Raw genomic sequence first — 57,671 nt, 5'->3', positions numbered from 1 at the left:
TCGCGACGTCGCCGGAAACGAAAACACGGGTCAGGCACACGAGGTCAATCTTCTCATCGCGAGTTCCCCTTCTGCGCTCCAGGCGCTCGAAGTGCCGCTTCATGATGACGATACGTTGCCGCTCCTCATCGACCTTGCGGATTCGCGCACCCCCCCGAGCTACATCGTCCCGTATTACGACGCACCGGTGGCCGGCGACCTGTTGCGAGTAAAAATCAATGGCGACATCCTGCTTAATACCGTCCCGGCGATCGTCGGGGCCCCGGGGGACGATGTGGCCACCGGTCCTATTCCAACGGACCTGATCGTATCGCTTGGTTCGGGCACCGATGGTCGTTTTACCTTCGCCATTGACTACGATCTTCTCCGCAATGGTTTCACCATTCCCGCGTCGCTACCGAGGACGATTGCCGTCGATCTGCGAGCGTCCGGATGGGAAACGGAACTTCTGCCGGGCAGCATCCGGGGACCGAACAGCCTTGTCGACAACGACATCGTTCCTGCGGATTCGACCGGACCACTCACCGGAACCATCCCACATCTCGCCCTGGACGGCAGCGAGGCGTTCGAGACCAACGATCGCGTCACCCTCTACAAAGTCAATATGGATGGAACGGGTCCTGTCACGATCGGACCGCCGAGGTCGGCGATTGCCGGTAGCGACCTGGCCTATCCTGTCGATGCCGGCGCGCTGGTCGATGGCAGCAACTATGTCCGTTATGACAACTTCCGTGCACATACCGGTGGGGCTACCAACACCGAACTCTCTCCCATCTGGCTGGTCACCGTCGCTGCAAGTACCGGGCTTCCGGGCGGGGGCAATCCTATTCCGTTCAACCATTGGTTGTTCCGCGATGCCCGGCAGAGGATCGTTAGCCCTGGCATCATCCAACCGTCCATGAATCTCCGCCGCGCCCGCGGCAACACGAACGACGGCACCAGGTTCTCGGGAGTCATCGTGCGCATCCATCACTACGCAAACATGGCAGCGGGCGACAGCATCGTCGTGACTGTCGATGGCTACGACAATCGTACCGGAACCGGCACACCCGCGTTCACTGAGGCTCTGCCCCCATACCTGGTCACCGACTTCGATGCCGGCGGGACCAAGGTGACCGCGATCCCCGAGGATGCCCTCAACGGGAACGAACTTCCGCCGTTCGCGGAAGAACCGCCGCCGGCCAATGAAGAAAAACGATTCGCGGACATCGTCATTCCGTACGATCCGATCATCCGCATGCTCAATGCGGACGGGAACATCGGTCGTGGCTCCATCAGGGTGCGTTTCGCAATCGCCAACGATGTCGGCTCTGGCGTGTCCGATGCAGTGAACACTCTCTTCCTCGATGTTGATGCACGCACGGCCACCTGATCGAAGCAGAAGAAAGGTTTTCCATCTGAGCAAGGACCACTCGCCCTGCGGCGAGTGGTCCTCCAAAGGAGGCTCGACATGTCGGTCAATCTGGACTTACTGCGTTCCAAGAAGAGTACGAGAGCGGTCTACCCCGCTCCACGATATGCCTTCGATGCCTTCGACCATGGCATCAACCGCCGGACCATCGTGGAAGACCCTGATCATGCGGTGTTCTTCGCCGGTCCATTCGGGGATCTGCAACCTGGCGACGTCTTTGTTCTTTTCTTCGGCGACGACCTGATCCCTGTCATGGAAATGCCGCTCCCCGGGGGGCCGACCGGAGAGATTGAAATCCATGCCCCCGCGGCGCAGATGTTGCGCCACGTCCCCGACAACCAGGCTCGCCGACTCGACATCTGGTACGCCATCGTAAGGCCTCTGGAAGCCGTCGAGTCGGTGCGGCTTCTGGGCTATCTCATCGACTTCCAGCCACCCGGTGGCATTCCGGTGTTCGGCGACCCTACCTACGTCAACACCAGGCTTGCCCCTATCCCCGAACTGGAAGCCGGGATCCCGCAGAACCAGCCATTGGTCATGAACGTACCGCCATGGGAGAACATGAGCCTTGGCGACCGATTGTTCGTGCGCTGGGGCAGCGCCAGCCTCGGTCCCTTCGAAATCACCACGACCAGCCAGATCGGCAGCGCCGTTCCGGTCACCGTGTCCTGGGAGACCATCAGCGGTACGGACGGCGGTGTGGCTCGTGTCGATTACTACATCACCGATGTTGTCAACAATCATTCCTATTACGCCCAAGCCAAGGTCATCGACGCGGGCGTTCCGCTATTGCCTCGGCCAATTTTCCCCGACCATTTTAACGGGATCATCGATCTCGATTTCCTTGGGGCGGCGAATGTGCCCGTTATCGTCGCATTCGACATGCGGACCACCGACCAGATCAGACTCATCGTCGAGCGTGTCACCGGCGATGGCATGCCGCTTCCTCAACATGCGCAGGCCTTTTCCGGCGACGCGAGCGGCGCAGTGAGGGTGGAGATACCGCACGCCATCGTGAAGGCCATTCCGGGTGGCGAGTTGCGGGCCAGGTATGAGGTCACGCGGGCCGGCTCCCCGCTGCTCAGGTCACAGGTGACGACGGCCAGTGTCAAAGGAACCGGTGCAGTCCTCGAGCCGGCCGACACTCCCGAATTTCCCACCCACCAGATCGAGGTCGGTAGATTGGCTCCGGACGGCCTCCGCGTCGACATCCCCCGTTACGCTTTCCTCCAGCCCTCGAACAGGATCGTCGTCACCTCGACCTTCACCAAGGGCGGCGCGACGTACACCGACACGCAGACGCGCCTGGGCTCCGATTTCGGGGCCGCTTCCCTGACTCTCAGGGTGCCCATCGAAAGAATCGTCCCGGCCGCTGGTGGCACGGGAACCATTGTGTACAGCGTACTGCCGGACGGCCAACCCAGCATCCTGGCGCCTGTCAGGAACCTCACCTTGTTGGGAGCGGCCCCCGGCGAGTGGGACCTCGAATACAATTTCGATGCGGACAGAGTGCGTTACGTCCTGCCGCGGCAGACCATACGGTTCCCCGAAACCGGCCTGCTCGTGATGGATATGCAGTTCGATCCCGACAAGCATATCGATCCCAACGAGCAACTGGGTGTGGAACTCTATCGCTTCAATCCGACTGCGGAGTTCAGGGGGAGCGTTCTCTACGTCGGGAACCCCCAATGGGTTAGCCACGACAATGTGTTCTTCGTGAACTTCACAGAGGACTGGAACGTAGTGCGTTTCGCCATTACCTCAGTCGACCGGGAGGTCACGGTGACCTTCAAGGACGCGCGGCTGAACATCATCAGCGGTGTCATCACGGTTCCCGGCGGAAACAACGAGCGGCAGCTAGAGGTGCGTTACAACGATAACGGACGACGCCGGATCAGGCACCTGGAGATCCGCTGCAAAGATGTCATCCGTATCGACTCGTTCAAGTTCCGGCGCTGAGTCAGTCTTGCGACGGGCGCCCCGCGAGGGGCGCCCTTTTTTTTACGTCCGCTACGCGCAGGCCTAGGCAATCGGCCATTTGCACACCCCGGCTAGCGCGCCAGTTGTATATGCCCCCCAAAGTCCCAGGGCTATAAAGATTCCACAGACGCGAAGGGCCATCCGGCCTGCACGCGTGACGGGGGATCGCATGAAAGCCGAAGGCACGGCGGGGTGGATGAGGGTCGTCGGGGGCACGAAGGGTGGCCACCGGTGCGCGCAGGGCGCCCGGTCAGGTCGCTCCACGGCCGCCTCGACCGTTCGGCCTATGCCTTCGCGCTCTCCCAACGGGTACGAGGCCAGACCATGAGCGATGCGCGTTTCCCTGCCGGGCAGGACACATTTACCGTACACGGTCGCTTCGCCGCCGTGGCGAAGACCTGTGCGGAACGCGCAGCCGTTGTCTCGGATGCAGCGTGCCTCAGCTACGCCGAACTGGATGCCCGCAGCGATCGTGTCGCGAGCGGACTGGTGGCGGCGGGCGTGGAGCCGGGAAGTTACGTCGCGCTGCTGATGGACCGCTCGGTGGAAGCGGTGGTTGCCGTCTTCGGCGTGCTGAAAGCCGGGGCGGCCTACCTGCCCATCGATACGCGCTGGCCCGCCGACCGCGTGGCGTTCGCGCTGCATGATGCGGACGTGTCAGCCATCGTCGCCGACGAATCGCGGGACATGGCCGAGGGCGACGACGTTCCCGTGTTCACGGTGGCTGAGCTCGAGAATGAGGTTTCGCAGTGGATTGCCGGCGATGGGGACGAGGATGAGTACCCCGCGCGAGCAACCGTTCGCGCGGAGGCGCGCTCCTATAGGGTCGAGGGGGCCGGCGACGATCTTGCTTATGCCATGTATACCTCCGGATCTACCGGCACGCCGAAAGGCGTCGAGATCCGGCATGCGTCGATCCTGCGGCTGGTGCTTCGCTCCGATTACATCGATTTCAATGCGCCTAAGGTGCTGCATGCAGCGCCGTTAGGCTTCGATGCGTCCACTTTCGAGATCTTCGCGCCGCTGCTGAATGGTGGCACGTGCGTCGTTTACAGCGAGCGCGTGCCGACAGGCTCCGGTATCGCGGGCACAGTGGAAAAGCATGGCGCGGAAGTCGCCTGGCTCACGGCCGCCTTGTTCAACGCCATCGTTGACGACAACGCCGGCAACCTCGCGGGACTGCGCGTGGTGATGACGGGAGGCGAGGCACTTTCGCTGCCGCATGTGCGCAAGGCGTATGCCGCGCTGCCGGCCACGACGCTGATCAACGGTTACGGCCCCACCGAATGCACCACGTTTGCGACGACCTATGTCATTCCACGCGAGCTCCCGGACGATCTGCGTGCCATTCCCATCGGCCGTCCCATCGGCGAGACCTCGCTGCATGTGCTCGATGCGGAAGGCAACGAAGTGCCGGCCGGCGAGACGGGTGAACTCTTCATCGGCGGTACCGGCGTGGCGCGCGGCTACCTCAACCGCCCCGAACTCACGGCGGAACGCTTCGTCGCCGGCGGCACCCGCTATCGCACCGGCGATCTCGTGCACTGGCTGCCCGACGGCAACCTCGCCTTCATCGGCCGTGTCGACGGCCAGGTGAAGATCCGCGGGTATCGCGTGGAAACCGGCGAGATCGACATCGCCCTGCGAGCCCTGCCCGGCGTCACGGCCGCGGCTGTGATCGCGCGCGAAGACACCCCCGGAGACAAGCGCCTCGTCGCCTATTACGTCAGCGAGGTGGAAGCGGTGACAGCACGCGGCCTGCGCGACGCGCTGGCCCGCACGTTGCCCGAGTACATGCTTCCCGTCGCCTGGGTGCGCATGGATGCCCTGCCGGTGAACGATAACGGCAAGCTCGACCGCCGTGCGTTGCCGGCACCCGATAGCAGCCGCCCCGAACTGGCGGCTACGTTCGCCGCGCCGCGTGGCCATGTCGAGACGACACTCTGCGCGATTTTCGCGACGGTGCTCGGCGTCGGCACGGTCGGTCGCGACGACAACTTCTTTGATCTCGGCGGCAGTTCCCTGCTTGCGGCGCGAGCCATGACCCGCGTCCACGAGGAATTGTCGCCGACTCCTACCCTGGTCGGGTTCTTCGCCGAGCCGACCCCGGCCGCGGTGGCGGCCACGATCGAGGGGCGCGCCGCCCGTCATGCGCTGGCAGGACGCCTGGCGAGCGGCGCGCCGGCGACGGGGGAACCCGTGGCGATCGTCGCCGTGGCCGGCCGCTTCCCGGGCGCGCCGGATGCCGAGACGTTCTGGGACAACCTGTGCGCGGGCCGCGAATCCATCCGCTTCTTCACCCCGGACGAACTCGACCCGGCGGTGAGCCAGGCCGAACGCGACGATCCGGGTTACGTGGCCGCGCGTGGCGTGGTCGACAACGTGGACCAGTTCGACGCGGGCTTCTTCGGCATGTCGCCGCGCGAGGCGGAACTCACCGACCCGCAACAGCGCCTGTTCCTGGAACTATGCTGGGAGTGCATGGAGCGCGCCGGGTATGTGCCCGACGGCCAGTCGGTGCCCGTCGGCGTGTTCGGCGGCATGCACAACGCCACCTATTACCAGAAGCACATCAGCGGGCGGCCGGACCTCATCGAGAAACTTGGCGCGTTCCAGGTGATGCTCGGCAACGAGAAGGATTACCTCGCCACGCGCGTAGCGCACAAGCTCAACCTCACTGGACCTGCGATCAGCCTCAACACGGCGTGCTCCACGTCGCTCGTCGCCATCGCACAGGCCTTCGACGCGCTGCGCGCCGGCCGTTGCGATATGGCACTGGCCGGTGGCTCGTCCATCGCCTGTCCGCCAAACAGCGGGTACATCGCGCAGGAAGGCTCCATGCTGTCGCCGGACGGCCATACGCGCACGTTCGACGTAGACGCCCAGGGCACCGTCTTCAGCGACGGCGCCGCCGTCGTCCTGCTGAAGCGCCTTTCCGATGCGCTGCGCGATGGTGACCCGGTATATGCGGTGATCCGCGGCGCCGCCGTGAACAACGATGGCGCCGTCAAGGCCAGCTTCACCGCGCCCAGCGCCGCCGGCCAGGCTGCCGTCATCACCATGGCGCTCGACGATGCGGCGGTATTGCCGCGCGATATCTCCTATGTCGAAGCGCACGGCACCGCCACGCCGCTCGGCGATCCGATCGAACTGGAAGGGCTTACACGTGCCTTCCGCCAATCCACCGCGGACAAGGGCTTCTGTGCGCTCGGCTCACTGAAGAGCAACGTGGGCCACCTCGTGATGGCGGCCGGCGCGGCCAGCGTCATCAAGACCGCCTTCGCGTTGTGCGAACGCCGCCTGCCCCCGTCACTGCACTTCAAGTCGGCAAATCCGCGCCTCGGTCTCGCCGAGTCGCCCTTCGTCGTCAACGACACGCTGCGGCCGTGGCAGACCCCGGGCGGCCCGTTGCGCGCCGGCGTCAGCTCGTTCGGCGTCGGCGGCACGAATGCGCATGTGATCCTGGAGGAAGCACCGGAGCGTGTACCGTCCGATGCCTCTAGCGGTTCGCAACTGTTGCTGCTCTCCGCGCGCACGCCCACCGCGCTCGGCAACGCCGCGGCACGGCTGGCCGATCACCTCGCCGCGCATCCGGACGGCAATCTCGCCGATACCGCGTGGACGCTTGCCTGCGGCCGCAAGGCCTTCGCCCAGCGCACACACCTGGTGGCGCTGTCGGTCAGCGACGCCGTGGCAAAACTTCGCGACATCGCCGCTGCCGCGATGTGCCGTTCCTGCGCCGATCCGGCTCCACGCATCGTCCTCCTTTTTCCCGGCCAGGGTTCGCAGTACGCGGGCATGGGCCGTGAGCTGCACGCGACGGAGCCAGTGTTCCGCGCCGCGCTGGACGACGTCGCATTCGCGCTGCGCGACGAACTCGGTTTCGACCTGCGCGATCGCATGTTCGCCGACGATGCCGAGGCATTGAAGGCTACCGCGTTGACCCAGCCGGCCACCTTCGCACTCGAGTACGCGCTCGCCCGCCTGTGGATGAGCCTGGGCGTGGAACCGGTGGCGATGATCGGCCACAGCGTGGGCGAATTCGTCGCAGCCGTGCTGGCGGACGTGATGCCGCTGGCCGACGCGTCGCGTCTCGTAGCCCGTCGCGGCCGCATGATGCAAGCGCTGCCCGCCGGGTCGATGCTTTCCGTTCGTCTGGGGGCCGCCGAGTTGCGGGCCAGGCTCCCGGACGTTCTTTCTCTCGCCGCCGAGAATGCGCCAAACGCCAGCGTGGTCTCAGGCCCCACCGATGCCGTCGAAGCGTTTCGCATCGCACTGGAAACCCAAGGCGTCGCGTGCCGCCTGTTGCACACCTCGCACGCCTTCCATTCGGCGATGATGGACCCGGTGCTGGACAGCTTCCACGCGGAAGTGAGCGCCGTGTCGCTTTCGGCGCCGCGCACGCCCATCGTCTCAACGCTCACCGGCGCGATGCTTACCGACGCGGAAGCCACCTCGCCCGACTACTGGACGAAGCACCTGCGGCATACCGTGCGTTTTTCGCCGGCGCTGCTGCACGCACTGGAAGACGTCACGCACACGTTCCTCGAAGTGGGGCCGCGTCCCAGCCTCGCCCTGCTCGCGCGCCAGCATGCGCAGAGCCGCGGCCGCACTATCGTCGCTTCGCTGGGCGACGGTCCCACCGACGAACGCGCCGCCTGGCTCGCCGCCGCCGGCACGCTGTGGGCCGCCGGCGCCTCCATCGCCACCCACGCCTTCGACCATCGCGAGCAGCGCCGTCGCGTGCGCCTGCCCACCTATCCCTTCGAGCGCAAGCGGCACTGGATCGATGCCCGGTTGCCTGCCTCGATCACGCCCATCGCCGCCGCCACGCCGCTCGTGCCGCCCGCCATCTTTACCGCCGTACCGGAGTCCCCCATGCCGATGCCTTCCGCACCCGCACCCAACAACCGTCCCCAGCGCCTTGCCGGCGAACTCATCGCCTTGTTCGAGGATGTGTCGGGAACCGAACTCGAGGGTGTCGACCCGGCGTCCAACTTCGTCGAACTGGGACTCGACTCACTGTCGCTGACCCAGGTGGCGTTGCAGTTGCAGAAGACCTACGCGCTGAAGATCACTTTCCGCGAGCTGATGGACGGCTGTTCGTCGTTCGAACGGCTCGCGGCGCATATCGATCGCCTGTTGCCGGCTGAGGCTCAGCCGGCGGCGCCCGTGCCCGCGGCTGTCGCCGCGCCGGCCATGGCGGCGGCACCGGTGGCGCTGGCCACGGGTGGCGGACTGGTCCAGGACGTGATCGCGCAGCAGATGCAGATCATGCGGGAACAGTTGGCGTTGCTTGCGGGAGCCGCCGCTTCCGCGCCTTTTGTTTCTCCCATGGCCGACGCTCCCCAGGTAGGAGCGCGCCCTGCGCGCGACGCCGTTAGCCTCAGTCCCGAACCTGGCGCGCAAGCCTCCGAACCGACGCCAACGGCGTCGCGCGCAGGGCGCGCTCCTACGGATTCCGCTCCGGGCCAGGACGAAGAAGCTGCGCTTGCGCACACCACCTACGACGTCAAGAAAGCCTTCGGCGCCATCGCGCGGATCCACTCCACGAACACCGACCTGAGCTCTCGCCAGCGCGCGCGCCTGGATGCCTTCATGCGCCGCTATATCGAGCGCAGCAAGGCCTCCAAGGCCTACACCGAGGAACATCGTCCGCACCTGGCCGACCCGCGCGTGGTGAACGGCTTCCGTCCGCTGCTCAAGGAAATCGTCTATCAGATCGTGATCGAACGCTCCAAGGGCTCGAAGGTGTGGGACCTGGACGGCAACATGTACGTCGATGCCCTGAACGGCTTCGGCATGAACCTGTTCGGCTGGCAGCCCGACTTCGTGCTCGACACCGTGCGTACCCAGCTTGACGCGGGTTACGAAATCGGCCCGCAGCATCCGCTGGCCGGCATCGTCGCGAAACAGGTGTGCGACATCACCGGGTTCGATCGCGCGGCGCTCTGCAACACCGGCTCCGAAGCCGTGATGGGCTGCGTGCGCGTAGCCCGTACCGTCACGGGACGCGACACCCTGGTCATCTTCACCGGCTCCTACCACGGCATTTTCGACGAAGTGATCGTACGCGGCACGAAGAAGCTGAAGTCGGTGCCGGCCGCGCCGGGCATCCTGCGCAACACGGCGGAGAACGTGCTGGTGCTCGAGTACGGCACGCCCGAGTCGCTCGCCATCATCCGCGAGCGCGCCTCGTCCATCGCCGCCGTGCTGGTGGAGCCGGTCCAGAGCCGCCGGCCGGACTTCCAGCCGATCGAGTTCCTTCAGGAACTGCGCGCGATCACCGAGGAATCGGGCTCGCTGCTGATCTTCGACGAAGTGGTCACCGGTTTCCGTTCGCACCCGCGCGGCGCCCAGGCGATGCTTGGCATCGACGCGGACATGGCTTCCTATGGCAAGGTCGTGGGCGGTGGCTTCCCGATCGGCGTGATCGCCGGCAAGCGGCGTTTCATGGACGCACTGGATGGCGGCCATTGGCGCTTTGGCGACGATTCCACGCCGACCGTGGGGGTCACGTATTTCGCCGGCACCTTCGTGCGCCACCCGCTGGCCCTGGCCGCGGCGCATGCCGTGCTCAACCACCTGAAGGAACAGGGCCCGGACCTGCAGGCCAGCCTCAACGCGAAGGTCACGGCGATGGCCGACGAACTGAACGCGTTCTGCGCCGGCGTGGGGGCGCCGTTGCATATCGTGCACTTCTCGTCCGTGTGGAAAACGGTGTTCAACGAGGACCATCCGCTGCAGGACCTGCTGTTCGCGATGATGCGCAGCCGCGGCATCCACATCCTCGACAACTTCCCCTGCTTCTTCACCACCGCGCACAGCGAGGCGGATTTCGCCGCCATCGCCACCGCGTTCCGTGAATCCATCCTCGAAATGCAGGAAGCGGAGTTCCTGCCGCGCCGGCGCGAGACGGCAACCTTCGATGCCGAGCATCCGCCCGTCGCGGGCGCCCGCCTCGGCAAGGATCCAGAAGGCCGTCCCGCGTGGTTCGTTCCCAACCCGGATGCGCCGGGCAAGTACCTGAGGGTTACCGCATGACGCCCAACGAGCTGGCCGCCGCCACGGCGGTCGACTACGATCCGTTCGCCGGTGCGCCGCTCACGCGGCTCGTGCCGACGACGGCCGCGCAGCGCGAGGTGTGGCTGGCATCCCGGCTGGAGCCGGAAGCCTCGCTGGCGTACAACGAGGCGGTATCGCTGAACCTCAAGGGCTTGCTCGACGTGCCGGCCCTCGAATGGGCCCTGCAGGGCATCGTGGATCGCCACGAGGCCTTGCGTGCCACCTTCAGCGGCGATGGCGAGGGCCTGTTCGTCGCCGAGCGCACGACGCTGCCGATCGCCTTCCACGACCTCTCGCTGCTGGCGCCGTTCGAAAGCGACGCACGCATCCAGGCCGCGTTCTCGCGCATCGTCACCACACCCTTCGACCTCGAGAACGGACCGCTGGTCCGTGCGGAGCTGTTCCGCTTCGCGGCCGATCGCCACCTCCTGACCATAGCCGCGCACCACATCGTGTGCGACGGCTGGTCCTTCGGCGTGATCGTGCGCGATCTCGCCGCCCTTTACGCGCAGCGCACCGGCAAGGGCAATGGCCCGGCCGCCGCGAGCGCGTTTCCGAACTTCGCGTTGGCCGAGGCTGCGCACGCCGGCAGCGAGGCGGCCCGTGAGGATGAAAAGTACTGGCTCGACCGGTTTTCCGGCCCGGCCCCCGTACTCGACCTCCCCACGGACCGTTCCCGCCCCCGCCGTCGGACGTTCACCTCACGGCGCGAAGACCGCACGCTGGACCCGACGGAAGTCGCGGCGATCAAGCGCCTGGGCGCCGCCCAGGGCGCGAGCTTCTACGCGACCCTGCTGACCGCCTTCGCCGTCCTGCTCCGCCGCATGGCGGGGCAGGACGATGTGGTGATCGGCATTCCCACCGCGGGACAGGCGGCCGAAGGGCTGGACACGCTGGTCGGCCATTGCGTGAACGTGCTGCCGCTGCGCGCCCACATCGACGACACCGCAAGCTTCGCCGACGTACTCGGCAGCGTTCGCAACGACCTGCTCGACGCCTTCGAACACCAGCGTTACACGCTCGGCAGCCTGCTTGCCCGCCTCTCGCTGGCGCGCGATCCCTCGCGCCTGCCGCTGGTGACCGTGCTGTTCAACCTCGACGCGCAGTTGGACGAGAGCACGGTGACCTTCCCCGGCCTGCGCTTCGATGTGGAAGCGGTGCCGCGCGAGTACGAAAACTTTGAACTTTTCGTCAACGCCGTGCAGGTGGACGGTGGCTTGCGCCTGGAGTGCCAGTACAACGCGGACCTGTTCGAGGGCGCCACTATCCAGGGCTGGCTGGATGCATACGCCATGTTGCTGCGCCAGGCTGCGCTCGATCCGGCCAAAGCCGCTGTATCGCTGCCGATCGTTTCCGACGCCGTATACCGTGAACTGGCTGCGTTGCAGCCCGCGCCGACGCCGTTTCCCGAACTGCGCCTCGCCCACGAATTCTTCGAACAGCAGGCCGATCGGGCACCGGATCGCGCCGCTGTACGCCACGCCGACCGCGCGCTGACCTACGCCGCGCTCGAATCGCGCGCGAACCGCATCGGCAATGCGCTGCGCGACCGGGGCATCGGCCATGGCGCCCTGGTAGGCCTGTCGCTGGCCCGTGGCATCGACATGGTGGCCGCGGTGCTCGGCGTGTTGAAGTCCGGCGCGGGCTACGTGCCGCTGGACCCGTCCTTTCCCGCCGACCGCCTGGCCTTCATGGCCCAGGATGCCGCTCTTGCGGCCCTGGTTGTCGACGACGACACACCGCTTGCCTTCGACTTCGATCCCGAGCGCGTGCTCGCGCTGAATAGCGACGAGGTTGCACGCGCCTCGTTCGAGCGGCTGGAACGCAACCGCCGGGCCGCGACGCCCGATTCGGTGGCGTATGTGATCTTCACCTCCGGCTCCACCGGCCAGCCGAAAGGCGTGCGCGTGCCGCACCGCTCGGCTTCGAACTTCCTCACCAGCATGCAGCGCGTGCCGGGCATCGCGCCGGACGACCGCCTGGTGGCGGTCACCACGCTGTCGTTCGATATCGCCTTCATGGAACTCATGCTGCCGCTGACCAGCGGCGCGGAGATCGTGGTTGCCGGCCGTGACGACGTGCGCGACGGTGGCCAGCTGCGCCGCCTGATCGAGGACAGCGACGCCACGATGATGCAGGCCACGCCGGCCGGCTGGCGCCTGCTCGTGGACGCGGGGTGGCACGGCCGTCCCGCGTTCCGCGCCGTGTCCGGCGGCGAACCGCTGCCAGTCGACCTGGCCGAGGCGCTGCTCGACCGCTGCGGCGAAGTGTGGAACGGCTACGGCCCGACCGAAACCACGGTGTACTCCACCTACTGGCGCGTGTCGGACCCGCGCGAAGGCATCTACATCGGGCGCCCCATCGCGAACACCACGGTGCACATCCTCGATGAGCGCGGTAACCACTGCCCGTTGGGCGTGCCCGGCGAGATCCACATCGGCGGCGCAGGCGTCACCCTCGGCTACCTCGATCGGCCAGCGCTTACCGCGGAGAAATTCGTGCCCGATCCCTGGTCGGAAACGCCGGACTCGCACATGTACCGCACCGGCGACCGTGGCCGCTGGCTCAGCAACGGCCTGCTCGAACACCTAGGCCGCCTCGACTTCCAGGTGAAGGTGCGCGGTTACCGCATCGAACCCGGCGAGATCGAATGCGTGCTCGCCGACGCACCTGAAGTCACGCGCGCCGTGGTCATGGCGCGCGAAGATCGCCCAGGCGACGTTCGCCTGGTGGCCTACGTGGTCGGCGGCGAAGGCCTGTCGCCGAACGAGGACACGCTGCGCACCCGTCTGCGAGCCCGCCTTCCCGATTACATGGTGCCGCAGCACATCCTCGTGCTCGATGCCATTCCCCTCCTGCCCAACGGCAAGATCGACCGCAAGGCGCTGCCGCCGCCGGTCGCGCATTCCGTCTCCGCACCGGGCGAGCGCGTCGCCCCGCGCAACGAGGACGAGCGCCGCGTGGCCGCCGCGATGGAAGCGGTGCTGTGCTTGCCCGACCTCGACATCCGAGACGACTTCTTCGCGCTCGGCGGTCACTCGCTGCTGGCCGCGCAGCTCACCGCCCGGCTCAACCGCGAGTTCGGCGTGACGCTTTCCTTCCGCACCCTCTTCGATGCCCCGACGATCGAGCAGCTTTCCGCGGCCATTGGCTCGCAGGTGGCGAGCGGTGCAGCCCCCGCCACCGACCCCATCGCGCACCGCGCCGATGCCGAGCAGGACCACGCGCCGCTGTCGCTCATGCAGCGCCGCCTGTGGGCGCTGGAACGCATGCACCCGGGCCGCGTCACCTATAACGCACCCTCGGCCCACCGCCTGCGCGGCAAGCTCGACCAGCACGCCTTCGACATGGCCTTCCAGGCCTTGATCCAGCGCCAGCCGATCATGCGCACGGCGTTCCGCGACCTGGGCCAGGACATCGCGCAGATCGTGGAGCCCCGGCTGGACTATCCGCTGTTCCCCGCCGAGGATCTCAGCCACCTGCCGCACGACGAACGCGAAGCGCGGTTGATGGAGCGCCTGCAGGAACTGACCGATACGCCGTTCGACCTGGGCGCCGCACCGCTGTTCAGCGCGCGCATGTTCCGCCTCGCAGAGGACGAACACGCGCTGTTCTTCATGCCGCACCACATTATCTGGGACGGCTGGTCGTTCGACATCCTCTACAACGAACTGTCGGCGCTGTATCGCGCCTTCGCCGCCGGCCTGCCCTCGCCGCTGGCACCGCTGCCGGTGACCTATGGCGATTTCGCCGAATGGCACGCGCACTGGCTGGAGTCCCACGCCTTCCGCGGCCAGCTCGATTACTGGCGCGACCGCCTGGCCCAGATGGGAGACGTGCGCGCGCTGCCGACCGACCATCCGCGCCGTCCGGGCATGTCGGGCCTCGGCCGCACCGAGTGGATCCATGTATCGCGTGAGGACACCGACGCGATGCACGAGGTGGCCCGCCAGGCGGACGCCACGCTCAACATGACCCTCCTGGCGCTTTACTTCGCCATGCTCTCCAGTTCCGCCGGCCAGCGCGACCTGGTGGTGGGCACGCCGGTGCGCGGGCGCAACCAGACCGAGGTCGAATCGGTCATGGGTTACTTCAACAACCTGCTGCCGCTGCACGTGAGCGTGGACCCGGCGCTGTCGTTCCTCGAATTCGTCCGCCACGTGAAGCGCACCGCCATCGAGGCGTTCGGCCATCCGGACGTGCCGCTGGAATACCTGCAGCGCGAGCTTCGCGTCGGGCATGGTGCCGGCGCCACGCTCTACCAGGCATTGTTCTCGTTCCAGGATGCCCGCCAGCGCGTGGTGGATTGGGGCGGCCTGGCGCACGAGCAGATCCTGCTGTTCCAGAGCGGCGCCACCGAAGACCTGGGCCTGTGGTTCCTCGAGGGTCACAAGGGCATGGTCGGCGGCGTCACCTACAACGCCGACCTCCTCCAGGCGGACACGGCGCGGCTCATGCGCGAACGCTACCTCGGCATGATGCGCCGGGTCGCGACCGATCCCGCGATCGCGGTGAGCACGCTCACCGCGGCCACCGCGGCCGAACTCGAACGCATGCATGGCTGGAACGACACGAGCGCGATCTTCCGCCTGCCGGCGGACCTGCATGCGATGGTCGCCGCCACCGCCGCGGCTTCCCCGGATGCCGTCGCGATCGTGCACGGCTCGCGCAACGTCACCTACGCCTCGCTTGTGCGCCGTGCGATGCGCATGGCGGCGCTCCTGCGCGACCGTGGCGCCATCCGGGGCAGCGTGATCGGCCTCTGCGTCGACGCGGACCCGGATCGCCTTGCCGGCCTTCTGGCCATCGCGATGAGCGGCGGCACAGCGCTCCTTCTTGACCGTGCCGATCCCACGGCGCGCCTGCGCGAGATCCTTGCCGATGCGCGGGTAACCGTGCTGATCGGTGACGCGGCGCTCGAGACCACGCTCGACTGGCCGCGCGCCTGCGCGTTGTGGCTGGATGCGGATCACGCCGAACTGGATGCCGCCGATGCGGAGGGTGTCGTGTTCGACGCCGTGGAGCCGGACGCCGCCGCCATCGCGTTCCATACGCCGGGAAGCGATGGCAGGGCACACGGTGCGTCGCTTTCGCACCGCGCCCTGGCCGGCATCGTGGAAGGGCTTGCCGATGCACTCGGGGTTCGCGCGGGTGAGCGGCTGTCGGGGGACGCGCTGCCGTCCGACCCGATGCTGACGATCGAGGCGTTGCTGGCGCTGGCGCACGGCGCGACCTGGGTCGTGCCGCAAGCGCCCATCGCCGACAGGGTCGGCGCCCACCAGGCTGCGGCCACGCTGGGAGACATCGACACCTTCATTGCCGCGCCGGAAACGTGGCATGCGATTCTCGAGAGTGGCTGGCAGGGCAACGGGCGGCTGCGTGCGGTCGTCACGGGTGGCACGCCCAGTCCGGACATGGCTGCCCGCATCGCCGACGCCTCGTCCGCGCTATGGACGCTGTTCGGCGATGCGATGTCGACGCCGGTCGCTACCTGCGGTCGCGTCGAACGCGTGGCCGATGCGCTGCACGAGGGCAAGCCTGTATCCCACGTCCAGGTTTGGATCCTCGACGAGGACGGCGAACCCTGCCCGATCGGCGCCACCGGACAGGTGGCCGTCGCGGGAGCGACGCTCGCCGTGTCGTTCGGCCATCGCGCCAGCCTCGAGCGCCAGCCTGTCGAAGAGCGCGTGCAGCGCACGGGCTATCGCGGACGCTGGCTGGCCGAGGGCCAGTTGCAGGTGCTGGATCGTCCCGACCGCCGCGTGCGCCGCCATGGCCTCGATGTGGAACCGGCCGCGATCGAATCGCTGCTGCTGACCCAGCCGGGCATCGTGCGTGCGCTTGCCGTACCGCGCACGAACCACGCTGGACTTACTCACATCGACGCCTACGCGGTGGCCGCGCCGGGCGCCATGGCCGATCCCGATGGCCTGCGTGCGGCGCTCTGCGCGGTGCTGCCGGCCTGGTCGATGCCCGCACACCTCGTCGTCCTCGATGCCCTGCCCTTGCTGCCCACCGGCGAACCGGACCTGGCCGCGCTGCCGCTTCCGGCCGAGCAGCGGCACGGGTCGTCGGCGGAAAGCACCGAGCCGCACAGCGAAAGCGAGCGCCTGCTTGCCTCGGTGTGGACGGAACTCCTGGGCATGTCGCGTGTACGCACCAGCGACAACTTCTTCGACGTGGGCGGGCATTCGCTGCTCGCCGTGGACATGGCGGTCCGCGTGCAGAAGCTGACCGGCGTGCAGCTCAACCTGCTGGATATCGCCAACGGCACGTTAGGCACGCTCGCCGCCGAACTTGCCATCGCACCGCCGGCATCGCCGCCTGCCGCGGGTAAACGCGGCCTGCTGAGTCGCCTGCTTGGACGTGGCTGATCCACGGCGACCGGGGGGAACGCCATGACACACATCGCCTGGTTCGTCTGCTGGACCTCGGCCGTACTGCTGGTCCACGTCTTCGCCGGCTACCCGCTGATGGTGTGGCTGCAGGCGCGGCTGCGACCGCGGCCGGTGGCGCGACGCGACATCCTTCCCACGGTGAGTATCGTGCTCGCCGTGCACGATGGGGAACGCCACATTCGCGCCAAGCTGGCCAACCTGCGCCAGCTTGACTATCCGGCTGCGCTCGTCGACATCGTGCTGGTGTGCGACGGCTGCCACGACGCCACCGTGGCGATGGCGCGCCGTTCAACCGATCCGCGACTGACCGTGCTGGATCATCCGAACCGGCGCGGCAAGTCGGCCTGCCTCAACGACGCCGTGGCCCTCACGCGTGGCGAGGTGCTGCTGTTCACCGACGTGCGCCAGCGGCTCTCGCCCATGGCGTTGAAGGAACTGGTGGCCAACCTCGGCGATCCCGACGTGGGGGCCGTGACGGGCGAACTGCACATGGAGAACGTACGCAGCGGTTTCGCCCAGGGCGTGGATTTCTACTGGCGCTACGAGAAGGGCATCCGCCATGCGGAGAGCCTGTCCGGATCCACGATCGGCGTGACCGGCGCGATCTACGCCATGCGCCGCGCGTTGTTCAAGCCACTGCCCGCGGGCACGGTGCTCGACGACGTGCTCGTGCCCATGCGTGTCGCCGCCCAGGGCAAGCGGGTGGTGTTCGAGCCGAAAGCCATGGCCTGGGACCAGCCGTCGCAGCTGCCGGCCGAGGAGCGCCGGCGCAAGATCCGCACCCTGGCAGGCAACTACCAGCTCATCCAGCTCGCGCCGTGGCTGCTCCTGCCCTGGTGCAATCCGCTGTGGTTCCGCTTTGTCAGCCACAAGCTGCTGCGCCTCTTCGCGCCGTGGCTCATCGTGATGCTCACGATCAGCAGTGGTCTGCTGGTAACGCGGCATCCGATGTATGCGGTGGCCTTCGGCGGCCTCGTCGCCGGACTGCTGATGGTAGGACTGGCTCGCCTGCAACCGCCGCTGGGACGCCTTCTGCCATTGCGCATCGCAGTGGCGTTCTTCTATCTCAACCTCTTCGCCGCGCAGGCGCTCCTCGCTTTCGCACGCAACCGCAGGCTCCATTTATGGTGAATTCCACTATCCCCCGCGGCGCGCCCGGCATTCGTGGCCGGCTCGGCGAACTCTGTTACTCCAGCGGCCTGCTGCATCCGCTGCAGCGCGTTCGCGCCTGGTGGCAGCGCGACCTGCGCATCCTCGCCTATCACCGCGTGATGCCCCTGCCCGATCCGGATACCTACGAATTCGACCTGGAGCTCATCAGCACGCCGCCGGCCGAGTTTCGCGAACAGATGCTGTGGCTGAAGAAGTATTTCCGGCCGACGCGGCTCACCGACGTGGTGGCCGCGCTCGATGCGGGAGAAGCCTTGCCGCCCGATTCGGTGGTGGTCACGTTCGACGATGGCTACGACGACAACTACCGCATCGCGGCGCCGATCCTCGACGAACTGGATGTGCCGGCCACGTTTTTCGTCTCCACGGGCCATATCGATACGGGCAGACCGTATGCCTACGACTGGCTCGTGCACATGATCCTGCTCACGAAGGCGCCGCGGATGGTGCTGCCGGAACTGTCGATCGACGTGGCGCTGCCAGCCGAACGCGCGCTGCGCCGGCGCATCGCGGGCAACGTGCTGCTGCGCATGAAGTGGCTGGACGCGTTTGGACAGACCGCGATGATCGAGCGCCTGGAGACCGAGTGGAACATGCCGTCGGCCAAGGCCCGCCCCGCCGACTGCCGCCCCATGACGTGGGACCAGGCGCGGGAGATGGAAGCGGCCGGCCTCGAGTTCGGTTCGCACGGCGTGCACCACCGCATGCTCGCGCGCCTTCCGCAGGATGACATGGAGCACGAGATCCAGGCATCGAAGACTACGCTGGACCGCGAGTTGCGCCGTCCGGCGGTGCTCATGTCCTATCCGGTCGGCGGCGACCGCGCCTATAACGACTCGGTTATCGCGGCCACGCGCAACGCCGGCTTCCGGTTGGCCTGCAGCTACATCTGCGGTACCAACGCCGAGCCCAGCGTGAACCGCTACTCGCTCAACCGCCTTCCCGTGGAAAGCAACATGGGACCCGGCTGGTTCGCCGCGATGCTGGCCCTGCCGCAGCTGATGAGCTATCCCACCGCCGCCCACGAGACGAGCGGACAGGGGGAACGCGCATGTTCCCCCTGATCCTCCTCTATGTGGTGCTGACCATCATCCGGCCGCAGGATTACGTGCCGGGGCTCGACACCGTACCGATCCTGCCGGTGGTACTGCTCCTGGCGTTCGCCTCCTGGATCGTGTCGAAGGAGAAAACCTTCGAAGCACCACAGTTCGTGATCCTGCCGGCGTTCCTTTTGATCCTGATGATCTCGGAAGTGACCAACGGCTGGGCCGGCGGCGCGATGGACGAACTGGCGCGCTTCGGTCCGGTGGTGATCGCCTTCTTCGTGTTCGGCGCTTCGTGCAGCACGCAGAAGCGCGTGCAAATGGCCATGAGCGTCTTCGTCGCCTGCTCGGCGGTGCTCGCGCTGCATGGGGTGCAGCAGGCGCAGCTGGGCGTGGGCTGGACCGGTATCCCCATCGGCGAAGGCAACCGCATCCAGTACGTGGGCATCTTCAACGACCCGAACGACCTCGGCCTGCTCTTCGCCGCCACCTTCCCCATGGCCGTGTTCCTCGGCCGCAAGGGCATGGGCGCGATGCGGCCCGCATGGCTGGGCGCCGCGCTTCTCCTGCTGTACGGCACCTACCTCACCAATTCCCGCGGCGCGCTGCTGGCCATCCTGGTCGTGGCCGGTTGCTACGTCTGGTACCGCAAGGGCGTCGTCGTGGCGGGCATGCTGGGTATCGCCGGCCTCGCGGCAATGAAGGTGCTTTCCTCACGCATGGACGAACTGGACGCGGGCGAGGAGTCTGCCGCTGGCCGAGTGGACGCCTGGTACTCCGGCCTGGAGATGTTCCGCGAGAACCCCTTGTTCGGCGTGGGTCCCGGTAACTTCACTGAATACAACGAACTCACCGCGCACAACTCCTTCGTGCTGGTGCTGGCCGAGACCGGCTTCGTAGGCTTCGTGCTGTGGCTGGCCTTCGTCTGCTACGGCTTCATCATGATGCTGAAGATCGTGCGCTACCAGCGGCCGAAGGACACCGACCCCGCCGTGGAGGCCGCATGGGCCACCGAGCGGCAGATGGCGCTTGCGCTGCTGCTCTCCCTTTGCGGCATGTTTGCCGCGGCCTTTTTCCTCAGCCGCAGCTACATGGTGGTGCTGTACCTGATCGCCGCCATGGTCGCCGGCTACTATGTCGGCGCGCAACGGCGCTGGCCGGAACTACCGAAGTACCGCCTCTCGGAGGGCGGATGGCGCTGGGTGCCCGTGGGGGCCGGCAGCGTGTTCGCCCTGTTCATCCTCGTCGCCGTGCTGCTGCGAACCACATGAAAGCCTACGAAACCCTGATGCGCCGCGTTCTGTGGCCCGCGTACGAAGGCGGTTTGCGCCGCCGCGAGACACCACGGCACATGCGCCGCTACGAGCGCGAGCAGTGGCTGTCGCCGAAGGAGATCCAAGCGTTGCAGTTCGAACGCCTGAAGCGGCTGCTCGACTGGTGCTACCGCGAAGTGCCTTACTACCGGCGGCGCTGGGATGCCGAGGGCATCGTGCCCCGTGATATCCGCGGCATGGACGATGTCGCGAAGCTGCCGGTCCTCACCAAGGCCGATATCCGCGAGCATGCCGACGAACTCAAGGCCGTTTCACTGAAGGGATCGCTGGCGTACAAGGCCACCGGCGGATCCACGGGTGAGCCGCTGCGCTTCGGCTATACCCGCGAGAGCAACGACCGACGCGTGGCCGTGATGTGGCGCGGCTACGGCTGGGCGGGTTCGCGCATGGGCCGCCGCACCCTGTTCCTGTGGGGTGGACCGGTTGGCGAGCCAAGCAAGTCACACCAGCTGAAGGATCGCATCTATAACGCCGTGTTCGCGCGCAAGCTGTTGGACAGCTTCCACATGAGCGAAGCCAACATGGCCGATTATGCGGACGCCATCGATGCCTACCGGCCCGAGGTGATCGTCAGCTATGTGGGTCCGCTGGTCCGGCTGGCGGAGTGGCTATTGGCTCAGGGCCGCCAGGTCGCCCGGCCCGTCTCGATCATCGGCGCGGCCGAGGCACTGCATCCGTTCCAGCGCGAGATCGTCGAGCGTGCTTTCGGTGCCCCCGCCTACAACACCTATGGCTGTCGCGAATTCATGCTGATCGCGTCCGAATGCGAGCACCGCGATGGCCTGCACGTGAACGCGGACCACCTCGTGGTGGAGACGCTTGGCGCCGATGGCCGGCCGACCCACACGGGCAGCGGCGAGGTGGCGATCACCGACCTGTTCAACTACGGCATGCCTTTCATCCGCTACGTGAACGGCGACATGGCGACGCATGCCGCGTCGCGCTGCGCGTGCGGCCGTGGCCTGCCGATGCTCGCCTCCGTCGACGGGCGCAAGCTCGATGCCATCCGCACGCCTGCCGGGCACATCCTCCCGGGCGAATTCTTTCCGCACATGCTGAAGGACGTGCCCGGCCTGACCCGCTTCCAGCTTGTGCAACGGAGCCTGGAGCGTCTTGATCTGTCGATCGTGCGCGGCCGGGATTTCAATGACGCTTCGCTGGACTATATCCGCCGCGAGGTCACCAAGGTTCTTGGCGACAGCGCGGAACTGCACTGCCATTTCGTCGACGACATCCCGCTCACCCGCAGCGGCAAATTGCGCGTCACCGTCTCGGAGCTGGTTTCGTGAACATCACCCACTTCGTCGAAAACCTGAATCGGGGCGGCCTGGAGCGCATGGTGCTCGACCTGGTCAAGGAACAGCACAGCCAAGGCCACAAGGTGCAGGTGGTATGCCTGTTCGAGCGCGGCTCCCTTGCCTGGGAACTGGATGCGCTGGGAATTCCCGTGTCGGCCTGCAACAAGCGCAAGGGCTTCGACCTGCGCGCGCTCGGCCATGCGCGGCAGCTGCTGGCGAGCCATTACACCGAGGTGCTGCACACGCATAACGCCGTGGCGCACTACCAGGCCGTGCTCGCCAGCGCCGGCATGGGCATCCGCCAGGTGGTGAACACGCGCCACGGCATGGGCGCCCAGCGCAAGCCCGGCCGCCGTGAGTGGTTGTTCCGCCGTGCGCTCGGCGCCACGGATGCCGTGGTGGCCGTATGCGAGGCGGCGCGCAGTGATGCGGTGAGCCGGGGCATCTCTCCCGCGGCGAAAACCTGCGTGGTGCCGAACGGCATCGTGCTGGACGGCTTCGACGTGGCTTCCGATGCCATGCACGAGCGCCTTACCCGGCTGATCCGCGTGCCCCCGGGCACGCGCATCATCGGCAGCGTGGGCCGGCTCAACTGGGCGAAGGACCAGGCGAGCCTCATCCGCGCCTTCCGCACCGTTAGGCATGCCCGCCCCGACACCGTGCTGGTGCTGGTCGGCGACGGCGAACTGCGCGAGACCCTGCGCGCCTGCGCCTTCGACGAAGGCGTGGCCGGCTGCGTATATTTCCTCGGCGACCGCGACGACGTGCGCGAACTGCTTCAGGGGTTCGACCTGTTCGCGCTGTCGTCGGTGACCGAGGGGTATTCCATGGCCCTGCTGGAAGCCTGCGCGGCGGGCCTGCCGATCGTCGCCACCGATGTTGGCGGCAATGCCGAGATCGTGCGCGACGACGCCACCGGCCGACTGGTACCGCCCTGCGATCCACCGGCGCTCGCCCATGCGATCCTGGAACTATTGCACGCCTCCCACCGTGCTTCGCGGCTCGGGCTGGCGGCGCGTGCGTGGGTCGAAACGAATGGCTCCATGAAGGCCATGGCCGCGCGGTATGGCAAGCTGTATTTCGGTGACCTGGAAGCCGTGCCGTGAAAATCCTGGTCGTCACCAATCTCTTTCCCACGCCGTGGGATCCGCGCCGCGGCACGTTCAACCGGCAGCAGTTCCAGCGCCTGGGGGAACGCCATGAGGTGGACGTGCTCACCGCGGTAGATTTCCGCGAGCGCAAGGGTGGTGAGAAAGGCGACGCGCCGGTGCCTGGCATCAAGCGCGACCATTTCACTTTCTACCATCCGCCCGGCATCGGCCGGTTTCTCAATGCGTTCTGCTTCTTCGCCAGCATGATGTGGCAGCGCGGCCGCGAACTGCGCCGGGCCCGTTACGACGTGATGCTGGCCAGCTGGGCCTATCCGGACGCGGCAGGCGCCGCCTGGGTCGCGCGACTGCTCGGCATTCCGTATGTCGTGAAAGTCCACGGCAGCGACCTCAACGTGCAGGCCGAATTCCGGCTGCGCCGCCCGCAGGTTCGCTCGGCATTGCGCGGAGCCGCCGGTGTCATCGCCGTCAGCCAGGCATTGGCATGCAAGGCCGTGGACCTCGGTGCGCAGGCGGACGGCGTGGACGCGATCTACAACGGCGTCGATACGGGGCTGTTCCATCCCGGCGACCGTACCGAGGCACGGCAGCGCCTTGGCCTTCCGCCAGAGGCGCCGGTCGTGCTCTACGTCGGCAATCTGAAGGCCACCAAAGGCTGCCACGACCTTATCGACGCCTTCCCCACCCTGGTCGAACGGCATCCCGACGCACGCCTGGCATATGTGGGCGACGGGGCGAGTCGCGCGTACCTGGAAGACCGTGCGGCGTCGCTATGCTGTTCGACCGCGGTGCGCTTCGCCGGCGCCGTCGACCATGCCGCCCTGGCCGACTGGTTCCGCGCGGCAAACGTGCTATGCCTTCCGAGCCATAACGAAGGCGTGCCGAACGTGGTATTGGAAGCCATGGCCTGCGGTACACCCATTGTCGCCACCACGGTCGGTGGCATTCCCGAGGTCGTTCCAAGCCTCGCGGGCATCCTCGTGCCACCACACCAGCAACACGAGCTAGGCGCCGCGCTGGTGGAGGCCTTCGAGCGCCATTTCGATCCCGCGGCCATCGCCGCGCACGCCGCTACCTTTCGCTGGGACGAGAACATCGATCGCGTCGAGCGCGTCCTGCTCCACGCCGTAGGAGCGCGCCCCGCGCGCGACAGCTTCTCGCAAGGACCAACAATCCCTGTTGCCTTATCTCGAAAAGCTGTCGCGGACAGGGTCCGCTCCTACCCTTCTTCGCCAGGCGAACCTCCCACCCGATGAACTGGAAACTGAAAAAGCACGATCTGCTCGGCCTGCTGCCGGAACACCTCGTCCTCACCCGGACGCGGGACGCCGACCTGCGCTACCTGAGCTTCGATGACGGCCCGGAGCCGGGCCACACACCCCGGCTTCTCGATACCCTGGCGAAGCACGGCGTGAAGGCCAGCTTCTTCCTCGTGGGCGAAAAGATCGAACAGTACCCGGACATCGTGACGCGGATCGTCGACGAGGGCCACATGATCGGCAACCACTCGTACAGTCACTGGTCGTTCCGCCATATGAACCTGACCAGGCAGCTGGACGAGGTGTACCGCACCGACGCGCTTTTGCGCCTGTTCGACAACCGGCCGCACCATCGCATGCGGCCGCCTCACGGATACGTGGGTGCGCAATTGCTGGCCCACTTTGCCCGGCGGCGCCGGAGCTTCGTGTACTGGTCGTACGACAGCCTCGATTACCAGGACCGACCCGTGGAAGCCCTGATCCACCGCCTTCGGAACGATCCTCCCACCGCCGGCGACATCGTGCTCATGCACGACGACAGCGACAAGGCAGCCGACGCACTGGACGTGCTCCTGCCGGAATGGCTGTCGCAGGGCATGCGTTTCGCCGCGCTGCCGGGAAACGCCGCATGAGGATCCTCTATCACCACCGCACGCGCGGCCGCCACGTGGAAGGCGTGCATATCCGCGGCATCGTGGGCGCCTTGCGCGAGTTGGGTCACCGGGTGGACGTGCTGTCCTTCCCCGGGGCCGATCCCGAACGGGAAGAAGTCGAGACGACGGTGGCGACCGGCAACGGCGGGCTGGCCGGCATCGTGACGAAGCTGCCGGGCATCGTCTTCGAAGTGTGCGAACTGCTCTATAACCTGCTGACGTTCGCCCGCATGGCCCGCGCATGGCGCGCGGCGCCACCCCAACTGATCTACGAGCGCTACTCGCTGTTCCTGTTCGCCACGATCTGGCTGGCCCGCCGGCGCGGCATTCCGCTGGTGCTGGAGATCAACGACTCGGCGCTGGTCGATCGCGTGCGTCCGTTGACCATGCGCGGCCTGGCCCGGCGCATCGAGGGCTGGTGCTTCCGGCGCGCGACAGGGCTGGTCTTCATCTCCACCTATTTCCGCGACATCGCCGTCGAGGCCTACGGGGACATCGCGCCGAGCGTGGTCTCGCCCAACGCCGTGGACCTGCCTCGCTTCGACCCCGCGCGCTTCGACCGCGAGCGCCTGCGCGCGGAACGCGGCCTGGCTGGACGCACGGTGTGCGGCCACATCGGTGTCTTCGCTTACTGGCACGGCGTGGACGGCTTCGTCGAAGCCATCGCCCACCGGCTGGAAAGCGTGCCGGACCTAGCCCTGGTGTTCGTGGGCGACGGCAAGACGCTGCCGGCGGTGCGCGAACTGATCGCCGCACGCGGTCTTTCCGACCGCGTGCTGCTGCCGGGGCGCGTACCGCATGACGAGGTCGCCAGCTGGATCGCCTGCATGGACTATGCCGTGCTGCCGAATTCCAATCACTATGGCTCACCGATGAAACTGTTTGAGTTCATGGGCATGGGCGTGGCGGTGGTCGCGCCGGACTATGCGCCGGTGGCGGAAGTGATCGCCGACGGCCGCACGGGCTGGCTGTTCCCGCGCGGCGACGCCGCGGCCTGCGTCGAGCGCGTGCTCGAACTGGCCCAGCGTGCGGATGAACGCAGGCGCGTGGGTGACGCCGCGCGAGACTACATCGCCAGCGAACGGCAATGGCGCAACAACGCCGAACAGCTGCTCTCCCTGGTGCCGGCCGGAGTTCCCGCGTGATGGCCATTGCTGTGCTCGCCCTCCTTCTTCTTGCCGCCGCGGCCCTCGTCACCGTGGCGATCCGCGCGCGCAACATGCAGTACTGGCTGTGGGGCTACCTCACCCGCCGAGCGCCGCCGAAGGTGGAAGGACCGGTGCACGTGCTGTTCTGCTTCGTGGACCATTTCGAGCCCAACTGGGGCCGGGTGGACATGGACACCCAGCGTCGCCGCGTGGACCGCTGGTGCGACGAATACCGCGCCATGGCGTCGCGGCATCGCGACGCCGACGGCCGCATGCCGCAGCACAGCTTCTTCTATCCGGAAGAGGAATACGTGGAGGAGCACCTCGACAAGATCGCCTCGCTCTGCGCGGAAGGCTACGGCGAGATCGAGATCCACTTGCACCACGACAACGATACGGCGGAGAACTTCGTCGCGACGATGGATCGCTTCAACCGTCTACTGCACGAAAAGCATGGCGCGCTGCCGCGCGACCCCGTCACCGGTCAGCTGCGCTTCGCCTTCATCCATGGCAACTGGTGCCTGGACAACTCGCGCGCGGACGGACGCTGGTGCGGCATCAACAACGAGCTGGTGCTGCTGCGCGAACTGGGCTGTTACGCCGACTTCACCCTGCCCTCCGCGCCCAGCGATACGCAGACGCGCATGTCCAACGCCATCTACTACGCCACGGACGATCCCCACCGTTGCAAGTCGCACGACACGGGCGTGCCGATGCGCGTGGGTGGCAAGCCGGTGGGCGACCTGCTGATCATCCAGGGCCCGCTGGGCCTGAACTGGAAGGACCGCCGCTTCGGCATCCTGCCGCGCATCGAGAACTCGGACGTCCGCAAGGGCTGCCCGCCGTCGCGCAACCGCGTGGACCAGTGGGTGCGCACGGGCATCCACGTGGAGGGGCGCCCGGAATGGGTGTTCGTGAAGGTGCACACGCACGGCACCCAGGAGCGCGACATGGACACCCTGCTGGGCAAGCCGATCGACGACATGCACGATTATCTCGAGTCCAGCTACAACGACGGCCGGGACTATGTGCTGCACTACGTGACGGCCCGCGAGATGTACAACATCGCGAAGGCGGCCGAGGCGGGGATGACGGGCGATCCGGGGCGCTATCGCGACTTCGAACTGGCCACGCCCGGAAAATCTCAAGTCGAAACCCGCCCACTCGTCGACACGCTGTAGGAACGCGCCCGCGCAATTGTCTAACGCCGCCGGTGTCCGCTAGGATTCCGCGCATGCCTTGTCATACGCCACGCCTTTTCGCCCGTCTCCGCCGCTATCGCGGCGTGTGGGTGCTTGCCCTGGCCGTACTGCTGTTCAAGGTCGCCATGTCGACCTTCTGCGTGCTCGATGGGCCGCGTGTCGCATGCGGTGGCAATGTCGCTGTCGACAACGTCGTCGCCAGCGCGGCCGCGGATAGCGGCGGCGACACCGATTACTGCGTGCTCGGTGAAGGCAGCCGTTGTCATTGCGCCTGCGATCACACCGCAGCGCTGCCCTCCGGCGACGACGCCGTTACCGTGTCCGTGGCCCTGTTGCGTGTGCACGCCCTGCCGGACGACTCGCCGTCGCCGGCCTTCCTCCGCGTCCCCCACCGCCCACCGATCGCCTGAAGCCGAGCGTTCCGGCAACGACCGTCCTGCACGGTTGCGCCGCCCCGTATCCGACTTCAAGGAGATCCACCCATGTCTTTCCTGCGTACCGCGCCATGGGGTGCCGCGTGCGTGTGGATGGCCGCCAGTGCCATTGCCTCACCCGCGCCACCCGCCCCACCCGCCCCACCCGATCATCTGGCAACGCCAGCCGTTCGCGAAGCCGTGCGCCGCGCCTGGGCCAGCAGCCCCGACATCCAGGCCGCCGATGCCGAACGACGCGCCGCCGCGGCACGTGTGAACGCCGCGGCGCAACCTGTCTACAACCCCACCCTTTCCCTGGAAGGCGAGAACGCGGACGTCGACCGCCGCACGATCGGCGCGAGTCTCGCGCTCGACCTCGGCGGCAAGCGCCGCGCACGCACCAGCGAAGCCGAGGCGGCCCTGGGCGCAAGCGAGGCGGCTTACGCGATCCGCCGGCGCAATGTCGCGTCGGCCTGGCTGAAAGCATGGACCGGCAGCCTCCTTGCGACCCGGCAGGATGAACTCGGCCGCCGGCGCCTCGATCTGATGCGCCGTTTCGATCGCCTTGCGGCGAAACGTCTCGCCGTGGGCGATATCGGGGCTCCCGAACGCGACCTCGCGGCACTGGCGCGCGGCGAAGCCGAGATCCAGCAGGCGACGCTCGCCGGACAGGAAGCGGCGGCGCGCGCGTCTCTCGCCGCGGTGGATGCCACGACAGGCGGTTCCCTGCCGCCGCTGCCGGCGGCCCTTCCGCCATCCGCGGACACCGTCATTCCGCGCGATGCGGAGGACCGTCCAGAGATGTTGGAGGCGCTTGCTCAGCAGCGGCGTGCCGACGCCGCCATCGAGGTCGCGCGCAGCCAACGCCGTCCGGACCCCACGGTCGCTTTCACGGGCGGACGCGTACGCGTCGGCTCGCGCAGCGACCGGGTCATCGGGCTCAGCGTGTCGCTGCCCTTGCCCGTGCTGAACACGGGTCGCGCCGATCTGGTGGCCGCGAGCGCCGCGGCGGATGCGGTCACCGCGAATCGCCGCGCCGTACTGCTGCGCTCGAATGCCGAGCTGGCACGCCAGCGAACGTCGTATGCCGCGCTCCGGTCGGCCGCCGAAGCCTTCCGCGCCAGTCGTGCGTCGGCGTTCGACGAACGCACCGCGCTGCTCGAGCAGCTGTGGCAGGCGGGCGAGATCGGCACGTCGGATTACCTCGTTCAACTCAAGCAGAGCCTCGACACGGCGTTGTCCGGCCTCGCACTGGAAGCCCAGGCATGGCAGGCGTGGTTCGACTACCTCTCCGCCTCCGGCCACCTGACCGAATGGATCGACACCTCGCCCAAGGACGTTTCCCCATGACTCGCTTCCCTTCCCACCCGATCACCCTCGTCTTGTACCTCACCACGCTGTGGGCTTCCGCAGCCCTGGCATTCCCCGAAGCGCCTGCATCGAATCCCCTCGTCCTCGATGCGGCTGCCATCCGCGCCGCCGGCATCGTTGTCGACACGACGAGCCTGCGCACGCTCACCGACCAGATCCGCGCACCGGGCGAGGTGAAGGTGGATGCCTATTCGACCGCGTTGGTTTCCCCGCGGGTCGCTTCGCAGGTGGTCGCACGCAAGGCGAAGCTCGGTGACGTCGTAAAGGCCGGCCAGCCACTGGTCGTGCTGACCAGCGTGGACGTCGCCGAAACCCAGGGGCAACTCATCGTGGCGAGCCAGGACTGGCGCCGCGTGGCTTCGCTCGGACCGCAGGCTGTTTCCGCCCGGCGCTACAACGAAGCGCTCGTCCAGCGCGATCAGGCAAAGGCCAAGCTGAAGGCCTATGGCCTTTCCGATGGGCAGATCGCCAACCTCGTCAAACGAGGTTCCCGCGCGGCCGATGGCAGCTTCGAACTGCTGGCGCCGCAGGCCGGACGCCTGACGACGGACGATTTCATCGTGGGTGAACGCATCGAACCCGGCCGTACCCTGTTCACGCTGGCGGCCGAAGCCTCCGTATGGGTCGAGGCCCGTTTGGCACCGGGCACCGCGGAACAGGCACGAACGGGAGCCACCGTCATCGTGATCGCGCATGGCAGCGAACGCAAAGGCCGCGTGATCCAGCGCTCGCACCAGACCGACGAAAAGACGCGAACCGTCGCGGTGCGCATCCAGGTACCGAACGAGGATGACCTGCTCCATCCCGGCGAACTCGTCGAATGCCGCATTCCCACCGCTTCGAAGAGCCAGCGTCTTGCCGTGCCCACCGAAGCCGTCGTCCTGCTGCAGAACCAGGCCACCGTCTTCGTAAGCGGCAGGCAGGCCGGGCAGTTCGAGCCGGTGCCGGTCGAGGTGGGCGAGACGCGCGACGGCTGGATGGAAATCACGCAAGGCCTGGCTGCCGGCACGCCATACGTCAGCAAGGGCGCCTTCGCCCTCAAGGCGCGCATCCTCCGCTCGCAGCTGGGAGAAGAGTGATGCTTGAACGCATCGTCTCCGCGTCGCTCACGTACAAGCTGCTGGTGCTCATCGCCTTCGCCGTCGTCGCCGCGCTCGGCTACCAGGCCTTGCGCACGCTACCCATCGACGCCTTCCCCGACGTGACGCCGGTACAGGTGAACGTCTACACCGAAGCGTCCGGCCTTGCCTCCGAGGACGTAGAGCAATTGCTGACGACGCCGATCGAATCGGTGCTGGCGGGCCTGCCGAAGGTCCAGGAAATCCGTTCGGTGAGTCTCTTCGGCCTGTCGTACGTGTCGGTTTATTTCGACGACGACATGGACATCTACTTCGCCCGGCAGCTGGTGAACGAGCGCCTCCAGCAGGTGGGCGATCGCCTGCCGGACGGTCATGGCAAGCCGGAAATGGGCCCGAACACGTCGGGCCTCGGCCAGGTCTTCTGGTATACGGTTGAGCGCGCCGACGACGCGTTGAAGAACGCGCCCTCGGACATGGACCTGCGCACGATCCAGGACTGGACCGTGCGGCTCATCCTACGCACCGCGCCCGGCGTCGACGACGTCACCTCCTGGGGCGGCCAGCAGAAGCAGTACCAGGTGCGCGTCGATCCCCTGCGTCTCATCGCGCACGAACTCGGCTTCAAGGACGTGATCGAGGCCCTGGCGGCGAACAACGCACAGGTCGGCGGCAACTTCATCGACGTGGGGCGTGAGCAGTACCTCGTACGCGGCCTGGGCCTGGTCAAGAACGCAACGGATATCGGCGGCATCGTTCTGAAGAGCGAGGATGGCACGCCGGTCTACGTGCGCGACGTCGCGACCGTCACCGAGGCCGGCGCGCCGCGCACCGGCGCGGTGACCCGCGATGGCAAGGAAGTCGTGCTCGGCCAGGCCCTTGCCCGCATCGGCGAAAACGCAAAGAGCGTGGTCGACGCGGTGAAGGAAAAGCTCGACACGGTGCAGCAGGCGCTGCCCGCCGGCACCGTAATCAAACCCGTCTACGAGCGCACCGACCTCGTCAATGCCGCCGTGGGTACCGCGGTGCGCGCGCTCGTCGAAGGGTCCCTCCTCGTGGCCATCGTGTTGTTCCTCTTCCTGGGGGAATTGCGCAGCGCGCTGATCGTCGTCGTCACCCTGCCGCTAGCCATGCTGATCGCCTTCATCGGTATGCAGCAGGCCGGTCTCTCGGCGAACCTCATGTCCCTGGCGGGCCTTGCGATCGGCATCGGCATGATGGTGGACGGCGCGGTAGTGATGGTGGAGAACGCGTTCCGCATCATGGCCGAGAAGAAGGCGCACGGCGAACACGTGGACAAGACGGCGGCCGTGCTGGCCGCGGCCCGCGAAGTGGCAAGGCCCATCACCTTCGCCATCCTCATCATCATCGTCGTCTTCATGCCGCTCTTCGGGCTGCAAGGGCTTGAAGGCAAGATGTTCAAGCCGATGGCGTTCAACATCGGTTTCGCGATGGCCGGCTCGCTGCTGCTCTCGCTGACCCTTGTGCCCGTGCTCGCCGCGCTGGTTCTCAAGCCGAAGGAGGAAAAGGACACCCGCGTGGTGGCTTATCTCAAGCGCGTATACGCCTGTGCCCTCGGATGGTCGCTCGCTCATCGCGGGGTGGTTATCGCCACGGCTTCGGTCTGCCTCGTGGGCGCCCTTTCCCTCTTCCCCTTCCTGGGCAAGGAATTCATGCCCAACCTGCGCGAGGGGGCCATCATGTGGCGCATCACCTCGATTCCGTCCGCCTCGCTTGACGAATCCATCGACATCTCCCGGCGGGTCGCCGAACGGATCCAGGCGAATTTTCCCGAGGTGGAAACCACCCTCGCCATGATCGGACGCGCCGAGAAGGGCGAAACAGCCGACGCCAACTACATGGAGGTCTACACGCCGCTGAAGCCGAAGGCCGAGTGGCGCGACGGCCAGACACTGGAGAGCATCGAGGAAGCCATGCAGGAGGCACTCACCTCCATCTTGCCGACGGCGGTGGTCGGCTATACCCAACCGATCCAGATGCGCATCGAGGAACTGATCTCCGGCGTGCGCGCCACGCTGGCGTTGAAACTCTACGGGAATGACCTCGGTGAACTCGACCGGCTGAGCAGCAGGATCAAGGCTGTGCTGGCAGGCGTTACCGGCGTGGCCGATCTGGCCCTGGAAGCAAATATCGGCAAGCCCCAGATACGCATCGAAGTGGACCGTGAAGCCATTTCCCGTTATGGCCTCAACGCCGCGGACATCCTGACCATCGTGCGCAACGGCATCGGCGGCGAGCCTGTGGGCACCCTGCTCGACGGGGTCAGGCGCTTCGACCTGACGGTTCGGCTGGATGACGCGAGCAAGGCGTCGATCCAGGATGTGGAACGGATTCCCTTGCGCACCCCGTCCGGCGCGCTGGTCCAGCTCAGCCAGGTCGCGAGGGTGAGCACCGCGGAGGGTTATTCCTTCATACGGCGCGAGCAGCTACAACGTTACGCGGTGATCCAGATGGACGTGCGTGGTCGCGACATCGACGGCTTCGTGCGGGAAGCCAACGCGGCCATCGCGAGCGAAGTGACGCTTCCCACCGGCTACTACACCGAATGGGGCGGCGCGTTCGAAAACCAGCAGCGCGCCCTCAAGCGCCTTGCCGTCATCGTGCCCGCTACGATCTTCTTCATCTTCATCCTGCTTTACACCGCCTTCAACTCACTGCGCCACGCCGCACTTATCCTCGCCAATGTGCCCTTTGCCACGATCGGCGGGATCGTCGCGCTCTTCGCCACGGGACAGTACCTGTCGGTCCCCTCCGCCATCGGCTTCATCGCCGTATTCGGCGTGGCCATGCTCAACGGTATCGTGCTGGTCAGCTTCCTCAATGAACAGCGGCAAGCGGGGCTCGACGTCCGTGAAGCGGTGCTGAGGGGCACCGCTTTACGGCTGCGCCCCGTGCTCATGACCGCCAGCGTCGCCATCCTCGGCCTCGTACCGATGTTGCTGTCCTCGGGTATCGGTGCGGAAACGCAACGACCGTTGGCAACCGTGGTGGTCGGTGGTCTCATCACGTCCACGCTGCTCACGCTGGTGCTTCTTCCGGTGCTCTACGACTGGATGGAGCGGAAAGCAAAGCCAAAATAACGATCGAGGGAAAGTTCCGGATGGAACGGCACAATGCAGGATCGCTGCGGATTTTCCCAGCGGTCCTGCAGTTCGTAACCGAGCTTCGAAAGGCCACTGAGGAATTCCCGTTCCGCCGTCACGCGGTACGGACAGCACGCCGTACCGATGTTCTGCACCGTGAAGTACGACTCCCTCATGTGCACGGGCACCGAGTTGAGAAGAAGAAAGCGTGGTTTCGGCTCCATGCTGGTCAGCGCCTCGGCCAGCGAATAGCGCAGGTACTGCAACGATCCGGCGGCGAAGAGTACGTCCGCTCCCGCTGCGTTGCCGATGTCCTCGGCGAAGTGCAACCGGCGTAGCGGGTCGTGCTCCTTCGCCCACTGCTCTCCCGCTTCATTGACCGCCGGCACATCCATCACCGTCCAACGTAATCCCTGTGGATAGACGATTAGCTTCTGGTAGGCGTAATAAGCGATACCGATGTGTCCGCCCAGGTCGAATACGTTGCGAGCGCCTTCGGCAAACCACCGGCCAAGCCAGTAGATCATCGGATAATCGTTGATGAAGACGCGGTGCGTACGATCGCGATACAGGTCGGCCGACTCGGTATTGTCGTAGCCGCTCGTGTTCGCGAGCGGAATGCTCGCCTGGGCCTCGTCGAACGTAGGGTACACGCCACGATAGAGATGGTGGGTGAGCGCGTGGTGGGCGAAGAACGTTCGCCTGTAGCGAGCCTCCAGGAAGGATCGAATCAACGGCAGCCGTGCCGTCGCCTCCTGGTACGGCCTGGAGTCGACTTGCGCGTTCATGCTTCTACTCCGCGAAACGCTATGGGCCTGGCGTCAGCTTGCGCCAACGCCAGGCCCTTTGCCCATAACACGAGGGTCTAAACCGTTTGGTCGATGTTTCAGGGCTGTGCCAGCTGGCCAGCCCTTGATTCATGGGGTTAACAGCTGGTCAGGACCATCCACCGCATTCACCGGCTGAACCGATACATCATCGTGGCATGCGGCTGCAGCGTGGCCTTGATCGATCCATCGCCCTTCGCATCCGTGTGCGCCCACAGGTCTCGCCTCGTGTAGGTTCCGCCGGCCTTCATCCCGATGTCGGTCGCGGCGACGGTCACGTCCTTCGCCGTATCGCCTTCATTGAACACCGCCACTGCACGTCCACCGTCCTTGAGCGGCTTGACGATCACGTGGATGCCGTCAGCATCGCGTACCTGCTTGCCCTGAACGCCGAGCAGGTCCTGGTCGATGGCGATCACGTCCTTGTTGAGCAGGATCTCCAGCGCCTGGGGTTTGATCGTGCGCAGGTCGGTGCCGATGAGCAGGGGCGCCGCCATGATCGACCATAGGCTGAAGTGGCTGCGGTATTCGACATCCGTCATGCCGCCGTTACCCACCTCCAGCATGTCCGGATCGTTCCAGTGGCCAAGGTGCGCATACGGGTCGAGTACCACGTTCTCCTTGAAGATCTTCAGCATGGAGGCGTAGTTGTCGCTGATGTCGCCGGTGGTGCGCCAGGATCCGGCATTGACCGGCGCCTTGCCCGCCCAGAGCCAGGGCTTGTTCTCACCCCACTCGCACATGCTGAAGAAGATCTGCCGGCCGCTGCCGCGCAGCGCTTCCGCCATGTCGGTGTAGCGCTTATGCGCATCGACCTTCTGATTGTTGCAGTTGTCGTACTTGAGGTAATCCACATGCCATGAAGCGAAGGTCTTCGCATCATCCTTCTCATGGCCGAGGCCGCCCGGGAAGCCGCGATTCTCTTGCAGCGGCTCGCACGTGGAGGTACCCGCGCTGGAGTACAGGCCAAACTTCAGGCCACGCTCGTGGATATAGTCGGCGAGGGCCGCGATACCGCTGGGGAAGCGCTTCGGATTGGGCTGCAACTGGCCGTCCTTGTCGCGCTGCCAGTTGGCCCAGCAGTCGTCGACGTTCACATAGCGGTAGCCGGCATCACGCAGCCCGAGGCTGATGAACTTGTCCGCGATGCCGCGGATCATCGCTTCGTCGAACTCAGCACGGCAATGCGTGGAATTCCAGTTGTTGAAGCCCATCTGCGGCAGGACGGATGCGGTTTCGTCCGCTTTCACCGGCGTGGTGGCGATACCCGCCATGCCCATGAGCCCGCAAAGAGCCGCGCCTCGCAGGACGCTAGCCAGGGTGTCGCTCATCGTTAATCCTCGCATCGGTAGGGAGGGTGACGTGTTCAGCGGCGCCATCAGAACGTCCCCCGCACACCCACGGTGTACACGGTGCCATCCGCCTCGGCGTACAGGAAGCGATTGCGGTACACCGAATAGTCGTAGAGGTGCTCGTGGGTCAGGTTGGTACCGGACACGAAGACCGACAAGTGTTTGTCCACCGCGTAGCTCGCGCTGAGGTCTACCTGACCATAGTCGCTGCGCGTGGCTGGCTGGGCGCCCGCACCGAAGGAAAGGCTTTCCAGGTACTTGCCGCGCCAGTTGTAGGCAACGCGGACCTGCACCGGGCCCTTCTCGTAGTACACGCTCGCGTTGGCCGAATCGCCGATACCCGGCACCGCGAACTTGCCCGACGTCGCGATGACGCCCGGGCTCAGGTTCGTACTGCTCTTCACGTGGGTGTAGTTGAGGGCCATGCCCAGGCCATTGAACGGATCGGGCAGAAGGTGCGTGAACTGGTAGTTGAAGGTCGCTTCCTCGCCGTAGATGTTCGAGGAGTTCAGGTTGATCGGCTGGGTGAGCGACCAGGTGAACGGCTGCCCTGTGTTCTGGTCGGTCAGGAACGGTATCGGCGTGCTCACCAGCGTGCTGAAGTTGCTGACCTTCTTGTAGAACCCTTCCACCGCGATGTAACTGGCGTCGTCGATATACCACTCCAGGCCCATGTCGTAGTTCCGCGAGGTATACGGCTGGAGCTGTGGATTGCCCTGCGAAATGGTCAGCGAATTCGGGCGCGTGCCGAAGCTCTTGTTGTAGTACAGGTTGTTCAGCGCCGGCGGCGTCAGCGTCTTGGACCACGAGAAGCGGTAGATCAGGTTGTCCAGCAGGTTCCACTTGAAGTTCAACGACGGCATCCACTTGTGGTAGCCGCCGTCGGCCGACTGCGGCGCCAGCGGGCCGTAGGTCACCTGGCCATTGCTGGTGTCGTTCGGGTCGATGCGATACGCGACGGGCGGCTGGTTGACCGCCGTGGACGTCGAGGCGACGTGCAGGTAGCGCATGCCCACGTCCACCGCCCAGGGCATGTTCCACATCGTGCCTTCGAAGACGGCCTTGGCGAAGAATGCCTTCTCCTTTTCGCCCACGTTGTTGTAGCTGCCCGGGTTGGGCACCGCATCGAGGGTGCCGCCATTGCCCGCCAGGCCGGCGAGCAAGGCGTCGCGCTTCTCGGGGGAAAGCTGGTTGTAAGCCGCCGGCGAAGCCAGCCAGTTCAGGTAGGCGTGCGGGTCGTACTGCACCCATTCCGCGGGCAGGCCCGGCGATGAAACGCCGCGAATCTTCGGCGGCGCCTTGTAGACGTATGCGCCGATCGCATCCGCGGGAACGTCAATGGAATAGCCGCAATACGCATTGCAGAGAATGCTGTCCGGCGTGCCCCAGCTCACCGACTTCACCCATTCATTGGTGTATTGGAAACCGGCCTCGAGCCGCGAGAGCACGCCGTCGTTGAAGGCCTTGTCCAGCTTGATCTGGTAGTTATTGACCTTGTTGGTCACGTCGTTGCCGGAACCGGCGTTGCAGCAATGCGCCGTGAGGTTATCCGTGTTGGTGGGCGATAGGATGTTCGAGTAGCCCGGCGGCTGGCTATCACCGTTGTTGGTCCAGGTGGGATGGGTGCCGAAGTTCTTCGCGCCGACCACGAGGAAATACCCGTTGGGACTTTGCTTGTTCCAGGCCTTGGAGCTGGATATGTCCAGGCTCAGCTTGGTCGATTCGTCGATGTCGAAACCGAGATTAAGGCCGTTCTGATAGCTCTTTTCGTAGCTTGGCGTATAGGAGGCCACATAGTCGTTCGCCATGACGTTCGGGCCTTCATCCTTGCGTACGAAGTTGAGCACCGTGTTATTGGCGTCGGTCGTCAGCGACTGGATGTCACCCGTGTTCCCGTACTGGCCGAACTCATGCTCGATCGGATTGACCTTGTAGCTTGAGTACAGGGTGTCGAACTGGATCGTAAGGCGGTCGATCGGCTTCCAGTCGATGGCACCGCTGATGCCCTTGCGGGTGCGCGTCTCATCCAGCACATTGCTTGCCAGGGTTTCCGGCACCGCCACGTTCGTGTAGTTCGGATTGCTCAGGCCTGACAGCGTCGAGATGTCCTGGCCGGCGTACCACGAACTGGCCTGGGTATTGAGCTGGGTGTCTTTCCGCTTGTAGTACGAAGCCGAGGCCATGAAGCCGAAGGTGTGATCCGCGTTCGTCCAGCCGAACAGGCCCGATGCCTTGGGCGTGGTCTTGCCCTTCCAGTCCCCGGTCAGGTTGCTGTTGACGCCCGCCGCGCTCCACGCCCCATGGTAGCCGCTGAAGTCCAGCGGCCGCGCCGTCTGGATGTCCACCACGCCGCCGATGTCGACTTCGGTGATATCCGCCGACGAGGTCTTGTTGACCTGGGCAACGCTGATGATTTCCGAGGGAAGCACATCGAAGTTGAAGGCGCGCGAGCCGGAGGCCGTGGCCATCGGCCGTCCGTTGATGGTGACGGCGACGAACTCGGGGCCGAAGCCGCGCACGGCGATCTGGCTGGACTCGCCGCCGCTGCGGTTCACCGACACGCCCGGTACGCGCTGGAGTGCGTCGGCCACGTTCGGGTCCGGGAACTTGCCCGCCTCTTCCGCGGAGATGGAGTCGACCACATTCACCGAGTCCTGCTTGATCGCCTGCGCGCGCTGGAGCGCCGCGAGCTGGCCGGTGACCGCCACGGCGCCCAACTCGGTCACTTTCTTGTCCTCGGCGCCGGTGGCTGCAGGTTTAGCCGGCTTGGCCACCTTTGCCGCCTCTGCCGCCTCTGTCGGCGGTGTGGATTGAGCGCCAGCGGGAGCCCCGTACCCCAACATCCACACGACACCCATCGCCACTACCAATTTCGTTAGCTGCACGGCTACCCTCCCCGACATTGTGGAAAACCCTGATGAGTCCACACAGCTGCCGGCCGACGCTCATCGGCACCGCCCCCACGACGGCACCACAAAAGCTTTCGTTGTTCCCCGGTCCGCAGCTGCCGCACTTTTGTACGACATATTCATCGTTACCGAGGTTTTGGTACCGCCACAAGCTGCGGCGCAGCATGACAAGATCAAGCAACGCGGTTCAGGTTCATTTTGTCCAACAAATCGGGGTGGAAGGTCATACCCCCGGTTCGACGAAACGGAAGAAGGCGACCTGTTCGGTCAGTTCCCTCGCCCGCTCGAGCGACGCCCGGCTGGCTGCGCTCGCTTCTTCCGCCAGCGCGGCGTTCTGCTGGGTCATCTCATCGAGCGCGGAGACCGACTGGACGACCTGGTCGACACCCGAGGCTTGCTCGCCGGACGCGGAGGCTATTTCCGCGATGATGTCCGCCACGCGGGAGGTACCCCGGTGGATTCCCTCCAGCGAACGGCCGGTCGAGCGCACCAGTTCCGCGCCGTGCGTCACGCTCTCGCCCGTCTCGGTGGCGAGCTTGCGGATCTCGCGCGACGAGTTGGCGCTGCGCTGGGCGAGCAGGCGCACCTCGGACGCCACGACGGCGAAGCCCCTGCCCTGCTCGCCGGCGCGTGCCGCTTCCACGGCGGCGTTGAGGGCCAGCAGGTTCGTCTGGAAAGCGATCTCGTCCATCAGCGACGCGATGTCGGAGATGCTGCTGGCGGCCTCCTGGATGCGCTGCATGCCTTCTTCCGCGGAATGCGCGACGTCAGCGGCCCGTTTCGCGTCCTGGTGCAGCGCCTTGGTTACCGTCTCCGCCACGCGTGCGCCTTCGGAGTTCTGTCGCACCGACGCCGCCATCTGCTCCATCGACGCGGCCGTTTCCTCCAGGGCCGCCGCCTGCGACTGAGTCCGCTGCGAAAGGTCGTCCACCCCGTGGGAAATTTCCGCCGCCGCCATGGATACGCTCCGCGCGCCCTCGCGAACCTGGTCGACCACGGTGGCGAGCGTGTCGTCCATGGTCGCCAGGGACCGCAAGGTGTCGCTCAACTCGTCATTGCCCGTCACGCTGAGTGCATGCTTCAGCGTGCCCTGGCTGATATCGGCGGCGAGGCGGCTCGCGATCCGCAAGGGCGTCATTACCGCCCGGAACAGCAACCAGCCAGCGACGCAAAGGACGACGAGGCCAACGACGATGATCCCGAGGCTGATTTCAAAGGTGCGCGTATGCCGGGCTTCGGCAGCCTTGAACTGCTCCCCGGCCGCGCCTTCGACCAGCGTCACGTTACGCAGGATCGCGGCGCTCTCCGCGTCGAAAGCGGCGGCCAGGCCATGCAGCGCGAGGTCGGTTGCCTCCTGGCGGTGGCCTTCGCCCAGGATGGCGAGGGTCTTCGTCATCAGCGGGGCAACCGCTGTCCGGGCGCCTTCAAATTGCCGTGCCGCATCCGTGCCTTCAGCCGACGCCATGCTGTCGGACCGATATACGGCCCATCGCTTGTCGATATCGTGGTCGAGTGAGGCGATGAGGCGCCTTGAATCGTCGGCCGCGGCGGGCGTGCCGAACAACAGGGCCCGGCTTACCGCACCGCGCTCGGTCGCGATCGCCGAACGTATGTGGCCTACCTGCGCCACGGGAAGCAGGTTCCGGTGGAACATCGAATCGAGGTCGCCAAAGGTGGACGTGAGGGCCAAGAGGCCCACGCCACCGAGTGCAAGCGCAATGAGGAAACCGGCGCTCATCGCCGCGAAGATCTTGCGTCCTACCGTGAATCGCATCGTAGAGGCATCCGTGACAAAGGTGATGCCGTATCGGCTTGCGTTCGGGAGTGTTTAGCCATATCTGCTATGCATATCTTAAATAATCCGTGCCCGGCGCCGACGTAACCAAATCGCTTGCCAGGCGCACAAACGTCATGGTTCTGAATACCGATATGATCGAATCCCATCCTGAACGTTACGATCGACCGACCATCGTCCTGCATTGGCTCACGGCCATCCTGGTGATCGTGCAATGGATCATCGGTCGCACCACCGGGCTGCTCCCGAGAGGGCCGCTGCGGGTGGATATCTGGTCGCTGCACGTGCTTCTAGGCGTCAGCATCGCACTCGTCCTCGTGGCACGCATCGTCTGGCGCGTCCGGCGCGGCAGGCGGTTGCCCGGCGTCGGCACGGCACTGGAACGTGCGGCGGCCAGCTTCGTTCATATCGGCTTGTATGTCGTGCTGGCGGTCGTGGTCGTGCTGGGGTTTGCGAATACGTATGTCCACGGCTTTCCGCTGTTCAACGTCCTCACGCTGCCGGGCAAGCAGGACATGGCGACTATCCTGCGAGTGAACAGCTGGCACGGATTCGCCGCCAACGTACTTGCCGTGCTAATTCTCCTGCACACGCTCGCGGCGTTGTTTCATCACTATGTGAGGCGCGACGGGGTCCTCCGTCGCATGTAGGCGCGCCCGAAGCTGCGGCGCAGCATGACAAGCCCTGTCTGCACCCTTAGATTGGTTTGTCTAACAAATAGACCCACCCATGGATCGGCGCAGGTTCCTCCAACTGACCGGGACGCTCGCGGCCACGCTGTCCTGGCTTGCCTTCCCTCGTTTGCTCGAAAGCAAGCCCGTGAAGCGCCCGGCGGGTCCCATGCCCGCCGTGCCGGCAAGGCATATGCTCTGGTACGACACGCCGGCACGGGAACCGAACCTGCTCCGCGAGGGGATGCCTGTCGGCAACGGTCGACTCGGCGCGCTGGTCGGTGGCGACCCGGCGTCCACCTGCCTTTACCTCACCGACGCCTCGATGTGGCTGGGAAGGCATGACGTCGTGCTCGGGGACGATGGACAGCTCGACTATTCCACGGAGCACTTCGGAAGCCTGGTGATGTTGGCCAGGCTCTATCTCTCGGTCGAGGGGCACGACGCAGCCCATGTCACCGATTACCGGCGCGAGCTGGATCTGGATCAGGGCTACCTACGCGTCTCGTATCGAAAGGACGGTGTCAGGTACGCATGGGACATCTTTGCCAGCCACCCGGACGACACCATCGTCATCCATCTGTCGCAGGCCGGTGGCGGCGTCTATAGCGGCTCCCTCGCGCTGCATGGCATGCACGGGGACACGTCGCGTACGGAGGATTTGCGGGGGTCAACGCCCAGCGCTGCCACCCACTTCGAAGGGGTCCTCGATAACGGCCTGAGATATGCCACGAACGTCATGGCTGTGGCAGCGTCCGGTACCGTCGCTGCGGATGAACAAGGTCTCCGTTTTGCGAACTGCAGCACGCTTACGGTCCTCGTCTGTGGCGGCACCAACTATGTGCCGGACCTGACGACGGGTTACATGGATGCCTCGCTTGATCCGTTGAAGCTGTCCACCCGGAAGACCCGGGCCGCCGCTCAGCACTCTCCAGCCGTGCTGTTGCACACCCACGTCGCCGACTATCGTTCGCTGTTCGACACGATGCGTGTCGACCTGGGAGACTCGACCACCGCACAGCGAGGGATGGATACCTGGACGCGCCTCCAGGCCCGGGCAGCGGCAGGATCGCCGCCGGATCCGGAACTCGAAGCGACCTATCTCCAGTACGGGCGTTACCTGACGATCGCCGGCTCACGCGACAGCTTGCCCACCGGGCTACAAGGTCTATGGATCGACAGCAATGTGTCTCCCTGGATGGCCGACTACCATAGCGACATCAATATCCAGATGAACTACTGGCTGCCCGATCGCGCCGGGTTGCCCTCATGCTTCGACCCGTTCACGAACTACTGTCTCAGCCAGGTGGACGCCTGGACCGACGTCACCCGGAAGCACTTCAACGATCCGCGCAACGGATATCGCAACAGCTCGGGAAAGATCGCCGGCTGGACCATCGGCATCTCCACCAATATCTACGGAGAGGGCGGCTGGCGTTGGCACCCCGCTGGGAACGCGTGGCTATGTAACAACCTGTGGCAGCACTACCAATACAACCCGGATCGCGCGTACCTCGCGCGCATCTATCCCTTGATGAAAGGCGCCTGCGAATTCTGGGAGTCGCGCCTGCTGACCGTGAGCATGAAAGATCCGGCCACGGGCCTCATGCGCGATGTGCTGATCGACGATGCGGACTGGTCGCCTGAGCAGGGGCCGACCGACGCCAAGGGCATCACGTATGCGCAGGAGTGGGTCTGGGACTTGTTCGAGAACTACCGGCAGGCCAGTTCGGTGTTGGGCAAGGATGCGGACTACGCCGCGGCGGTATCAAAGCTTCAGGCGCGGCTGTATTTGCCCCAGGTCAGCCCTAAGACCGGCTGGCTTGAGGAATGGATGACGCCGGACGATCTGGGCGAGCCAGAGCATCGGCATCTGTCGCCGTTGGTAGGGTTCTTTCCGGGCGACCACATTCGGACCGATGGCAGCCCGCCTGCTCTGATCGCGGGCGTGACCAAGTTGTTGGAGGCGCGAGGCACGGGTGGGTACGGCTGGGCCTGCGCGTGGCGGGCGATGTGCTGGGCGCGATTGGGAGACGCCGCGAAGGCTTATCAGCTCGTCCTTACCAACCTGTCGCCGTCGAAGCATCGAAGCAATGGGACTGCGCAGAACCTCTTCGACATGTATCGGCTGGAGGATGGTACCGATGCGTTTCAGATCGATGCCAACTTCGGAACACCTACGGCGATGCTGGAGATGCTGATGTCGTCGCGGCCTGGGTTGATCGTGTTGTTGCCGGCGTTGCCTGAGGCTTGGGCGGCGTCGGGGAGCGTGACGGGTCTGGGCGCGCGGGGTGGCTTTCGGGTCGATTTGGCGTGGAAGCGCGGGAGGGTCACGTCGGTGACGGTGCGGAGTGTTGGTGGGGAGCGGACGCGGCTGAAGTTTGGTGGATGGGAGAAAGCTGTTGTGCTCCGGCCGGGCGGCACGATAAAGGTAAGTCTGCCCGGTGCGAAGCCGTAGCGTCGCCTTATCTGCCTTGATCATTCTTACTGAAAGGTATGACCCTGCGGCCAGCCCGAATTTCGCCGCTTCCATCCGCACGGACGTCGTAATCCAGGTCCTGCGAGAGCGTAAACAGCTTTCCCGATGGATCGAGATAGAGTCGTTCCGCCGGACTTTCGGGATCGGCAATGGTCAGTGTGTCGCCGACACGAGCGACCGTAAACGTATTGTTCCCCTGATACCGATAGACGCCAGGCAAGCGGGTAAGTTGCGCTTGACTGAAGGGAACCGACTGACAGCGCGCCCACCATAATGGTCCGATAAATATTCGCGTGACCGGCGACACATCTTCTGAAAAAAGCGTCGACCGCGTGCTTTCACATGGAGGTCGTTGACGGGCACCGAGGCTTATCCGGTGTGTGTCAAAGACCCGCCGAAGGCATGCAGTGCAGGTGTGCGCTACGCCCTACAAAAGCATGCGCACAGTTCGCTAAGATGGGCCGGCCGCACATAAGGTGGCCAATCCCAAGGAGCCACGGATGATGCCCCGATGATGCACCCCGCCGCTGCCCTAGCCAGCGTGTTAGCCACCTTGCTGGTGGCCTGTGCCACACCGGCCCGCGAGACACCGGCGCCCCGCCCACGCCCTTCGACGAGCGCAACCCCCAACCTGGACCACCCAATGACTCCTGCCGCCTCAAGCCCACCAGCGGCCCGGCCCAGTGCGTCCTATCCCTGCTCGCCACGGGCGGCCACTGACTCAAGGAAGACGCATGGCCACCCCCCATCCCGCCCTCGATGTAGCTGTGCAGCAGTTCGCGCACGAACCCGGCGTGGCGCCCGCCGACGTAGCCGCGTTGCAAGCGGCGCTCACTTCGGACCCAGACTTGACCCAGCGCCTGGATGGCGCCGCTGCCTCCGGAGCGCTGCACGGATTCGCGCCCACGCCTCCAGGCACGCCCAACGCGCCCATCGGCACCTACGACCCCGCGTCGCACACCGTCACCCTGTCCCTGAATACCAAAAGCAAGCATCCGATGCAGATATGCTGGGATGATGATTCTCGCGATGGAAACGAGAAGATGGTCTATCCGACCATTTGAACTGATTGACGCTGCGACCGCTTAGCTGGCCGCCACAGCTGGCATATGCCGGTCGAAGTCTTCCGGTGGTCTGGAACAGAGCGACCACCATAACGGGAAGCCGCCCATTCGCGCGACCGGCGACACCTATTTTCGATGAAGTGTCGACCGCGTCTGCTGTTCATGCGAGGTCATTGACGGGCACCGAGACTTCTCCCCGGATGCGTCGACGACCCGCCGAAGGCTAATTGCGCGCCTTACGCGTTAAGCGCGTCGTGGACCGCTGTGACTTTGTTCACCCAGGGGCTGTCGGCCGTGCCCTGGAAGTTGATTTTTCCGTTGTCGTAGGTGGCCACCATGCAACCGTCAGGCATGCGATACAGCGTTTGCTTGTTCGCCGCCGGCCCCCGCACACCCGGCACGACCTGGTCCAGATACGCCCTCATTGCCGCGATGCACTGACACTCCAACGTAACGCTCATCATCAACCCCTCTTGTGGATGGCCTCCCCTTGAGACCCGGATAACACAGGTGGGGTGGGCTGCGCGCCGTTCAAGGGCCGCCAACAAAGATAGGTGGTCGGCTACGACCGGTTCCCTGCGCCCTTCGGTTTCCGAGGCTTTGGGCTTCCCTCATGCGGCATGTTTCTTCCGCTCCACCGCGCGATATTGAATGGTCCGCTTCGCGGCCCATCGCCCCTGGACACCACCGAAATCGTGCATCGGTCGTCATGCAGGGACATGTTGTGCCCGTTATCATGCCAAGCACCGCCGCTGACTCGCGGCCGTCTTAAGGAACCATGGATGCGGACCCTATGATGCGCGCTGCCATTACTGTGACGAGCCTCGCGGCCACACTACTTCTAGCCTGCGCTACGCCGGCCCGCGACACGCTCCCGCCGACCACCGCGAGCAGCCTCGCTGCCACACCTCGCTCTTCGACTACGCTGGAACGCCCCATGACCTCTACCCTTGAAGGCCATGCGCTGCCGGGTGCGCGCACGGCCACTGACCATTTGCTCGCGTTTCTGTCGACCTTAGACAGCACCGACAGGCTCAAGCCCAAGCCACTAGGCCAAGCCTTTGGCGTGACGCTCGGACCCGACACCACCAACGGCGCGGGCTGGACGGTCTATCACAGCCCGGACTTGGGCCAGGGCTGGACCTATTGGGTGCAGCAGTCCAATGCCCGGCCGTCGATGAAGAACGGCTTCCGCTTTTGGTTCGACCATCCCGACCGGACGGCCGATGCCACTCCGGTCTGCGTATTGCCCCTGGACCGGCTGCGCAGCACGCTGACCGCCCACGGCTGGGTCGAGCGACCGGTGCCCTCAGAAATCGGCAGCATCCTGGCCGTGGAGTTCAGCAAGGGCGATGTGGTGTTGACCCTGACCCCACGGGACGGGACGGACATCAATGGCACCGCCTGCGTGCTGGCCCTCCAGACCACCGACGGCCACTGACCGAATAAGGATTGCCCATGGCAACGCCCCACCCGGCTATTGATGCGGCCGTCCAGCAGTTTGCTCAACAGCCCGGCGTCAGCCCGGCCGACGTGTCGGCACTGCGCGCGGCGCTGTCGTCCGACGCCGACCTGACCCAGCGCCTGGACACCGCCGCGACATCCGGCGCGTTGCATGGCTTTGCGCCGGCTACACCAGGTGCCCCGGACCGACCCGTCGGGGACTACGACCGCACCCGCGGCGTGGTAACCCTCCCCGCCTCAGCCTTCCCCGCCACCGGCACCGCTGCGGCAGCAGACTTGCACGCAGTGTTGCGCGTGCAATCGATGGTCGTAGATTTCGGCGGCAAGACCTACTCCGACGGTGTGCACGCGAACCAACCGGTCACGCCTGACATGCTCAATAACTTGCAGCGCACGCTCAACAACTCGCCTGCCTTGGCTGACGAAATCAAACGGGCCGTCACGACCACCGACCCACTTCAACCGTCTCACCGCATCCTCGAGTCGTTCGCGTTCACCAAGCCGGGCGATGGCGTGGGTGGCAGCTTCAACGCGCCCGACCACACCATGAATTTGGTCAGCGAATCGCTCATCACCCGCGGGGCACACAGCGTCGGGAGCTACAACCCGCATGACTTGACCTTTGTCATCGGGCACGAAGTCCAGCATGGGTTTAATGCGCAAGCGGCCGCGCACGGGCGTGCCACCTTCGTGACCGATGTGCGCGCAATGGCCGCCACGCCCGGCCCGGTGCACGACTACACCGCGTTGGTCGAGCAACATATTCAGAGTGGGCGTGAAGATGAAGCCAGCGCCCAGATTGCCGGATGGAACGCGTTGCGCAGCCGAGTGCAGCACGACCAGGGCCGTGTGACGCTGACGGACATGGCCAATGCCTTACCCGCGCGGACGGCCGATTTCATTGAGCCGCACGGGGCAGGATTTGTCCCGCACGCCAATGTGCAGCTCAATCCCGATTTGAGCATGCCGCACACGCCGGCGAATGTGACCGGGATGGGGCACAATTATTTTGACCGGCCCACGGCCGCGCACTTACAGCCGGGCGACACACGCAACCCCATGGGCTTGGGACATGGCCGTGCCGAGGATTATCCCAACTACTACGCGGGCTGGGCCGTGGCAGTCATTGGGTCGGAAGAGCGCGCAGCCCCACACCATGGAACGCCGCCGCAAATCCAAATCAACATGGCGCACGCGGGACTTTACGAAGACATGATGGAGAAGGCCGGGCTCGATTTGGGCAAGAGCAGGCAAACCGTGCCGTATCTCGACAGCAGCACACAACCCGCGACACCTCATGGCTTTGACCACACCGTGGACGGCCCACACCAATATCAGTCGGTTCCGGCCGCTCCCACGCGCTTGGACGACGCCAACCACCCCGACCACGCCTTGTTTCAGCAGGTGCGCGGCCATGTCGTCGCGCTCGACCACAGCATGGGGCGCACGCCCGATGTGCACACCGACCAGTTGGCGTCGGCCGCTACTGTGCAAGCCCGCGCCGACGGGCTACACCGGGTATCCCAAATCGCGTTATCGGATGATGGCAGCCGACTGTGGGCCGTGCAGACGCCACCGGGGCGCACCGACCACCTGTTCGATAAGCAGAGCAGTGTGCCCACGGCCGAAGCCATGACCCCGATGCAAGAGAGCGCCGCGAAATGGCCGGAGGCGATGCAGCAGTTTCAGCAGACGCAACAGCAGCAGGCGCAGAGCCAGCCGTTGCCGCAGCAAGACCAGGCGCAAGCGCAAGGCCCCGTGATGACGCATGGCGGGCGCTGATTCCGCCGTCAGAGGGATGGGCTTGCAACGCTCAGTTTCACGCGCAGAACCGGAGATGTTTCGGCTGACACGGTCGGCATGTCGAGAGCATCCGACTCAGCACTTGTCACTATCCGCAGCGCCGGCGTCAGGAACGGGATGGCGTGTGCGTCAGCCACGCTCATGAGCACCATCGTGTAGAGCGGTTCCAAAGCAGCAACGGACCCTACACAGGCGTCCAACTCGTTTTGCGCCGCCTCCTGTTCAGCCTGCGCCGTAGCAATCTGGCGGTCGAATCCGGCGACCCGTTCTACGGCGTCGGCGACGCCTCGCTTGAGTTGCTGAACTTCGGTATCGAAAGATGAGGCCTGGCCCTCCAACTCAACCAGCACGGGTGGCTTTCCGCCGCCACCCATGGCGCGGACCATGCGCAACTGCCACGGATGACCATCGAGCCATTCCGTGAGCGCCTGCCTTGCTTCTGCGCGACGACGCCGACGGTCGTGCAGTTCCACCGAAAATGTTGCGCGGGCGCCGTCATCACGCTGGCGGCGCTCGCGCACGTCGAGCAGGCGCGCGGCCAGGCGGACCAGGCTGCGCAAAGCGGTTTCGATGCGTTGAAGCCAGCCGATAAGCTGTTCCCGTTGCTCGGGCGTTGGCTGCGGCAGCTCAGGCTTCTCGTCGAGTTCAGCAAAAAAGCGAGCCGCCAAGCCGGTGGGTGCCACTGTGGGTCGCGGCGGAACGGCCAACGGACGCGGGCGAAACACAATCGGAGCGGCTGGATACAGCCAGTCGTGGAGCCTAGCCTCCGACGACGTTGCGACGATGGGGCCCACATCCATAGGCGTCGCCGTCGGCAATTGGGTGGGCGCGGCGACGGGGGGCACTGAACAGCCCCGGGTTTTGAGGAGGCTCCAACCTTTGAGAAGATGGAGCCATGAACAAATCGAACAAGTTCTCACCTGAGGTCCGCGAGCGCGCGGTGCGCATGGTCCAGGACCATCGAGGGGACTATCCATCGTTATGGTTGGCCGTGGAGTCGATCGCGCCCAAGATCGGCTGCGTACCGCAGACGCTGCTGACCTGGGTTAAACGGCAGGAAATCGACTCAGGCGTGCGCGAAGGCGTCACGACGAGCGAGGCCCAGCGGGTCAAGGATCTGGAGCGTGAGAACAAGGAACTGCGCCGGGCCAACGAGATATTGAAGGTGGCCAGCGCGTTTTTCGCCCAGGCGGAGCTCAACCGCCGATTGAAGTGATGAGAGAACTCATCGACCAGTACCGCGATACGTTCGGGGTCGAGCCGATCTGCAAGGTCCTGCAGATCTCCCCGTCCGGATATCGACGGTATGCAGCGCTTCAGCGCAACCCACGACAGCGTTGCGCACGGGCCCGCCGCGATGATGTTCTGGCAGGCGAGATCGAGCGCGTCTGGCAGGCCAACAGGCAGGTCTACGGTGCCGACAAGGTCTGGCGCCAACTCGCTCGTGAGGGTATGACGGCGGCGCGTTGCACGGTCGAACGGCTGATGCGTCGACTCGGCCTGCGTGGAGTGATGCGAGGCAAAGTCATGCGTACGACGATCAGCGACCGGAACGCGCCACGGCCGCTGGACAAGGTCAATCGACAGTTTCGGGCCGAACCACCCAATCAGCTGTGGGTATCCGATTTCACGTACGTATCGATGTGGCAAGGCTGGCGATACGTGGCCTTTATCATCGACGTCTTCGCCAGACGAATCGTTGGCTGGCGTGTGAGCAACTCGATGCGCACCGACTTCGTGCTCGATGCCCTGGAGCAGGCGTTGTACGCCAGGCAGCCAGAGCGTGACAGAAGCCTGATACATCACTCCGACCGCGGGTCGCAATATGTATCCCTGCGTTACAGCGAGCGACTGGCCGAAGCCGGCATCGAGCCTTCGGTGGGAAGCAAAGGTGACAGCTACGACAACGCGCTAGCCGAGACCATCAACGGCCTCTACAAGGCTGAAGTGATTCACCGACAAACCGCCTGGAAAACAAAGGAATCGCTGGAGCTCGCCACACTCGAATGGGTGTCCTGGTTCAACGACGATCGACTGCTTGGGCCTATCGGTTATATCCCTCCTGCAGAAGCTGAAGCAAACTACTATCGGCGTCTCGCCGAGCAGGCCTTGATAGCGGCCTGACTTAAACCAACCAGCCTCCACGAAACCCGGGGCGGTTCACTTTGGGCTCGACGCCGAACCATAGCTACGGCGCGAATATGTTGCGTGTCGCCGACGAGCTCGGAAAAATTGGCTTTAAGCCCCTCAAAGGAGCTCCGTTGATGTCATCGCCCGCCCGCAGGCAACGAGAAACGCTGGGTGGCTTGGCGGTCCCTGAGCCGTGGATATCCTTGGCCGAAGAAATGCTATGGTCAGGTCGTCTCAGCTTGGAGAAATCATCGTGGACGCACCAACGGTCACCTGTTTGAGTTGCAGCCGTCCTCTCGAAGCTGATGTGCCCCGCTCACCCTGCCCTGACTGCGGAAGCACCCTGAGATGCTTCACCGAGCTCGTCGAAGACCGACTCAAAGCCTACACAGGAACAGTCGTGCGGATCCGTTCGCCGCTTGCCGGAAAGAGGCGGTACCGCCTTGAAGCGAAAAGTCTTCCCGTGTGGTCGCACCGATTACAACGCCTGGTCCACCGGAGCATCACCGTCGATCGCTTGGGAGATCGCTACGTCGAACGGATTGTCGACCTCCTGACAAGCGAGGTCATCCATAGCTGCGACGAGCCCCTTCACCAGCACATCGGTCACGGCAGCGCCCGCGCCCAACGTCGGATTGGCTGACGCTCCCCCGTTGCGGCGTCCCCAACGCCAACGAAAGATAGGGAATCTTTTTGCGGCTCGCGTAGTACGAAATTCGTCGGACATCTCGGTCGACCTCCTCACCCAACAGCACCAACGAGGTCTCCCTCAACTCCAAGTGCCTGCGGCGACGCGCGGTAATGACGATATACGAGATCTCAGGGGTCATCGCCATGAGATGGAGCATGTCGAGACGCGGCACTTCGATGACCCGAGAGGGCTTAGCGGCACGAAATTCCAGCGTCCAGCTCCCCCCGCTCAACAGTCCAATTTCGGCCATGAATTGCTCAGATCCTAATGTGGCCGACATCATCTGCTCTCCCCCTGTAGGAGTCACCATCTCGACTTCTCCGTCCTCGACGTAGATGAATCGATCAATGGGGTATACGGGATATGCAATGGTCGCGCCTCGTTCGTATTCCACATCCTTGCCGACGCACCGGAGCGCCTCAACATGCGCCGGCGTAAGCGGGATCCAATGCATCTCGCGAAGGTCAGAGCCAATAGCTTCCATCAACATCTCCGGAACACAAGATCTAGCGTTAAGAGATTTGCACAGAAGCGGAAGCTCACATCGGTCATGAAGACCGTGTATCAACAACAGTCGAAACTATCATAGCCATTCGGCGCGACCAAGCGACAGCACCACCCTCCAGCCGCTGCGTGCCACGGCTGCATCGGACAGTAGATAGGTGGGCCAATTTTTCAAAACGGCGCGCGCGGCGGCTGAAATCGAACGTCGCGATGAGTCTCTCGCGGGACCGGCAGTGGCGTCGGCCGTCGGTGACAGTACAACCGGCGCGATGACTCGGCGCAAAATGACGACGACCGCGCCAAGTTATGCTCGACCGACAGGGGTAAGTGAAAGCGAGTTCTTAACCAAGCAAAAGGTTACCAGAAGCCGTTTAAGTCCTGCGGGAAGCGGCCGATAACGGTTCGTCTAAGGGAGGAAGGCAATGGCTACCGAGGGTAATGAAAGGAAGGGCTTTTGGCCGCAGGCAATCTCGTTCAGTGTGATCACTGCCTTTGTATCGGCCGGAGCGACCTTTGCTTTCGAACATCAGCGTTACGGTCAACTCGAGAAAAATAAGACCGACGCCGAGGCGAAGCTCGCAGCGTCGGACGCGAAGGTCATCGAGTTGGAAAAACGCGTAGACGACAACCGTACGACGCTTGACAGGTGTTACGAGGAGAAACAGAAGGGTCTCGCAGTCATATCAGGGCAGACCGACAGCACCGCCGCTCTCGCCTCCTGTCAAACTTCTTTAGCGGTGCTGCAACGGCGCGATCTCCTGGGTCAGCAGATCAAGGGCCTCCGTGACGACGCTCGGCAGCTTGACGTAGAAATGGAGGTCGGTAGCCAGAGTGGCATTATCACTCCCAGCGGTGAACCGACCGGTCCCGAGGCGCTAAAACTTCAAATGTTAGCCTCCCGTCGCCAGGCCACTCACGAATTGCTCAAAGCTGCGTTTGAGCACTGCCCGAACTGATTCGGTGCGAATCGGGGGATCGAGCTACTCGACCTTGTCTTCGGCACGAGCCAGCGAGTCCCGACGTCATCGTCGGGCCTCAAGGGGCCTAACGGCCAGCTCAACCTTATGCTGAGATCGACACCATGATCGCCCATCTGGGCAAATCGTCAGCCGAACGGCATTTGCCCTTCAGTGCCGGCTTGGAGGACTGGCGTCTCGCTGAGCCCTTCTTTTTGCCAACCCCGAAAGGTCCATTTCTCGACGTAGTTAGCTGGCGGCTCACTCCCCTTAATGTATTTCAGAAGCCCGCTCGCCAAGTTGGCCATCATCAGGTGGGCGGCATGCTCCCAATGCGACACGACCACCCACGTCCCGTCCTCATCCGTGATGAGGTCGCCTGGCTTCCGATCCTTCGGCAGTCCCGCTTGATATCCTTCGATGGAGATATTCCCACGGGTCACCGGCAGAACGACATACTCCGCAAACACCGATTGCTCGGCCTTCGCGCCCCAGGTGGTGTCCAACGGTAAATAGCACCCCAAAGCGGGCCAATCTTTGAACGTCAAGCGCAAGCAAGCCTTATCGCCGTGCACGAAGAACTCTCCAGGCTGAATGGCCGGCAGGTTCGAAACCTTAGCGTCGCGCGGTATCGCCACACTTCCCATGACTGTCCCCTTCCATCGATGAAACGGGTTCCTTTGGGGCGCAGTTCGTCTCCTTCAAGCGTCTCCACCCGAGCGGCTGCTGGCAAAAGGGCGCTTGCGTCGCACACCCGGTACCTGAGAACCCCAGGCACCTCAGACTGAGCGAGATGACGCCTTCGGACGCCGGCCGTTCGGGGCTCAGAACCCCCCTCTTGGCGCCAGCGACCGCCGCCACTAATCTGCGCACACATTCATTAAGGCAGCCAGGGACCGATCATGCCGTTGACCGCTTACTCGCGCCGCTTTGCCGCCGAACTGGATCTTGAGCAGTGGCTCAGCCGCGTCATTCGTACGGACTCGATCGATGATCGTCTTCGGGGGGAGGCAGCAGCGGACCTGGAGTGTCCATCTTGCGCCGCCCGCGGGGCCATCCTGGTGTCCGCCGGCGTGAGCAAGCGCACCCAGCGGCGCGTCCGGCAGGGCACGTTCCGCTTCGTCGCATCCAATGGCGGCGACGCTCACCACCCGCTGTGCGATTTCGCCGGCCTCGACGACTCGGCCTCTGGCTCGGCGGCTCTGGTGGATTTTCAATCGCCCAAAGATTGGCTCACGCGCGACATACGCCGTCTCGTCTGTGCTGGGCTTCAAGTCGGAGCGTTCACCCAGGTCGATATGCGAGCCATGCGCCTCTGGTTCCTCGAGGCACGCAAAGCATCGCAGACAACGCTCACCTTAGACCCTCACGTCCCACGGATCCTTTCCGATGTCTGGAAGTGGCACGGAATGGTGTCGCGCGTTCCATTTGCGCCCAGCCACGGCGATATCCCGGGCTTCAATTGGCGAGCTGCCGCCCGCGCGGACGTGTTAGCACCGTTTCATCCCGTCATTGAGGCGATCATCAAACGGCGACAGTGGCCTCGTGAGGACATCGCTTCGGCCGCCTCTTCGCTTCTGAAGAAGTCCAGGGGAGTTGCCACCTTCGATGCTTCCGTACTCAGTGAACAGTTTGACCAAGCTGAGCGTCTCATCGATTTCATGATCTCCAACTACGCGTTGCTCGAATTCTCCCGGAGACGACGGGGGAGCAAAGTCGACATGGCAAGGCAACCTCCTTGCTATGCGCTCGCTTCGCTGCTGCTTTTTGTATCGGACTGGGACTTGTCGGCTGCGGCCGACCGTTTTACCCGCCTCGCGGCAGTGTCCGAAGTGGACGAGCTCGCGGGCAATCTGATTGGCTTGAATCCTTTTTCAGATCTTCTGCCGATCGGCCTCATCAAGCTGCTGCAGGAACACGAACCCGCCATCGACCCCAGCTTTGACCTCAAGGCAACGGTGGATGCCCAGGAAGCAACACTGAAAGCGTCGTATCAGTCTTGGGTCGACGCGGGTCGGCCTGAACATCGTTAAACCTCCTTCCCGCCTAACGGGTTCATCGCCATGCCCATCCAACGATTGGTCGTCCGCAACTTTAAAAGTCTCGAAACGCTGGATCTCCCGCTTCATCCGAGTGTCAACCTCATCGTTGGCGACAATGAGCGCGGAAAATCAACGGTGTTGGAGGCTATCCACGCTGGATTGACTTGCCAGTGGCGAGGGAGAAATTTGGCCTATGAGTTGAGCCCATCGATTTTCAACAATCGAGCGGTCGCCTTGTTTCTTCAGAACGCACGGGTGGGGAACGCAGAGCCGCCAAAGCTGACGATTGAGATCTATTTTACTGCCAATCCAGATCTGGCTTTATTCCAAGGTAACCTGGCCCAGGACGTCCACCGCCGCATCCCGGTGGAGGCCCACCGAGACGGGCGTGCCCAACTCGCCCATGATGAAGCGGGCCAACTTCTCCGCGAGTTGCCCGGCCCGCTCGTCGTCCAGCCCCAGGGGAATGGGAATGCGGTAGTCCCGGGCCACCTGGGCGTCCTTGCGCTTCTCCGAGGCCTCCACGGCGTTCCAGAATTGGGCCGGATCGGAGGCCCGGCGCACCCTCCGGCGCCACTGTCAGCGCCCGGACGATTTCCTCGCCCAGGGCGCGGCGGCGGTAGTCATGCCAAACGCCGGCACGCTCGTCGTAGAGCCTCAGGCCCAGCCGATACGCCGCCCCGGCGACGGCGGAATGGCCCTTCGAACGCGAGTGGATTTCCAAATGCGGGCGGGCGTGGCGCAGCAGCATGACATCCCCTTTCCCACCGTCTTAGCGCGGTGTTGGTTGCGGCCTTGAGGCCGTCTATGGCTGACGCAGCCCGATCCGGCACCACGTCGCCCCCATTGCCCCCCATCAAAGCAGCCGCGAGGAAAATGTCAAGGAAACTTGACAATTATTTTGAGGGTCAGCAGGGGGCTGACTTGCCTGGGTTTCTCGCTTTGGACGTTCGCTGGGGCCTGTGACTTTTGCTTTGAGCGGCGAGTTGGAACAACTCATAGACGCGCTACTTGCTGGCGATTTTTGCTGTTCGTCCGGGAATTCGGCACCTCCGCTGCCCAATCGCGCGACGCCCCCACCCAGGCTCTACCTCGAAGGCGTCTCAACCCATGATCCCCCCGCCTCCTAACCTGTTTGATACAAGACTACGGAGCAGGCATATTCATGGGCCAAATCATAGGGCTGCCCTACCAGGGAGGGGCAATGGCAAAGGCAAAGGGTGTTGCAGGCGCGAGTGGAGCGTTATTCGAGGAAGACTTTGTCTTGCGAACACTCGGGAAAATCGGGCATGACTACGAGACCGCGCTTACCGAACTTGTCGCCAACGCATGGGATGCCGGCGCTGCCCGCGTCAACGTCATCATCCCCACCGACGCCAACGGAACCTTGACTGTCGAGGACGACGGGCACGGCATGACGCCGAGCCAGTTCCGATCACGATGGATGAAACTCGGCTACAACCGAACGAAGAACCAAGGCAACGGCGTGCAGTTTCCGCCAGAACGGGCGTCCTGGCGCCGGAAAGCATTCGGCCGCAATGGCATCGGGCGCCACGGCCTTCTGTGTTTTGCGGATCGGTATACGGTCGAGACCTGGGTGGATGGCATCTTGACCACCTTTGTCGTCAGCACCAAAAACGACCAATCCCCTTTCCACATCGAACATGAAGCATCAGGGCGACGGAGTGGTCACGGCACGCGCCTGTCGGTCGAGATCAACCGACATTTGCCTAAGTCGGAAGCCATACGAACCGTGCTGTCGGCACGCTTCCTCCACGATCCACAGTTCGTGGTCGAGGTAAATGGTCTGTCCGTGCCTTTGTCGGAACACGAAGGCCTCATCGAAACCAAGCAACTCGAAATCGAGCCCGGCTTCTTCGTCACCGCCAACGTTGTGGACACCACCAAGTCGGCTCGGAGCACCCGCTACCAAGGGATTGCCTTCTGGGTGAACAATCGGCTGGTCGGGGAGCCCAGTTGGGCCGTGGGCACCACCCCCGTCATTGACGGGCGGTCGCGTTTTGCGAAGCGGTTTGCCATCGTCATTCAGGGTGGGGATGCGTGGGCGTCCAATGTCGAGCCCGACTGGTCCCGGTTCAAGCCCACAGACCTGTCCGCCCAATTGTTTGCGGCGGTCGTTGCCTATGCGCAAGAGGCCGTCGACACACTCTCGGCCCTGTTCATTGAGGAGAACTCTGAGGATGCATTGATGCGCAACCGAGAAGAGTTTCGGACACTCCCCATTGGTTCGAAAGTCGAAGTGGCGCAGTTCACGCACGACCTGGTGAAGGATCAACCCGGCATACATCCCGAAACCCTCAATAAGGCCGTCAAGGCCCTCATCAAACTCCAGTCCGCTCGCAACGGGATGCGCTTGCTCGACCGGCTTCTGTTGCTCGATGACAACGATCTCGACGGCCTGGACCGGATGCTGGAACAGTGGTCAGTCCAGGATGCGCTCGTGGTCCTCGACGAAATCGACGCCCGGCTGTCTGTGATTGCGGCGATTGAAAAACTGGCGCAAGACGCGGCGACTGACGAACTTCACACGTTACATCCACTGGTGACACAGGCCCGCTGGCTGTTTGGACCCGAGTTCGACAGTTCTGAGTATGCGTCCAACAGCACGCTGCGCACGGTGGCGGTCAAAGTGTTTAAGTCGAAGAAGCAGGACACGACGTTTCGAAAGCCAAAGAACCGTCCCGACTTGGTCATTTTGCAAGATGCCACGTTGTCCGTGGTCGGCACCGAAACGTTTGACAGTAGCACCGACCACCTCTCCTCCATTCAGCACGTGCTCCTGATCGAATTAAAGAAGGGGCGCTCCACGATCGACCGTCAGGAAATATTCCAAGCGGAAGGCTACATCCAAGATTTCACGACGGATGGCGCCTTAACCGGTGCCCCCTTCTTTCATGCCTATGTGGTGGGGCATGCAATTGCGAAGGGACTAGCACCGAGCCGGGACATTAAGGGCAACGGCGGGGAAATCATCGCGCGGGTGACAGCGACAACGTATTCGCAACTCACCGACACGGCGAACCGGCGCCTTCATGGCCTCAAAGAGAGCATCCCTTCGCGGTACGAGGACGTGAGTGGATACGACTTGGTTCAAAAGGTCATGGGCCAACCCAGTCAGGCCTCCATGGTGCCGGCAGACGACAATGCCACTACGTCGACGAAACACTGACACCTGACCGCAACCGGGAGCGTCCATGATCGCGATCATTTCCGTTGTCAGCGTCATCATCGGCGCGGCGCTCCAGTATCTCTTCACGCGCCACCTGGACGGCGAACGCCACCACCGTGAGCGGCGGTCCCAGGCCTATGCCGACTATCTGAAAGCAGCTTGCGAGCAGGCCCAACTTGGCAACCAACTCTATCCTGAAGCCCACGAGGTCTTGGCGAGAGCAGCCGACGCGAAGTGCCGGATTTGCCTATATGGACCACTGGCCGTGGTTAGTGCGTTCGCGGAGTTCGAGCGCCTGGGCTCGACCATGGGAACTCCGGCACAACGCGACGCGTTCACCCGCATGGTCGCGGCGATGAGGTCGGATTCCGGAGGCCGGGGCGTCCCGGCCCCGACAGACATTCAACTCATCCTGCTCGGATCGAGTTGAGCACAAAACCCATGACACCCAACGAGGATTATGTCGTGGACGTTGCCGCGCTCACCCTGGAACTCCAGGCACTGGGTGACGCCCTCGTCTTGGGTTTGGACGAAGCCCGCTTCCGCTCCACGCGCATCAACAATTTGGCGTTGGCGGTGGGGTTCCAGCGCAGGGCCCGGTAGCCCGCAATGTAACGCATGACCTTGCCCCTGATTTCCGTATCCCTTAACCACTTTGGCTGGCTGCTTGCTCATCCCGCCATCGCTTTTCGAAAGTCCTCGGGCTGACGTAGTCGAGCGTCGAGTGTAAGCGTTCTTGGTTGTACCAGAGGATCCAGGC

General features: G+C 64.7%; 37 protein-coding genes, 1 pseudogene and 1 other annotated feature (1 of these 39 running past the window's edge). Of the genes and pseudogenes, 29 read left to right on the top strand and 9 right to left on the bottom strand.

Going from position 1 to position 57,671, the window contains the following annotated elements:
- From VGM71_RS11725 to VGM71_RS11645, 17 genes are all read left to right on the top strand, one after another.
- Positions 1–1,372, top strand: the 3' portion of a protein-coding gene (locus VGM71_RS11725) for a hypothetical protein (protein ID WP_331545285.1). The gene continues 821 nt to the left of window position 1, outside the view; the window shows 1,372 of its 2,193 coding nt (coding positions 822–2,193); its start codon lies beyond the left edge, outside the window; its stop codon occupies positions 1,370–1,372.
- 78 nt (positions 1,373–1,450) lie between these two features.
- Positions 1,451–3,370: a hypothetical protein gene (locus VGM71_RS11720; RefSeq protein ID WP_331545283.1), complete on the top strand. Its 1,920-nt coding sequence runs from the start codon at positions 1,451–1,453 to the stop codon at positions 3,368–3,370.
- Positions 3,371–3,715: 345 nt separating this feature from the next.
- The gene (locus VGM71_RS11715; RefSeq protein ID WP_331545281.1) at positions 3,716–10,435 is read left to right on the top strand and encodes an amino acid adenylation domain-containing protein; all 6,720 of its coding nucleotides are present in this window, start codon (positions 3,716–3,718) and stop codon (positions 10,433–10,435) included.
- On the top strand, positions 10,432–16,830 hold the full coding sequence (locus tag VGM71_RS11710; RefSeq protein ID WP_331545279.1) for an amino acid adenylation domain-containing protein: 6,399 nt from the start codon (positions 10,432–10,434) through the stop codon (positions 16,828–16,830). The genes VGM71_RS11715 and VGM71_RS11710 overlap by 4 nt, the downstream gene beginning before the upstream one ends.
- Positions 16,831–16,854: 24 nt before the next feature.
- Complete coding sequence (locus VGM71_RS11705; protein ID WP_331545277.1) at positions 16,855–17,985, top strand: glycosyltransferase family 2 protein; 1,131 nt, start codon at positions 16,855–16,857, stop codon at positions 17,983–17,985.
- Entirely contained in the window at positions 17,979–19,088 is a 1,110-nt protein-coding gene (locus VGM71_RS11700; protein ID WP_331545275.1) for a polysaccharide deacetylase family protein, read from the top strand. Before VGM71_RS11705 ends, VGM71_RS11700 begins: the two co-directional genes overlap by 7 nt.
- Entirely contained in the window at positions 19,076–20,338 is a 1,263-nt protein-coding gene (locus tag VGM71_RS11695; RefSeq protein ID WP_331545273.1) for an O-antigen ligase family protein, read from the top strand. Before VGM71_RS11700 ends, VGM71_RS11695 begins: the two co-directional genes overlap by 13 nt.
- Positions 20,335–21,690, top strand: coding sequence for a phenylacetate--CoA ligase family protein (locus tag VGM71_RS11690; protein WP_331545271.1), 1,356 nt, complete (start codon positions 20,335–20,337; stop codon positions 21,688–21,690). The genes VGM71_RS11695 and VGM71_RS11690 overlap by 4 nt, the downstream gene beginning before the upstream one ends.
- The gene (locus VGM71_RS11685; protein ID WP_331545269.1) at positions 21,687–22,805 is read left to right on the top strand and encodes a glycosyltransferase; all 1,119 of its coding nucleotides are present in this window, start codon (positions 21,687–21,689) and stop codon (positions 22,803–22,805) included. Before VGM71_RS11690 ends, VGM71_RS11685 begins: the two co-directional genes overlap by 4 nt.
- Positions 22,802–24,064 carry a glycosyltransferase family 4 protein gene (locus VGM71_RS11680; RefSeq protein ID WP_331545267.1) on the top strand — a complete coding sequence of 421 codons (1,263 nt, stop codon included), beginning with the start codon at positions 22,802–22,804 and terminating at the stop codon, positions 24,062–24,064. Before VGM71_RS11685 ends, VGM71_RS11680 begins: the two co-directional genes overlap by 4 nt.
- Complete coding sequence (locus VGM71_RS11675; RefSeq protein ID WP_331545265.1) at positions 24,061–24,699, top strand: polysaccharide deacetylase family protein; 639 nt, start codon at positions 24,061–24,063, stop codon at positions 24,697–24,699. The genes VGM71_RS11680 and VGM71_RS11675 overlap by 4 nt, the downstream gene beginning before the upstream one ends.
- Positions 24,696–25,865 carry a glycosyltransferase family 4 protein gene (locus VGM71_RS11670; RefSeq protein ID WP_331545263.1) on the top strand — a complete coding sequence of 390 codons (1,170 nt, stop codon included), beginning with the start codon at positions 24,696–24,698 and terminating at the stop codon, positions 25,863–25,865. Before VGM71_RS11675 ends, VGM71_RS11670 begins: the two co-directional genes overlap by 4 nt.
- Complete coding sequence (locus VGM71_RS11665; protein ID WP_331545312.1) at positions 25,865–27,049, top strand: hypothetical protein; 1,185 nt, start codon at positions 25,865–25,867, stop codon at positions 27,047–27,049. The genes VGM71_RS11670 and VGM71_RS11665 overlap by 1 nt, the downstream gene beginning before the upstream one ends.
- 53 nt (positions 27,050–27,102) lie before the next feature.
- On the top strand, positions 27,103–27,480 hold the full coding sequence (locus VGM71_RS11660) for a hypothetical protein (RefSeq protein WP_331545261.1): 378 nt from the start codon (positions 27,103–27,105) through the stop codon (positions 27,478–27,480).
- Positions 27,481–27,552: 72 nt separating this feature from the next.
- Positions 27,553–28,833 (top strand): TolC family protein, encoded by a 1,281-nt coding sequence (locus tag VGM71_RS11655; protein ID WP_331545259.1) that lies wholly within the window; start codon positions 27,553–27,555, stop codon positions 28,831–28,833.
- A complete protein-coding gene (locus VGM71_RS11650) occupies positions 28,830–29,933 on the top strand; it encodes an efflux RND transporter periplasmic adaptor subunit (RefSeq protein ID WP_331545257.1) in 1,104 nt (367 codons plus the stop codon). The genes VGM71_RS11655 and VGM71_RS11650 overlap by 4 nt, the downstream gene beginning before the upstream one ends.
- Positions 29,933–33,031 carry a CusA/CzcA family heavy metal efflux RND transporter gene (locus tag VGM71_RS11645; RefSeq protein WP_331545255.1) on the top strand — a complete coding sequence of 1,033 codons (3,099 nt, stop codon included), beginning with the start codon at positions 29,933–29,935 and terminating at the stop codon, positions 33,029–33,031. Before VGM71_RS11650 ends, VGM71_RS11645 begins: the two co-directional genes overlap by 1 nt.
- Here the strand turns inward: VGM71_RS11645 and VGM71_RS11640 are convergent.
- From VGM71_RS11640 to VGM71_RS11625, 4 genes are all read right to left on the bottom strand, one after another.
- Entirely contained in the window at positions 32,995–33,822 is an 828-nt protein-coding gene (locus VGM71_RS11640; RefSeq protein ID WP_331545253.1) for a TIGR04325 family methyltransferase, read from the bottom strand. The two genes, VGM71_RS11645 and VGM71_RS11640, sit on opposite strands and share 37 nt — an antisense overlap.
- A 167-nt stretch (positions 33,823–33,989) precedes the next feature.
- On the bottom strand, positions 33,990–35,192 hold the full coding sequence (locus VGM71_RS11635) for an alpha-galactosidase (RefSeq protein ID WP_331545251.1): 1,203 nt from the start codon (positions 35,190–35,192) through the stop codon (positions 33,990–33,992).
- Between the two features lie 47 nt (positions 35,193–35,239).
- Positions 35,240–37,987: a TonB-dependent receptor gene (locus tag VGM71_RS11630; RefSeq protein WP_331545249.1), complete on the bottom strand. Its 2,748-nt coding sequence runs from the start codon at positions 37,985–37,987 to the stop codon at positions 35,240–35,242.
- 358 nt (positions 37,988–38,345) lie between these two features.
- Positions 38,346–39,896 carry a methyl-accepting chemotaxis protein gene (locus VGM71_RS11625; RefSeq protein ID WP_331545246.1) on the bottom strand — a complete coding sequence of 517 codons (1,551 nt, stop codon included), beginning with the start codon at positions 39,894–39,896 and terminating at the stop codon, positions 38,346–38,348.
- Between the two features lie 155 nt (positions 39,897–40,051).
- Here VGM71_RS11625 and VGM71_RS11620 point away from each other — a divergent pair, with 155 nt between their 5' ends.
- The 3 genes from VGM71_RS11620 (at position 40,052) to VGM71_RS11610 (ending at position 44,131) form a co-directional block, all read left to right on the top strand.
- The gene (locus tag VGM71_RS11620) at positions 40,052–40,567 is read left to right on the top strand and encodes a cytochrome b (RefSeq protein ID WP_331545244.1); all 516 of its coding nucleotides are present in this window, start codon (positions 40,052–40,054) and stop codon (positions 40,565–40,567) included.
- A 190-nt stretch (positions 40,568–40,757) separates the two neighbouring features.
- On the top strand, positions 40,758–43,046 hold the full coding sequence (locus VGM71_RS11615; RefSeq protein WP_331545242.1) for a glycosyl hydrolase family 95 catalytic domain-containing protein: 2,289 nt from the start codon (positions 40,758–40,760) through the stop codon (positions 43,044–43,046).
- 755 nt (positions 43,047–43,801) lie between these two features.
- Positions 43,802–44,131 carry a hypothetical protein gene (locus VGM71_RS11610; RefSeq protein ID WP_331545240.1) on the top strand — a complete coding sequence of 110 codons (330 nt, stop codon included), beginning with the start codon at positions 43,802–43,804 and terminating at the stop codon, positions 44,129–44,131.
- 236 nt (positions 44,132–44,367) lie between these two features.
- On the opposite strand, the gene VGM71_RS11605 is transcribed toward VGM71_RS11610, so the two are convergent.
- Positions 44,368–44,556: a hypothetical protein gene (locus tag VGM71_RS11605; RefSeq protein WP_331545238.1), complete on the bottom strand. Its 189-nt coding sequence runs from the start codon at positions 44,554–44,556 to the stop codon at positions 44,368–44,370.
- Between the two features lie 512 nt (positions 44,557–45,068).
- On the opposite strand from VGM71_RS11605, the gene VGM71_RS11600 reads away from it, so the two are divergent.
- Together VGM71_RS11600 and VGM71_RS11595 are read left to right on the top strand one after the other, a co-directional pair.
- A complete protein-coding gene (locus VGM71_RS11600) occupies positions 45,069–45,572 on the top strand; it encodes a hypothetical protein (protein ID WP_331545236.1) in 504 nt (167 codons plus the stop codon).
- Positions 45,573–45,589: 17 nt separating this feature from the next.
- Positions 45,590–47,377, top strand: coding sequence for an XVIPCD domain-containing protein (locus VGM71_RS11595; RefSeq protein ID WP_331545234.1), 1,788 nt, complete (start codon positions 45,590–45,592; stop codon positions 47,375–47,377).
- Between the two features lie 8 nt (positions 47,378–47,385).
- On the opposite strand, the gene VGM71_RS11590 is transcribed toward VGM71_RS11595, so the two are convergent.
- Positions 47,386–48,081 carry a hypothetical protein gene (locus VGM71_RS11590; RefSeq protein ID WP_331545232.1) on the bottom strand — a complete coding sequence of 232 codons (696 nt, stop codon included), beginning with the start codon at positions 48,079–48,081 and terminating at the stop codon, positions 47,386–47,388.
- A 212-nt stretch (positions 48,082–48,293) separates the two neighbouring features.
- Here VGM71_RS11590 and VGM71_RS11585 point away from each other — a divergent pair.
- A protein-coding gene (locus VGM71_RS11585; protein ID WP_331545230.1) for an IS3 family transposase occupies positions 48,294–49,522 on the top strand; the annotation gives its coding sequence in 2 pieces (ribosomal slippage) (positions 48,294–48,582 and positions 48,582–49,522; 1,230 coding nt in all).
- Positions 48,572–48,688 (top strand) — a sequence feature (AL1L pseudoknot). (Overlaps the previous gene by 117 nt.)
- Positions 49,523–50,094: 572 nt before the next feature.
- Here VGM71_RS11585 and VGM71_RS11580 read toward each other — a convergent pair.
- Entirely contained in the window at positions 50,095–50,703 is a 609-nt protein-coding gene (locus tag VGM71_RS11580) for a cyclic nucleotide-binding domain-containing protein (RefSeq protein ID WP_331545228.1), read from the bottom strand.
- 442 nt (positions 50,704–51,145) lie between these two features.
- On the opposite strand from VGM71_RS11580, the gene VGM71_RS11575 reads away from it, so the two are divergent.
- Positions 51,146–51,679 carry a hypothetical protein gene (locus VGM71_RS11575; RefSeq protein ID WP_331545226.1) on the top strand — a complete coding sequence of 178 codons (534 nt, stop codon included), beginning with the start codon at positions 51,146–51,148 and terminating at the stop codon, positions 51,677–51,679.
- A 149-nt stretch (positions 51,680–51,828) separates the two neighbouring features.
- Here VGM71_RS11575 and VGM71_RS11570 read toward each other — a convergent pair whose 3' ends face one another.
- On the bottom strand, positions 51,829–52,326 hold the full coding sequence (locus VGM71_RS11570; RefSeq protein WP_331545225.1) for a hypothetical protein: 498 nt from the start codon (positions 52,324–52,326) through the stop codon (positions 51,829–51,831).
- Between the two features lie 255 nt (positions 52,327–52,581).
- Between VGM71_RS11570 and VGM71_RS11565 the strand changes: the two genes are divergently transcribed.
- Both VGM71_RS11565 and VGM71_RS11560 read left to right on the top strand, forming a co-directional pair.
- Complete coding sequence (locus VGM71_RS11565) at positions 52,582–53,712, top strand: hypothetical protein (RefSeq protein ID WP_331545223.1); 1,131 nt, start codon at positions 52,582–52,584, stop codon at positions 53,710–53,712.
- 30 nt (positions 53,713–53,742) lie between these two features.
- Positions 53,743–53,874, top strand: a pseudogene (locus VGM71_RS11560) (AAA family ATPase); the annotation flags it as partial.
- Positions 53,875–54,042: 168 nt separating this feature from the next.
- Here VGM71_RS11560 and VGM71_RS11555 read toward each other — a convergent pair.
- Entirely contained in the window at positions 54,043–54,285 is a 243-nt protein-coding gene (locus tag VGM71_RS11555; protein WP_331545221.1) for a MobA/MobL family protein, read from the bottom strand.
- 640 nt (positions 54,286–54,925) lie between these two features.
- Here VGM71_RS11555 and VGM71_RS11550 point away from each other — a divergent pair.
- From VGM71_RS11550 to VGM71_RS11540, 3 genes are read left to right on the top strand one after another with little or no spacing between them, the layout of a single operon-like run.
- On the top strand, positions 54,926–56,911 hold the full coding sequence (locus VGM71_RS11550) for an ATP-binding protein (RefSeq protein WP_331545219.1): 1,986 nt from the start codon (positions 54,926–54,928) through the stop codon (positions 56,909–56,911).
- 25 nt (positions 56,912–56,936) lie between these two features.
- Positions 56,937–57,341 (top strand): hypothetical protein, encoded by a 405-nt coding sequence (locus VGM71_RS11545; protein WP_331545217.1) that lies wholly within the window; start codon positions 56,937–56,939, stop codon positions 57,339–57,341.
- Between the two features lie 11 nt (positions 57,342–57,352).
- Positions 57,353–57,514, top strand: a complete 162-nt coding sequence (locus VGM71_RS11540; RefSeq protein WP_331545215.1) for a hypothetical protein — start codon at positions 57,353–57,355, stop codon at positions 57,512–57,514.
- Positions 57,515–57,671: the final 157 nt, after the last annotated feature.

The organism is Luteibacter sp., from assembly GCF_036499525.1.
GTDB lineage: Bacteria > Pseudomonadota > Gammaproteobacteria > Xanthomonadales > Rhodanobacteraceae > Luteibacter.
Note: the sequence above shows the minus strand (reverse complement) of the source record. Positions and strands in the feature narration are given on the sequence as shown.

Bases quoted from the DNA above. Each gene is read 5' to 3' on its own strand.
- VGM71_RS11615 (WP_331545242.1), top strand. From the start codon at position 40,758: ATGCCCGCCGTGCCGGCAAGGCATATGCTCTGGTACGACACGCCGGCA.
- VGM71_RS11605 (WP_331545238.1), bottom strand. From the start codon at position 44,556: ATGAGGGCGTATCTGGACCAGGTCGTGCCGGGTGTGCGGGGGCCGGCG.
- VGM71_RS11545 (WP_331545217.1), top strand. From the start codon at position 56,937: ATGATCGCGATCATTTCCGTTGTCAGCGTCATCATCGGCGCGGCGCTC.
- VGM71_RS11625 (WP_331545246.1), bottom strand. From the start codon at position 39,896: ATGCGATTCACGGTAGGACGCAAGATCTTCGCGGCGATGAGCGCCGGT.
- VGM71_RS11645 (WP_331545255.1), top strand. From the start codon at position 29,933: ATGCTTGAACGCATCGTCTCCGCGTCGCTCACGTACAAGCTGCTGGTG.
- VGM71_RS11700 (WP_331545275.1), top strand. From the start codon at position 17,979: ATGGTGAATTCCACTATCCCCCGCGGCGCGCCCGGCATTCGTGGCCGG.
- VGM71_RS11660 (WP_331545261.1), top strand. From the start codon at position 27,103: ATGCCTTGTCATACGCCACGCCTTTTCGCCCGTCTCCGCCGCTATCGC.
- VGM71_RS11665 (WP_331545312.1), top strand. From the start codon at position 25,865: ATGGCCATTGCTGTGCTCGCCCTCCTTCTTCTTGCCGCCGCGGCCCTC.
- VGM71_RS11715 (WP_331545281.1), top strand. From the start codon at position 3,716: ATGAGCGATGCGCGTTTCCCTGCCGGGCAGGACACATTTACCGTACAC.
- VGM71_RS11695 (WP_331545273.1), top strand. From the start codon at position 19,076: ATGTTCCCCCTGATCCTCCTCTATGTGGTGCTGACCATCATCCGGCCG.
- VGM71_RS11580 (WP_331545228.1), bottom strand. From the start codon at position 50,703: ATGGAAGCTATTGGCTCTGACCTTCGCGAGATGCATTGGATCCCGCTT.
- VGM71_RS11690 (WP_331545271.1), top strand. From the start codon at position 20,335: ATGAAAGCCTACGAAACCCTGATGCGCCGCGTTCTGTGGCCCGCGTAC.
- VGM71_RS11655 (WP_331545259.1), top strand. From the start codon at position 27,553: ATGTCTTTCCTGCGTACCGCGCCATGGGGTGCCGCGTGCGTGTGGATG.
- VGM71_RS11610 (WP_331545240.1), top strand. From the start codon at position 43,802: ATGGCCACCCCCCATCCCGCCCTCGATGTAGCTGTGCAGCAGTTCGCG.
- VGM71_RS11570 (WP_331545225.1), bottom strand. From the start codon at position 52,326: ATGGGAAGTGTGGCGATACCGCGCGACGCTAAGGTTTCGAACCTGCCG.
- VGM71_RS11705 (WP_331545277.1), top strand. From the start codon at position 16,855: ATGACACACATCGCCTGGTTCGTCTGCTGGACCTCGGCCGTACTGCTG.
- VGM71_RS11720 (WP_331545283.1), top strand. From the start codon at position 1,451: ATGTCGGTCAATCTGGACTTACTGCGTTCCAAGAAGAGTACGAGAGCG.
- VGM71_RS11675 (WP_331545265.1), top strand. From the start codon at position 24,061: ATGAACTGGAAACTGAAAAAGCACGATCTGCTCGGCCTGCTGCCGGAA.
- VGM71_RS11600 (WP_331545236.1), top strand. From the start codon at position 45,069: ATGACCTCTACCCTTGAAGGCCATGCGCTGCCGGGTGCGCGCACGGCC.
- VGM71_RS11575 (WP_331545226.1), top strand. From the start codon at position 51,146: ATGGCTACCGAGGGTAATGAAAGGAAGGGCTTTTGGCCGCAGGCAATC.
- VGM71_RS11550 (WP_331545219.1), top strand. From the start codon at position 54,926: ATGGCAAAGGCAAAGGGTGTTGCAGGCGCGAGTGGAGCGTTATTCGAG.
- VGM71_RS11620 (WP_331545244.1), top strand. From the start codon at position 40,052: ATGATCGAATCCCATCCTGAACGTTACGATCGACCGACCATCGTCCTG.
- VGM71_RS11650 (WP_331545257.1), top strand. From the start codon at position 28,830: ATGACTCGCTTCCCTTCCCACCCGATCACCCTCGTCTTGTACCTCACC.
- VGM71_RS11635 (WP_331545251.1), bottom strand. From the start codon at position 35,192: ATGAGCGACACCCTGGCTAGCGTCCTGCGAGGCGCGGCTCTTTGCGGG.
- VGM71_RS11640 (WP_331545253.1), bottom strand. From the start codon at position 33,822: ATGAACGCGCAAGTCGACTCCAGGCCGTACCAGGAGGCGACGGCACGG.
- VGM71_RS11710 (WP_331545279.1), top strand. From the start codon at position 10,432: ATGACGCCCAACGAGCTGGCCGCCGCCACGGCGGTCGACTACGATCCG.
- VGM71_RS11540 (WP_331545215.1), top strand. From the start codon at position 57,353: ATGACACCCAACGAGGATTATGTCGTGGACGTTGCCGCGCTCACCCTG.
- VGM71_RS11670 (WP_331545263.1), top strand. From the start codon at position 24,696: ATGAGGATCCTCTATCACCACCGCACGCGCGGCCGCCACGTGGAAGGC.
- VGM71_RS11565 (WP_331545223.1), top strand. From the start codon at position 52,582: ATGCCGTTGACCGCTTACTCGCGCCGCTTTGCCGCCGAACTGGATCTT.
- VGM71_RS11595 (WP_331545234.1), top strand. From the start codon at position 45,590: ATGGCAACGCCCCACCCGGCTATTGATGCGGCCGTCCAGCAGTTTGCT.